The 57,671-nt window shown below is 61.4% G+C and carries 48 protein-coding genes, 2 pseudogenes and 1 riboswitch (1 of these 51 cut by a window edge); of the genes and pseudogenes, 27 read left to right on the top strand and 23 right to left on the bottom strand.

Going from position 1 to position 57,671, the window contains the following annotated elements:
• From PBDP_RS27610 to yccS, 6 genes and pseudogenes are all read left to right on the top strand, one after another.
• On the top strand, positions 1–1,443 hold the full coding sequence (locus PBDP_RS27610) for a TldD/PmbA family protein (protein WP_212801561.1): 1,443 nt from the start codon (positions 1–3) through the stop codon (positions 1,441–1,443).
• A gap of 14 nt (positions 1,444–1,457) precedes the next feature.
• Positions 1,458–2,795 carry a TldD/PmbA family protein gene (locus PBDP_RS27615; RefSeq protein WP_212802545.1) on the top strand — a complete coding sequence of 446 codons (1,338 nt, stop codon included), beginning with the start codon at positions 1,458–1,460 and terminating at the stop codon, positions 2,793–2,795.
• A 100-nt stretch (positions 2,796–2,895) separates the two neighbouring features.
• Positions 2,896–4,332: pseudogene (mdtD, locus tag PBDP_RS27620) on the top strand (multidrug transporter subunit MdtD); the annotation flags it as partial.
• A gap of 298 nt (positions 4,333–4,630) precedes the next feature.
• A complete protein-coding gene (gene dbpA, locus PBDP_RS27625) occupies positions 4,631–5,968 on the top strand; it encodes an ATP-dependent RNA helicase DbpA (RefSeq protein ID WP_232199893.1) in 1,338 nt (445 codons plus the stop codon).
• A gap of 187 nt (positions 5,969–6,155) precedes the next feature.
• Entirely contained in the window at positions 6,156–7,334 is a 1,179-nt protein-coding gene (locus PBDP_RS27630) for a BaiN/RdsA family NAD(P)/FAD-dependent oxidoreductase (RefSeq protein WP_176688987.1), read from the top strand.
• A gap of 276 nt (positions 7,335–7,610) precedes the next feature.
• The gene (yccS, locus tag PBDP_RS27635; RefSeq protein WP_109755066.1) at positions 7,611–9,794 is read left to right on the top strand and encodes a YccS family putative transporter; all 2,184 of its coding nucleotides are present in this window, start codon (positions 7,611–7,613) and stop codon (positions 9,792–9,794) included.
• A 132-nt stretch (positions 9,795–9,926) separates the two neighbouring features.
• Here yccS and PBDP_RS27640 read toward each other — a convergent pair whose 3' ends face one another.
• The gene (locus tag PBDP_RS27640; protein ID WP_109755067.1) at positions 9,927–10,664 is read right to left on the bottom strand and encodes a substrate-binding periplasmic protein; all 738 of its coding nucleotides are present in this window, start codon (positions 10,662–10,664) and stop codon (positions 9,927–9,929) included.
• 260 nt (positions 10,665–10,924) lie between these two features.
• Between PBDP_RS27640 and PBDP_RS27645 the strand changes: the two genes are divergently transcribed.
• Positions 10,925–11,377, top strand: a complete 453-nt coding sequence (locus tag PBDP_RS27645) for a GNAT family N-acetyltransferase (RefSeq protein ID WP_109755068.1) — start codon at positions 10,925–10,927, stop codon at positions 11,375–11,377.
• A gap of 128 nt (positions 11,378–11,505) precedes the next feature.
• Here the strand turns inward: PBDP_RS27645 and PBDP_RS27650 are convergent, their stop codons facing one another.
• Genes PBDP_RS27650 through PBDP_RS27660 form a run of 3 tightly spaced genes read right to left on the bottom strand, consistent with a single transcriptional unit; the run spans position 11,506 to position 14,476 of the window.
• Positions 11,506–11,802, bottom strand: coding sequence for a winged helix-turn-helix domain-containing protein (locus tag PBDP_RS27650; protein ID WP_109755069.1), 297 nt, complete (start codon positions 11,800–11,802; stop codon positions 11,506–11,508).
• 4 nt (positions 11,803–11,806) lie between these two features.
• Entirely contained in the window at positions 11,807–12,310 is a 504-nt protein-coding gene (locus tag PBDP_RS27655; protein WP_014340617.1) for a M48 metallopeptidase family protein, read from the bottom strand.
• A 42-nt stretch (positions 12,311–12,352) separates the two neighbouring features.
• Positions 12,353–14,476, bottom strand: coding sequence for a putative bifunctional diguanylate cyclase/phosphodiesterase (locus tag PBDP_RS27660; RefSeq protein WP_212801562.1), 2,124 nt, complete (start codon positions 14,474–14,476; stop codon positions 12,353–12,355).
• 321 nt (positions 14,477–14,797) lie between these two features.
• Here PBDP_RS27660 and PBDP_RS27665 point away from each other — a divergent pair, with 321 nt between their 5' ends.
• The 4 genes from PBDP_RS27665 to PBDP_RS27680 all read left to right on the top strand — a co-directional run bounded on the left by PBDP_RS27665 (position 14,798) and on the right by PBDP_RS27680 (position 18,151).
• Complete coding sequence (locus PBDP_RS27665) at positions 14,798–15,463, top strand: polysaccharide lyase family 7 protein (protein ID WP_109755072.1); 666 nt, start codon at positions 14,798–14,800, stop codon at positions 15,461–15,463.
• Between the two features lie 280 nt (positions 15,464–15,743).
• On the top strand, positions 15,744–16,412 hold the full coding sequence (locus tag PBDP_RS27670) for a polysaccharide lyase family 7 protein (protein WP_109755073.1): 669 nt from the start codon (positions 15,744–15,746) through the stop codon (positions 16,410–16,412).
• Positions 16,413–16,740: 328 nt separating this feature from the next.
• A complete protein-coding gene (locus PBDP_RS27675; RefSeq protein ID WP_109755074.1) occupies positions 16,741–17,409 on the top strand; it encodes a polysaccharide lyase family 7 protein in 669 nt (222 codons plus the stop codon).
• A 457-nt stretch (positions 17,410–17,866) separates the two neighbouring features.
• A complete protein-coding gene (locus PBDP_RS27680; RefSeq protein WP_176688985.1) occupies positions 17,867–18,151 on the top strand; it encodes a fructose-bisphosphate aldolase in 285 nt (94 codons plus the stop codon).
• A 699-nt stretch (positions 18,152–18,850) separates the two neighbouring features.
• Here PBDP_RS27680 and fba read toward each other — a convergent pair.
• The 6 genes from fba to tkt form a co-directional block, all read right to left on the bottom strand.
• The gene (fba, locus tag PBDP_RS27685; RefSeq protein ID WP_003177554.1) at positions 18,851–19,915 is read right to left on the bottom strand and encodes a class II fructose-bisphosphate aldolase; all 1,065 of its coding nucleotides are present in this window, start codon (positions 19,913–19,915) and stop codon (positions 18,851–18,853) included.
• Between the two features lie 243 nt (positions 19,916–20,158).
• Entirely contained in the window at positions 20,159–20,491 is a 333-nt protein-coding gene (locus PBDP_RS27690) for an MliC family protein (RefSeq protein WP_109755078.1), read from the bottom strand.
• A gap of 56 nt (positions 20,492–20,547) precedes the next feature.
• A complete protein-coding gene (locus PBDP_RS27695; RefSeq protein WP_109755079.1) occupies positions 20,548–20,772 on the bottom strand; it encodes a hypothetical protein in 225 nt (74 codons plus the stop codon).
• 31 nt (positions 20,773–20,803) lie between these two features.
• Positions 20,804–21,967, bottom strand: a complete 1,164-nt coding sequence (locus PBDP_RS27700; protein WP_109755080.1) for a phosphoglycerate kinase — start codon at positions 21,965–21,967, stop codon at positions 20,804–20,806.
• A 24-nt stretch (positions 21,968–21,991) separates the two neighbouring features.
• The gene (gene epd / locus PBDP_RS27705; protein ID WP_109755081.1) at positions 21,992–23,047 is read right to left on the bottom strand and encodes an erythrose-4-phosphate dehydrogenase; all 1,056 of its coding nucleotides are present in this window, start codon (positions 23,045–23,047) and stop codon (positions 21,992–21,994) included.
• Between the two features lie 170 nt (positions 23,048–23,217).
• Entirely contained in the window at positions 23,218–25,215 is a 1,998-nt protein-coding gene (gene tkt / locus PBDP_RS27710; RefSeq protein WP_109755082.1) for a transketolase, read from the bottom strand.
• A 291-nt stretch (positions 25,216–25,506) separates the two neighbouring features.
• Here tkt and PBDP_RS27715 point away from each other — a divergent pair.
• Both PBDP_RS27715 and metK read left to right on the top strand, forming a co-directional pair.
• Positions 25,507–26,501 (top strand): annotated as a pseudogene (locus tag PBDP_RS27715) (ArsR/SmtB family transcription factor).
• A 19-nt stretch (positions 26,502–26,520) separates the two neighbouring features.
• Positions 26,521–27,711: a methionine adenosyltransferase gene (gene metK, locus PBDP_RS27720; protein WP_116833643.1), complete on the top strand. Its 1,191-nt coding sequence runs from the start codon at positions 26,521–26,523 to the stop codon at positions 27,709–27,711.
• Between the two features lie 222 nt (positions 27,712–27,933).
• Here the strand turns inward: metK and PBDP_RS27725 are convergent, their stop codons facing one another.
• On the bottom strand, positions 27,934–28,554 hold the full coding sequence (locus PBDP_RS27725; protein ID WP_109755084.1) for a LysE family translocator: 621 nt from the start codon (positions 28,552–28,554) through the stop codon (positions 27,934–27,936).
• Positions 28,555–28,760: 206 nt separating this feature from the next.
• On the opposite strand from PBDP_RS27725, the gene ligB reads away from it, so the two are divergent.
• Together ligB and PBDP_RS27735 are read left to right on the top strand one after the other, a co-directional pair.
• Positions 28,761–30,434 (top strand): NAD-dependent DNA ligase LigB, encoded by a 1,674-nt coding sequence (ligB, locus tag PBDP_RS27730; protein WP_212801564.1) that lies wholly within the window; start codon positions 28,761–28,763, stop codon positions 30,432–30,434.
• 90 nt (positions 30,435–30,524) lie between these two features.
• Positions 30,525–30,920 carry a DUF1090 domain-containing protein gene (locus tag PBDP_RS27735; RefSeq protein ID WP_109755086.1) on the top strand — a complete coding sequence of 132 codons (396 nt, stop codon included), beginning with the start codon at positions 30,525–30,527 and terminating at the stop codon, positions 30,918–30,920.
• Positions 30,921–30,958: 38 nt separating this feature from the next.
• Here PBDP_RS27735 and PBDP_RS27740 read toward each other — a convergent pair whose 3' ends face one another.
• On the bottom strand, positions 30,959–31,408 hold the full coding sequence (locus PBDP_RS27740) for a c-type cytochrome (protein WP_109755087.1): 450 nt from the start codon (positions 31,406–31,408) through the stop codon (positions 30,959–30,961).
• Positions 31,409–31,533: 125 nt separating this feature from the next.
• On the opposite strand from PBDP_RS27740, the gene mltA reads away from it, so the two are divergent.
• Positions 31,534–32,721: a murein transglycosylase A gene (gene mltA / locus PBDP_RS27745; protein WP_109755088.1), complete on the top strand. Its 1,188-nt coding sequence runs from the start codon at positions 31,534–31,536 to the stop codon at positions 32,719–32,721.
• 152 nt (positions 32,722–32,873) lie between these two features.
• Here the strand turns inward: mltA and PBDP_RS27750 are convergent, their stop codons facing one another.
• Positions 32,874–33,257: an MAPEG family protein gene (locus PBDP_RS27750; RefSeq protein WP_109755089.1), complete on the bottom strand. Its 384-nt coding sequence runs from the start codon at positions 33,255–33,257 to the stop codon at positions 32,874–32,876.
• A gap of 42 nt (positions 33,258–33,299) precedes the next feature.
• Positions 33,300–34,133 (bottom strand): EamA family transporter, encoded by an 834-nt coding sequence (locus PBDP_RS27755; protein WP_109755090.1) that lies wholly within the window; start codon positions 34,131–34,133, stop codon positions 33,300–33,302.
• A gap of 196 nt (positions 34,134–34,329) precedes the next feature.
• Here PBDP_RS27755 and PBDP_RS27760 point away from each other — a divergent pair, with 196 nt between their 5' ends.
• Positions 34,330–35,490, top strand: a complete 1,161-nt coding sequence (locus PBDP_RS27760) for an MFS transporter (RefSeq protein WP_109755091.1) — start codon at positions 34,330–34,332, stop codon at positions 35,488–35,490.
• Positions 35,491–35,892: 402 nt separating this feature from the next.
• Positions 35,893–37,686 carry a patatin-like phospholipase family protein gene (locus PBDP_RS27765; protein WP_212801565.1) on the top strand — a complete coding sequence of 598 codons (1,794 nt, stop codon included), beginning with the start codon at positions 35,893–35,895 and terminating at the stop codon, positions 37,684–37,686.
• 37 nt (positions 37,687–37,723) lie between these two features.
• Here PBDP_RS27765 and PBDP_RS27770 read toward each other — a convergent pair whose 3' ends face one another.
• Positions 37,724–38,605 carry a formate/nitrite transporter family protein gene (locus tag PBDP_RS27770; protein ID WP_109755093.1) on the bottom strand — a complete coding sequence of 294 codons (882 nt, stop codon included), beginning with the start codon at positions 38,603–38,605 and terminating at the stop codon, positions 37,724–37,726.
• A 203-nt stretch (positions 38,606–38,808) separates the two neighbouring features.
• A complete protein-coding gene (locus tag PBDP_RS27775; protein WP_072346269.1) occupies positions 38,809–39,210 on the bottom strand; it encodes an acyl-CoA thioesterase in 402 nt (133 codons plus the stop codon).
• A gap of 189 nt (positions 39,211–39,399) precedes the next feature.
• Positions 39,400–39,506, top strand: a riboswitch (S-adenosyl-L-homocysteine riboswitch).
• A gap of 23 nt (positions 39,507–39,529) precedes the next feature.
• Here PBDP_RS27775 and ahcY point away from each other — a divergent pair.
• The 5 genes from ahcY to rhlE2 all read left to right on the top strand — a co-directional run bounded on the left by ahcY (position 39,530) and on the right by rhlE2 (position 46,178).
• Positions 39,530–40,939: an adenosylhomocysteinase gene (gene ahcY, locus PBDP_RS27780; RefSeq protein WP_109755094.1), complete on the top strand. Its 1,410-nt coding sequence runs from the start codon at positions 39,530–39,532 to the stop codon at positions 40,937–40,939.
• Positions 40,940–41,130: 191 nt separating this feature from the next.
• Positions 41,131–41,976 (top strand): methylenetetrahydrofolate reductase [NAD(P)H], encoded by an 846-nt coding sequence (gene metF, locus PBDP_RS27785; protein ID WP_212801566.1) that lies wholly within the window; start codon positions 41,131–41,133, stop codon positions 41,974–41,976.
• Positions 41,977–42,057: 81 nt separating this feature from the next.
• Positions 42,058–43,140 (top strand): hypothetical protein, encoded by a 1,083-nt coding sequence (locus tag PBDP_RS27790; protein WP_212801567.1) that lies wholly within the window; start codon positions 42,058–42,060, stop codon positions 43,138–43,140.
• A gap of 134 nt (positions 43,141–43,274) precedes the next feature.
• On the top strand, positions 43,275–44,054 hold the full coding sequence (locus tag PBDP_RS27795) for a substrate-binding periplasmic protein (RefSeq protein ID WP_109755097.1): 780 nt from the start codon (positions 43,275–43,277) through the stop codon (positions 44,052–44,054).
• A gap of 261 nt (positions 44,055–44,315) precedes the next feature.
• Positions 44,316–46,178, top strand: coding sequence for an RNA helicase RhlE2 (rhlE2, locus tag PBDP_RS27800; RefSeq protein WP_109755098.1), 1,863 nt, complete (start codon positions 44,316–44,318; stop codon positions 46,176–46,178).
• A gap of 245 nt (positions 46,179–46,423) precedes the next feature.
• On the opposite strand, the gene PBDP_RS27805 is transcribed toward rhlE2, so the two are convergent.
• The 4 genes from PBDP_RS27805 to PBDP_RS27820 all read right to left on the bottom strand — a co-directional run bounded on the left by PBDP_RS27805 (position 46,424) and on the right by PBDP_RS27820 (position 50,273).
• Positions 46,424–47,020: a YceI family protein gene (locus PBDP_RS27805; RefSeq protein ID WP_109755099.1), complete on the bottom strand. Its 597-nt coding sequence runs from the start codon at positions 47,018–47,020 to the stop codon at positions 46,424–46,426.
• 32 nt (positions 47,021–47,052) lie between these two features.
• A complete protein-coding gene (locus PBDP_RS27810; RefSeq protein ID WP_212801568.1) occupies positions 47,053–47,604 on the bottom strand; it encodes a cytochrome b in 552 nt (183 codons plus the stop codon).
• Positions 47,605–47,947: 343 nt separating this feature from the next.
• Positions 47,948–48,097, bottom strand: coding sequence for a hypothetical protein (locus PBDP_RS27815; protein ID WP_162893873.1), 150 nt, complete (start codon positions 48,095–48,097; stop codon positions 47,948–47,950).
• Positions 48,098–48,509: 412 nt separating this feature from the next.
• Positions 48,510–50,273 (bottom strand): flavin monoamine oxidase family protein, encoded by a 1,764-nt coding sequence (locus PBDP_RS27820; protein ID WP_212801569.1) that lies wholly within the window; start codon positions 50,271–50,273, stop codon positions 48,510–48,512.
• A gap of 223 nt (positions 50,274–50,496) precedes the next feature.
• On the opposite strand from PBDP_RS27820, the gene PBDP_RS27825 reads away from it, so the two are divergent.
• Positions 50,497–51,903, top strand: coding sequence for an adenosylmethionine--8-amino-7-oxononanoate transaminase (locus PBDP_RS27825; protein WP_116833649.1), 1,407 nt, complete (start codon positions 50,497–50,499; stop codon positions 51,901–51,903).
• A 199-nt stretch (positions 51,904–52,102) separates the two neighbouring features.
• Positions 52,103–52,822, top strand: coding sequence for a 16S rRNA (uracil(1498)-N(3))-methyltransferase (locus PBDP_RS27830; protein WP_116833650.1), 720 nt, complete (start codon positions 52,103–52,105; stop codon positions 52,820–52,822).
• A gap of 56 nt (positions 52,823–52,878) precedes the next feature.
• Here the strand turns inward: PBDP_RS27830 and PBDP_RS27835 are convergent, their stop codons facing one another.
• The gene (locus PBDP_RS27835) at positions 52,879–53,781 is read right to left on the bottom strand and encodes a transporter substrate-binding domain-containing protein (RefSeq protein WP_212801570.1); all 903 of its coding nucleotides are present in this window, start codon (positions 53,779–53,781) and stop codon (positions 52,879–52,881) included.
• Between the two features lie 21 nt (positions 53,782–53,802).
• On the bottom strand, positions 53,803–55,044 hold the full coding sequence (locus tag PBDP_RS27840) for a D-amino acid dehydrogenase (protein ID WP_163858930.1): 1,242 nt from the start codon (positions 55,042–55,044) through the stop codon (positions 53,803–53,805).
• Between the two features lie 105 nt (positions 55,045–55,149).
• On the opposite strand from PBDP_RS27840, the gene PBDP_RS27845 reads away from it, so the two are divergent.
• Positions 55,150–56,067: a LysR family transcriptional regulator gene (locus PBDP_RS27845; RefSeq protein ID WP_212801571.1), complete on the top strand. Its 918-nt coding sequence runs from the start codon at positions 55,150–55,152 to the stop codon at positions 56,065–56,067.
• A gap of 6 nt (positions 56,068–56,073) precedes the next feature.
• Here PBDP_RS27845 and trhA read toward each other — a convergent pair whose 3' ends face one another.
• Positions 56,074–56,691, bottom strand: coding sequence for a PAQR family membrane homeostasis protein TrhA (trhA, locus tag PBDP_RS27850; RefSeq protein WP_109755106.1), 618 nt, complete (start codon positions 56,689–56,691; stop codon positions 56,074–56,076).
• A 197-nt stretch (positions 56,692–56,888) separates the two neighbouring features.
• Here trhA and PBDP_RS27855 point away from each other — a divergent pair, with 197 nt between their 5' ends.
• On the top strand, positions 56,889–57,671 hold the 5' portion of the coding sequence (locus PBDP_RS27855) for a LysR family transcriptional regulator (protein WP_109755107.1). Its footprint extends 132 nt past the window's final position; 783 of the gene's 915 nt are visible here — the first part of the coding sequence; its start codon is at positions 56,889–56,891; its stop codon lies beyond the right edge, outside the window.

Consider the following 57,671-nt stretch of genomic DNA (forward strand, 5'->3'; position numbering starts at 1 on the left):
ATGTTCGACGTCCACCCCCAGCTCAAGCAGCGTTTTGCTGCCTTGCGCACGGGCGCTGAATTCTTTTCCCTGCGTTACGTGCGCGAGTCCGGCCAGCACTTGTCGGTGCGCAAGAATGTCGCCGAACCGCCCAGCCTCAGCCGTGATGAAGGTGCGATGCTCACCGCACGGGTCAACGGGGTCGAGGCGTATGCCGCTACCAACGACCTGTCCCAGGCCGGCCTGCAAGCGGCGCTGGAACAGGCCGAACGACACGCTCGCGGGCTCAAGCCCCACGCCCTGCTCGACCTGCGCGAGCAAGCGGTGTCCAGCGACCGCGCAGATTACTTCTCGCCGAATTTCGACCAGGCCTTTCCTGCCCTGAGCGACTGCTACCAATTGCTCGGCGACGAATCGGCCGCAGTCCCCCAGGACGAACGCCTGGTGAACTGGCAGGCCAGCATCGGCCTGACCCAGGTCGAGCAGATCTACCTCAACAGTGCCGGCGCTGAACTGCGCCAGGCCCAACGCTTCATCTACCCGGCCCTGGAAGTCACCGCCTTCGACGGCCACGACAGCCAGACCCGCACCCTGGGGCGGGAAAATTTCGGCCAGCAAGGCGGCTTCGATGTGATCAGCCGCTGCGGCCTGATCGGTGCCGGGCTGAAAATCGCCGACCAGGCCCTGCAATTGCTGATGGCGCCGAACACGCCGCAAGGCCCCCGCGACCTGCTGCTGATGCCCGACCAGATGATGCTGCAGATCCACGAGTCCATCGGTCATCCGCTGGAACTGGACCGCATCCTGGGAGACGAGCGCAATTACGCTGGCACCAGTTTCATCAAGGCCAGCGACTTCGGGCACCTGCAATATGGCTCCAGCCTGCTGAACGTCACCTTCGACCCGGATATCCCCGAGGAATTGGCCAGCTACAGCCATGACGACGAGGGCACTGCCGCCAGCAAACAGTTCCTGATCCGTGATGGCCTGCTGCTGCGGCCATTGGGCGGTGCGCTGTCGCAATTCCGCGCGGGCCTTGCCGGTGTCGCCAACAGCCGCGCCTGCGGCTGGAATCGTCCGCCCATCGACCGCATGGCGAACCTGAACATCGAACCTGGCGACCAGACCCTGGAGCAACTGATCCAGGGCACCGAGCACGGCGTGCTGATGCGTACCAACCGCTCCTGGTCCATCGATGATGCCCGCAACAAGTTCCAGTTCGGCTGCGAGTGGGGCCAGTTGATCGAGAACGGCGAGCTCAAGGGCGTGGTGAAGAACCCCAACTACCGCGGCATTTCCGCGCAGTTCTGGAAGAGCCTGCGCGCCGTGGGCGATGCCAGCACCTTCCAGGTCCTCGGCACGCCGAACTGTGGCAAGGGCGAACCGAACCAGGTCATCCGCGTCGGCCATGCCTCGCCGGCCTGTGTGTTCAGCAACGTTGATGTGTTTGGGGGAGATGCCTGATGAGCTCCGAAAATATGAGCACCGTCAAGAATCAGGCCGAGGCATTCAAGGTTTTGGTCGACTGGCTGCGCGCTGCGCTGCATGAGCCTGAACAGTTCACCCTCGGCTACGCCGCCGAGTCCTCGGCCTTCGTGCGCTTCAACCACGGCAAGGTGCGCCAGGCCGGGCAGGTGCAACAGGCCAATGTCAGTTTCAAACTGATCGACGACGGCCGCCACGCCGACCTGCAGATCACCTTGTCCGGCAACACCGAGACCGATCTGCAACGCCTGGCCGAAGGCCTGCAACAGCTGCGCGAAACCTTGCCGCTGCTGCCCCGCGATCCGTATCTGCTGCTCAACCCCAACCACTGGCAGAGCCATAACGTGCAGGACCATCCGTTGCCGGATACCGAGCAGGCCGTGGCTGAAATCACTCGCGCCGCCGCAGGCCTGGACCTGGTGGGTTTCTACGCCGCCGGGCCCATCAGCCGAGGCTTCGCCAGTTCCTCGGGCGCGTTCGGCTGGCATCAGGCCAACAGCTTCAACTTCGATTTCAGCCTGTTCCATGAAAACGGCCAGGCAGTGAAAGCCAGCTACGCCGGGCATGCCTGGAGCAGCGAAGGATTTGCCCGGCGCTTCGAGCAGGCCCGCGAGCAATTGGCGTTTCTCGGCCGCCCGCTGCGCACGCTGGCGCCCGGCGAATACCGCGCCTACCTGGCACCGGCCGCCCTGGAAGAAATCATGGGCATGCTCAGTTGGGGAGGATTCTCGGCCCGGGCGATTGCCAGCAAGCAGAGCCCGTTGCAGAAGTTCTACGCCAACGAAGCCAGCCTGAGCCCCGACGTATGGCTGAGCGAGCAGGTCAGCGGCTCCTTGAGCCCGGCGTTTTCCGACGAAGGTTATCCCCGCGATGACCTGGCGCTGATCGCCACGGGCACGGCCAACGCACGGCTGGTCAACTCCCGCAGCGCCGCCGAATACGGCCTCGCCGCCAATGGCGCCAGCAGCTACGAGTACCCCACCGCGCTGGACATGCAGGGCGGGCAACTGGCGCAAAAAGACATCCTCGAACAACTTGGCACCGGGCTGTACATCAGCAACCTCTGGTACCTGAACTACTCGGACCAACCGGCCGCCCGCCTGACCGGCATGACTCGCTTCGCCACGTTCTGGGTCGAGAACGGCCAGATCGTGGCGCCGGTCAGTACCATGCGCTTCGACGACAGCGTCTACAGCCTGCTCGGCTCACAACTCGAAGGCCTGACCCGGGAGCGGGAACTGCTGCTCTCGGCCAGCACCTACAGCCAGCGGGCCACGGCTTCGATGCTGTTGCCGGGGGCGCTGGTCAAGCGGTTGACCCTGACCCTGTAAAAAGCATCGCGGGCAAGCCTTGCTCCCACAGGATGTGCGCCATGCATGTGGGAGCAAGGCTTGCCCGCGATGAAGCCACCATCAACACCGGACACAAACAAGAGGTCCCATGCCCAACCGCGCACCGCTCGACGCCGTCACCGCCCGCTGGCTTCCATGGGTCGTGGCAATCGCCTTCTTCATGCAGTCCCTGGACGGGACCATCCTCAACACCGCCCTGCCCGCCATGGCCAGTGACCTGGCGGAAAACCCGTTGCGCATGCAGGGCGTGATCATTGCCTACATGCTCACCGTGGCGCTGCTGATCCCGGCGTCGGGCTGGGTCGCCGACCGCTTCGGCACCAAGAAGATTTTCTTCGGGGCGATCCTGTTGTTCAGCTTCGGCTCGCTGCTGTGCGCCCTGTCCAATTCGTTGAGCATGCTGATCGGTGCGCGAGTCATCCAGGGCCTGGGCGGTGCATTGATGCTGCCGGTGGGCAGGCTGGTGGTGCTGCGGGCGTACCCGCGCTCGGAGTTGGTGCGAATCATGGGCTTCATCACCATTCCCGGCCTGCTCGGCCCGCTGATCGGGCCGACCATGGGCGGCTGGATGGTGGAATACCTGACCTGGCACTGGATCTTCATCATCAACCTGCCGGTGGGTGTGATCGGCTGTTATGCGGTATGGAAGTTCATCCCCGACCTGCGCGGCAGCGAGCGAACGCGGTTCGATGGGTTGGGGTTCCTGCTGTTCGGCGCGGCGATGGTGCTGATCACCATTGCCATGGAGGGCCTCGGCGAACTGCACCTGCCGCACCTGCGGGTGATGTTGCTGCTGTTCGGCGGCATGGCCTGCCTGGCGGCCTACTGGCTGAGGGCCGGGCACGTCGAGAACGCGCTGTTCCCACCGTCGCTGTTCAAGACCCGGACCTTCGCCGTGGGCATTCTCGGCAACCTGTTCGCCCGCCTGGGCAGCGGCGCCCTGCCGTTTCTGGTGCCCTTGCTGCTGCAAGTGGCCCTGGGTTATTCACCGTCCCAGGCCGGCATGAGCATGCTGCCCCTGGCGGCGGCGGCAATGGTCGCCAAGTCCGTGGCCCGGCCGCTGATCGAACGCCTGGGCTATCGCATCGTCCTGACCGGCAACACCCTGGCCCTGGGCCTGATGCTGGCGAGCATGGGCCTGGTCAGCGAACAGACGCCGTATTGGCTGCTGCTGGCGCAACTGGCGGTGCTGGGGGCAATCAACTCGTTGCAATTCACCGCGATGAACACCGTGACCCTGATCGACCTGGACGACGCCAGTGCCAGCAGCGGCAACAGCCTGCTGTCGGTGGTGGCGCAACTGTCCCTGAGCCTGGGCGTGGCCTGCGCCGGCGCCTTGCTCGGCGGCTTCACCGCCCAGGTTGGCAACGACGGGGTGGAGACGGTGCTGGGGGCGTTCCAGCTGACGTTCGTGACGGTGGGGATCATGGCGATGCTGGCGGCGACGATTTTTTCCCAGTTGTCGAAACAGGATGGACGGCGGGTCAAGCGGCCGGATGAGCATATCGAGCACTAAGCGGCTTCGTGGCTTGGCGCTTTTTGTGGGAGCAAGGCTTGCCCGCGATGCAGGCGACTCGGTTTTCCTGGGGGAAATGCGTCGCCTGCATCGCGAGCAAGCTTTGCTCCCACAGCTCCAGAGCTCCCAAAGTTTCTGGAATTGCCCGCCCCCAAGGGCAGGCCCTGCCCTCACAGCTCGTCCAGAACTTTCGAAGAAAGTGGCACGAGGCTGCTACACTGCGCGACATTTTGTTTTGCAGGCCAGTCCCGTGACCACCATTGCCACCGCTTTTAATACTTTGCCGCTGTCCGCCGCCATGCTGGCTAACCTCGAATCACTCGGTTATGCCCAGATGACGCCGATCCAGGCGCAGAGCTTGCCGGTGATTCTCAAGGGCATGGACCTGATCGCCCAGGCCAAGACCGGCAGCGGCAAGACCGCGGCCTTCGGCATCGGCCTGCTGAACCCGATCAACCCGCGTTTCTTCGGCTGCCAGGCACTGGTGATGTGCCCGACCCGCGAGCTGGCCGACCAGGTCGCCAAGGAAATCCGCCGCCTGGCCCGCGCCGAAGACAACATCAAGGTCCTGACCCTGTGCGGTGGCGTGTCCTTCGGTCCGCAGATCGCCTCCCTGGAACACGGCGCCCACATCATCGTCGGCACGCCGGGACGCATCCAGCAACACCTGCGCAAGGGTTCACTGGTGCTCGACGGCCTCAACACGCTGATCCTCGACGAAGCCGACCGCATGCTCGACATGGGTTTCTACGACGCCATCGAAGACATCATCCAGCAGACCCCGGAACGCCGCCAGACACTGCTGTTCTCCGCCACCTACCCGGTGGGCATCAAGCAACTGTCGTCCAAGTTCATGCGCAACCCGCAGCAAGTGAAGGCCGAGGCGTTCCACTCCGACGCGCAGATCGAGCAGCGTTTCTACGAGATCTCTCCCGAAGAGCGCATGGACGCGGTGGTCAAGGTGCTGGCGCATTTCCGCCCGGCCTCCTGCGTGGCGTTCTGCTTCACCAAGCAGCAGGTCCAGGAAACCGTCGACCATCTGACGTCCAAGGGCATCTCCGCCGTCGGCCTGCACGGCGACCTGGAACAGCGTGACCGCGACCAGGTGCTGGCGATGTTCGCCAACCGCAGCACCTCGGTGCTGGTGGCCACCGACGTGGCGGCCCGCGGCCTGGACATTGATGCCCTGGACATGGTGATCAACGTCGAACTGGCCCGGGACTCGGAAATCCACATCCACCGCGTCGGACGCACCGGTCGCGCCGGCGAGAAAGGCATCGCCATCAGCCTGGTGGCGCCATCCGAAGCCCACCGCGCCCAGGCCATCGAGCAACTGCAGAAGTCGCCCCTGAGCTGGGACCAACTGGACAACCTCAAGTCCCAGGGCGGCGGCCCGCTGCTGCCAGCCATGAGCACCCTGTGCATCGGCGCCGGGCGCAAGGACAAGGTCCGCCCCGGCGACATCCTCGGTGCCCTGACCGGCGAGGCCGGCATCCCCGGCGCCCAGGTCGGCAAGATCGCGATCTTTGATTTCCAGGCCTACGTGGCCGTGGAGCGCGGCATCGCCAAACAGGCCCTGCAACGCCTGAACGATGGCAAGATCAAGGGCCGGTCGTTGCGGGTGCGGATCCTGTAATCCAATCGCCTGACAAACAGAGATCAAACTGTGGGAGCGAGCTGTGTGGGAGCAAGGCTTGCCCGCGATGAAAACGCCGCGGTCTCTTGAGGACTCCAGCGCCTGGATCGCGAGCAAGCTTTGCTCCCACACAGCCCGCTCCCACAGTGGTTTTCGGTGAAATTAGAATTTGTGAGGGGACACCGTTTTGCGCTCTACCGAAGTCGTGATCATTGGCGCTGGCGCCGCGGGGTTGATGTGCGCGCTGACCGCCGCCGCGCGCGGGCGGCAGGTGATGTTGCTGGACCACGCCAACAAGGCTGGCAAGAAAATCCTCATGTCGGGCGGTGGACGCTGCAATTTCACCAACATGTACACCGAGCCGGGCAATTTCCTCTCGCAGAACCCGCACTTCTGCAAGTCGGCCCTGGCCCGCTACACCCAATGGGACTTCATTGCCCTGGTGGCCAAGCACGGCGTGCCCTATCACGAGAAAAAACTCGGCCAGTTGTTCTGCGATAACAAGTCCAGCGACATCCTCGGCCTGCTGCTCGATGAATGCGACCAGGCGGGCGTCAACCTGCACCTGGACACCTCGATCACGCAGATCGAAAAAACCGACGGCGGCTACCTGCTGCAAACCACCCTCGACACCATCGCCTGCCAATCCCTGGTGATCGCCACGGGCGGGCTGTCGATCCCGACCCTGGGGGCGACCGGTTTCGGTTACCAGGTGGCCAAGCAGTTCGGTCACCAACTGCTGCCGACCCGCGCCGGGCTGGTGCCGTTCACCATCACCGACCAGCTCAAGGCGCTGTGCACCGAGCTGTCAGGGACGTCGGTGGATTGCCTGGTGAGCTGCAACGACCAGAGCTTTCGCGAGAACATCCTGTTCACCCATCGCGGCCTGAGCGGTCCGGCGATCCTGCAGATTTCCTCGTTCTGGGAGCCGGGGGACACGGTGCAGATCAACCTGCTGCCTGACCACGACGTTCCGCAATGGCTGCAACAGCAGCAGGCCGAACGCCCCAACAGCGAACTGAAAACCCTGCTGGGCGAGCTGTTCACCAAGAAAATGGCCAACCTGTTGGCCGACACCTGGTTCGTCTCCAAACCCATGAAGCAATACACCCACGCGGAACTGGCGGACATCGCCGAGAAACTGGCATGTTGGAACCTCGTCCCGGCCGGCACCGAAGGCTACCGCACCGCCGAAGTCACCCTGGGCGGCGTCGACACTCGGGAAGTCTCGTCCAAGACCATGGAATCACTGAAAAGCCCCGGGCTGTATTTCATTGGCGAAGTGCTGGACGTCACCGGGCACCTGGGCGGGTTCAACTTCCAGTGGGCGTGGGCTTCGGGATACGCTGCCGCGCAATACGTCTGAGCCCAATCGATGCTGAGCCTGCTTTTGTGGCGAGGGAGCTTGCTCCCACTCGACTGCGCAGCAGTCGCAAAACAGGCACCGTGCTCTATCTGAAAGAGCGCGCGTAGACCAAAGGGGCTGCTTCGCAGCCCAGCGGGAGCAAGCTCCCTCGCCACAGATAAAGTGGCCTCAGGTGTCCCCCGGAACACTTTTTGCTGCCAGATGTGATCGCCGCCATTGCGTCGGCGTCATTACTGCCTCAATTTAGCGTCATTGCCCGTCAGGCCCGTGCACTTCATGTCATCGAACTCGTTTAGCCAGTCTTTGCGTCGCCTTTGGGCGTTGGATAAGTTCAGTTATAGCGTGCGGGTGTTCATCGCCCTGACCGGCAGCATGGGGCTGTGCTGGTATCTCGATGAGATGGCATTGCTGATCCCCCTGTTCCTGGGCATCATCGCCAGCGCCCTGGCCGAGACCGACGACGGTTGGCAGGGCCGCCTCAACGCGCTGGCCGTGACCCTGGTGTGTTTCACCGTCGCGGCGCTGTCGGTGGAGTTGCTGTTCCCCTACCCCGTCCTGTTCATCATCGCCCTGGCCCTGGCGGCCTTCGGCCTGACCATGCTCGGCGCCCTGGGTGAGCGCTATGGCGCCATCGCTTCGGCCACGTTGATTCTTTCGGTCTACACCATGATCGGCGTGGACCAGCGCGGTGGCGCGGTCACCGACTTCTGGCATGAACCCCTGCTGCTGGTCGCCGGTGCCGCGTGGTACGGCTTGCTGTCGGTATTGTGGCAGGCATTGTTTTCCAACCAACCGGTGCAACAAAGCCTGGCGCGGCTGTTTCGTGAGCTGGGGCGCTATTTGAAACTCAAATCGTCGCTCCTGGAGCCGATCCGCCAACTGGACATCGAAGCCCGACGCCTGGAGCTGGCCCAGCAAAACGGCCGGGTGGTCGCGGCACTCAACAGCGCCAAGGAAATCATCCTGCACCGCGTGGGCAACGGCCGGCCCGGGTCCAAAGTCAGCCGCTACCTGAAGCTGTACTTCCTGGCCCAGGACATCCACGAACGCGCCAGCTCTTCGCACTACCCCTACAACGCCCTGGCCGAGGCCTTCTTTCACAGTGACGTGCTGTTCCGCTGCCAGCGCCTGCTGCGCCAGCAAGGCAAGGCCTGCCAGGCATTGGCCGAGTCGATCCAGCTACGCCAGCCGTTCGTCTACGACGACACCTTCGCCGAGGCGCTCAACGACCTGCACGCTTCCCTCGAACACCTGCGCATCCAGAGCAACCCGGCCTGGCGCGGCTTGTTGCGTTCGTTGCGGGCACTGTCGGTGAACCTTGCCACCATGGACCGCCTGCTCAGCGACGCGAGCAACCCCGACGCCCTGGCCGACGCCACCGACAGCAGCCTGCTCGACCGCTCGCCGCGCAGCCTCAAGGATGTCTGGCTGCGCTTGCGCACTCAGCTCACGCCCACCTCGCTGCTGTTCCGCCATGCCCTGCGCTTGCCCCTGGCTCTAAGCGTGGGTTACGCCGTGGTGCACATGATCCACCCGTCCCAGGGCTATTGGATCATCCTCACCACGCTGTTCGTGTGCCAACCCAACTACGGTGCCACCCGGCGCAAGCTCGGCCAACGGATCATCGGCACGGCCATCGGCCTGACGGTGGCCTGGGCGTTGTTCGATCTGTTTCCCAACCCACTGGTGCAATCGAGCTTCGCCATTGCCGCCGGGGTGGTGTTCTTTACCAACCGCACGACCCGCTACACCCTGGCAACTGCCGGGATCACCATCATGGTGCTGTTCTGCTTCAACCAGGTGGGCGACGGCTACGGGCTGCTGCTGCCGCGGTTGTTCGATACCCTGCTCGGCAGCCTGATCGCCGGGCTTGCGGTGTTCCTGTTCCTGCCCGACTGGCAAGGTCGGCGGCTGAACAAGGTGTTGGCCAACACGCTGACCTGCAACAGCATTTACCTGCGCCAGATCATGCAGCAATACGCCGCCGGCAAAAGCGACGACCTGGCCTACCGCCTGGCCCGGCGCAACGCCCACAACGCCGACGCCGCGCTGTCCACCACGTTGGCGAACATGCTCATGGAGCCGGGGCATTTCCGTAAGGAAGCCGATGTGGGGTTCCGCTTCCTGGTGCTGTCCCACACGCTGCTCAGTTACCTGTCCGGCCTGGGTGCCCACCGAGGCACCGAACTGCCGGCGCAGGTACGCGAGCAACTGATCGACGGTGCGGGGGTGAAATTGGCGGCAAGCATCGACGAAATTGCCCAGGGCCTGGCGAGTAAAACGCCGATTGTGGTCCAAAGCGACGAGGAGGAGGCCCTGGCCAATGAGCTTGAGCAGATGCCCGATGAAATCGACGAAGGCCAGCGCTTGGTGCAGACGCAATTGGGGTTGATCTGTCGGCAACTCGGTCCATTGCGGACCTTGGCGGCGCATTTGGTCAAGGACACCAGCGAGGCTTGAGGCTTGTGGCGGTTAGGCGGGCCTCATCGCGAGCAGGCTCGCTCCCACAGTGGATTGTTGGCGTACATAGACCTTGTGTTACAGCAGGTCCATGTGGGGGCGCGCCTGCTCGCGATAGGGGCGGCTCAGGCCCTACATCCCATGTGCCTTCAACAACCGCGCATAACTCCCATCCGCCTTCATCGCCGCGATCTCCCGGTCAAACCCGGCCACGATCTGCTCATGCTCCGGGCTCTTCAGGCTGACCAGGATGTGCAGGCTGTTTTCACTCAATGGCTTGGGCAGGAATTCCACGGCACTACGCACCTTGGCCGATTCGCGGGCCAGGTAATAGCGCGCGACGTATTCGTCCTCCAGGGTCAACTTCACGCGGTCGGCCGCCAGCATGCGCACCGCCATCGCGAAGTTGTGCACAGGAACTTTCTGCATTTGCGGGTCTTCGTCGAAGTCCTTGGAATAGGCATAACCGCGGACCACGGCGATGGGATAGGCGTGCAGCTGTTGCAGGCTGTCGAACTGGATCGATTCGTCCTTGCGCTTGATGAAGCGCACGCGGTTGAGCAGGTATTCGGCCGAGAACTGGCCGATTTGAGTGCGCTCCTCGCTGTACCAGGCGTTGACCAGCACGTCATAGCGGCCCTCGCTGATACCCAGCATCGCCCGGGCCCAGGGCACCTGTTCGAAGTCCGTGGCATAGCCGGCCCGCGCCAGGGCCGTGGCGACGATATCAGTCGCCAGGCCGCCATTGACCAGCGTGGAATCGGTAAAGGGTGGCCAGGCATCGGCGACCAGACGCAGCTTTTGCGCGCAAGCCTCGTAGCTCAGCAACAGCAACCCGATCAATGCAAGAGCTCGATGCAATCGCGGCATGCCAAACATCCTTGACGGGTTCAAAGCCCGGTTTGTTTTTAGCCGAAACCCAACGGACATCCTCAGACATCCGGTCCTAACATTAGCTCATTGCAACCGCTACGCAGCGCTGTCACGAAGATTACACAAAGAAGACAACGCCGCGACAGGGGAATGATGGCATTTTGGTCTTTGTCACAGATTTTCCAGCCACCCGAGTAAAGAGACTTCCGGGCAAAGCACGCTTAATATCGGCATCAGGTTCTTCAGGAAATTCAAAAATGGATATCGAATGGGTCTGCAAACATCACAGTGACCTGAGCAAGGAACAGCTGTATGCCATCCTCAAACTGCGTGCCGAGGTGTTTGTCGTCGAACAGAACTGCGCCTACCCGGACGTCGACGGCCTGGACCTGGAAGGCGACACCTGCCATCTGATGGCCTGGCAGGACAACCACCTGGTGGCCTACCTGCGTTTGCTCGATCCGCACTCGCAGAACAGTGACGTGGTGATCGGACGGGTAATCATCGCACCGCAAGCGCGCGGCCAGGGACTAGGCCACACACTGATGGAAGAGGCGCTGAAGCAGGCCGAGAAACATTGGCCCGGCACGTCGATCTCATTGTCCGCCCAGGCGCATTTGCAGGGGTACTACGGGCGGTATGGGTTTGAGGTGGTGGGTGTGGAATATCTGGAGGATGGGATTCCACACATCGGTATGCATCGGCCCTGAGGCCCTCTTCGCGAGCAAGCCCCGCTCCCACAGTGGATCTTCAGCGAATGCAAAAATTTGTGTACGAAGACGATCAAATGTGGGAGCGGGCTTGCTCGCGAAGAGGCCAGCCCAGACACAGCCAATGTTCAGGGGTATTCAAGCACCGCCTTGATCCGCTGCAAATTCCCCTCGATCCACCCCCGATCGATCGCCCCCCAATCGCGAATCCGATAACGCCCGGCATGATTGCGTGCGCCCTGCTCCTGCTCGAACTCACAAATGATATCCAGGTCAGCCAGCGCGGCGACGGTGTCCTGGGCGGTGCGCCGTGGCATGCCGGTGGCTTCGGTGAGAGCCGGGATGTTGCTGGCCACGCCGCTGTCGATCAGGTACGCCACATACAAACGACGGTAGAAGCTGGTCTTGGTCTTGCTGACGTCCATCGGGTCATTCCTTGTGGGGTTGCAGGTCCCGCCAGGTCAGGTACACCCGCAGGTCGAATTCCAACTGGTGATAGCCCGGCAGCATGTGCTCGCAGAGTTGGTAGAACGCCTTGTTGTGGTCCGACTCCTTGAAGTGCGCCAGTTCGTGCACCACGATCATGTTCAGGAACTCGGGCGCCGCGTCCTTGAACAGCGCAGCGATGCGGATTTCCTTCTTGGCCTTGAGCTTGCCGCCCTGCACCCGCGACACCGCCGTGTGCAGGCCGAGGGCGCGGTGGGTCAGGTCCAGGCGATTGTCGAACAGCACCTTGTCGATGGCTGGCGCGTTACGCAGGTATTGCTGCTTGAGATCCAGCGCGTAACCGTACAGAGCCTTGTCGCTCTGGATCGGATGCCGCCCGGGATAGCGCTGTTGCAAGTAATCGCCCAGACGGTCCTGGGCGATCAATTGCTGCACTTGGGCTTGCAGGGCGGCGGGATAGGCCTGGAGGTATTTGAGCGCGGTCATCAAGAGGCAACACTGTCACAAGAGGCCGCCAGTGTAGCGAATTCAGGCCTGCACCGCGCTCCAGTCGAATGGTGTGGCGAAGGCATTGGTGTCTTCGGCCATCAAGGGCCGCGCCACGAGGAACCCCTGCACGTACTCACAGCCATGGGCCTGCAACCACCGATATTGCTCGTGGGTTTCCACCCCTTCGGCAATCACCCGCAAGCCCAGTTGCGTACACAGGTCGATCACCGAGGCGGCCAGCGCGGCATCCCGGGGCGACCCTGGCAGGCGGGCAATCAAGTGTCGGTCGAGCTTGAGCGTATCGAGCTCAAGGTCGCGCAGATGGGTCAGTGAGCAAGGCCCCGAACCGAAGTCATCCAAGGCCACGCGCACCCCGAGGTGGCGCAGCAGGCGCAATTGCTTTTGGGTTTCATCGGGATTGCGCATCAGCGCGTCCTCGGTCACCTCGACCTCCAACTGTCGAGGCTTCAAGGCATGGCGTTCCAGGACCTGGCGCAACTCGGTCACCAGGTTTGGCATGCCGAACTGAGTACTGCTCAGGCTCACTCCCAACACCAGGTCATCAGCGAACAAGCGCTCCCAGACTTTGCGCTGGGCAGCGCTGCGATGATAAATCCAGCTGCCCAGCCGACTGATCAACCGCGCCTCTTCCAGCAAGGGCAGGAACAGGCCCGGCGGAACATCGCCGACGCTGGGGTGCTGCCAGCGCAACAACGCCTCGAACCCGCGAATCCGCCCGTCGACGATACTCACCTGCGGCTGGTAGACCATATTGAAATCGCGATTCTCGATGGCCGAGCGCACGCTCTCTTCGAGCATCAGCCGTGAACGGGCTCGACCGTTCATTTCGTGGTCGTAAAAACGGTATTGCTGGCGACCGGCACGCTTGGCTTCGTACATGGCGATATCGGACGCCCGCAGCAACCCATCGAGATTGGCGCCACAATCCGGGTACGTCGCGATACCGATGCTGGCCCCCAGGGCCACGTCCATGCCTTCGATCTGCTGGCAGATCGCGACTCGCTCGATAAGCTTCTCTGCGATCTTGGCCGCCTGCTCGGGAAATTCCAGGTCCAGCAGCGCCGTGAACTCGTCCCCGCCCAGCCGCGCCAGGATATCGAATGGCCGCAGGCACGCCTTCAACTGCTCCGATACCCAGCGCAATACCCGGTCGCCGGCATCGTGCCCCAGCGAGTCATTGACCCGCTTGAAGCCATCGAGGTCCAGGTACAGCAGCACCCAGTTGCTTTCCAGTCGCTCGCTGCGCATCAACAGATTTTCCGCGGTCTGGTAGAACCCGCGGCGGTTGAGCAATCCGGTCAGCGGGTCTGTGACAGCCTGGTATTCGAGTTGCTGATGCAAGTGGCGCACCACGGACATGTCCTGGAGTGTCACCACCATCGCTTTCTGCTCCGAGGGCAACGGCGCACAAGACAAGGCCACCGACACCTGTTGGCCGGGTGCAGTGCGCAGGACTGCATCATGCAAACGCCAGGTTTCACCACGACGGTAGGCGTTGTGGATATCGGAATCGATCCATTCGGGGATGTGCGGTTTCTGCAGGAAATCCAGGAACGGCATGTCCTGCAAATGCTCGGCGGTGGCATTGAGCAAGCGGCAGGTGGACGGGTTGGCGAAACGAATAAACCCATTCTCATCCACCACCAGGATGCCTTCGGCGGCGTTGTCCAGCACCGAGGCGTTGAAAGCCCTGGCCGCTTCGAGATCCTGGCTCAGGCGCTGCAAGGCCCGGCGATTGCGCTGGTGCTCGAGCAACGCCTGGACCTTGGGTTTGAGGATCTGCGGATCGAAGGGTTTGAACAGGTAATCCACGGCACCACTGGCGTAGCCCTTGATCACCGCATCCTGGGATTGTTCGTTGGCGGTCAGGAAAATGATCGGCGTGAGCCGCGTGCGCTGGCTGCCGCGCATCAGGCGCGCCACTTCGAAACCGTCCATGTCGGGCATCTGTACATCCAGCAGAACCAGGTCGATGTCATGTTCGAGCAGCAGGTTAAGCGCCTCGACCCCCGAGGACGCGGTCATGACTTGCCAATCCTGACGCTGCAACAAGGCTCGCATGCTGAGCAGGTTTTCAGGGTAATCATCAACAATCAAAAGGACAGAGCTGTCTTCGCCGAGCGGTGGTTGCGCGCATTCCATGCTGCTTCTCTTATCGGGCGCCACGTCCGTTTTTACGTAGCAAAGCGGACAAATACTGTCCCCTCACTCTAGACCGGGATTTTGAAAAGCAGTAGGTGTCAACGCGCCATCATCCAGGCAAAGCCCGAAATAGCCGACTAACGGTCACCCTCCTCGGGCACAGAAACTGCAAAGACATCTTCGACAGACAATTGACGTCAGTCATCCGCCGGACGGTTATCAAAAAATTTCCCTTCTGCGTGATTAATCCGCCCACAAGCGCGGGCTAGAGCCTCTCGTTGGGCGTTCAGCATTTTCACTCCCGTTACGTAGGATCCGATCATGATTGATCTCGCCACCTGGAACCTGAGCATCCCCGAAGGTAGCCCACCGACGACCATCGAAACCTCTCAACTGGTGCAAGGGTTCCAGAACCAGTATTTCCATGCCGACTCCGGCACGGTGTTTTTCTGGGCACCGGTAACCGGCGCCACGACCGCCAATGCTATTTATCCGCGCAGTGAACTTCGTGAAACCTACAGCAACGGTACCTTGCGCAATTGGCTGTACTCGGCGGCGGACAACAAGCTGGCTGCCACCCTGGCCGTCAGCCAGGTGCCCAGCTCCGGCAAGGTCGTCATTGGTCAGATCCATACCAAGGACAGCACCAGCCCCCTGGTGAAGCTGGAATACCAATACAAGACCTACAGCTCCACCGGCAACATTGTCGCCAAGGTGCGCATGCGCCCCGACGACGAATCGGGTCAGGTCATCACCATCGCCACGGGCATAAAGCTCAACCAGTCCTTCTCTTACCTGATCCATCTCAGCCCCGCCGGCGTCCTGACCATCAATGGTGCGGGTTACCAGTGGAGCTCCCCCATCAGTTCCACTTGGAGCGACAAGCCGCTGTACTTCAAGGCGGGCGTGTACGTGCAGGACAACACCGGTTATCCCACCGAAGGCGGGACCGTGACGTTCAGCCTGCTGGATATCGATCACCTCTAGACGCTTTGCGGGGCGCAAGGGCAGCAACGCAATGCTGCCCGCCCACGCGACCCTATCAATTCGAAATCGTTCAGTGCGAGCTTGAAACTGCCGACTAACGGTTGCCTATCCAGGCACAGATGCTGCAAATGACCTATTCGACGAACAATTGACGTCAAACATCCGCCGGATGGTCATTCAAAAATCTCCTTCCTGCGTGATCAACACACCCCAAATGCTTGGAGTAGAGCCTCCCGCTTTGGTCCTCAGCACTTTTACGCCCGTTACGCAGGATCCGACCATGATTGATCTCAACACCTGGAACTTGAGCATCCCCGAAGGCAGCCCGGCAATGACCATCGAAACGCCGCGGCTGGCGCAAGGCTTCAAGGACGAATATTTCCATTCCGACACCGGCACGCTGTTCTTCTGGGCGCCGGTGACCGGCACCAAGACTGCAAACGCGATTTATCCGCGCAGCGAACTGCGGGAAACCTACAGCGACGGCACCCTGCGCAACTGGCTGTATCCGGCGGCGGACAACATCCTGCGTGCCGCCGTCACCGTCAACCAGGTGCCCAGTAGCGGCAAGATCGTGATCGGTCAGATCCACACCAAAGACAGCACCAGCCCGATGGTGAAACTGGAGTACCAATACAAGGCCTACAGCTCCACCGGAAATATCGTCGCCAAGGTACGCATGCGTCCTGATGACGAAACGGGCCAGGTCATCACCATCGCCACCGGCGTGAAGCTCGACCGCAGCTTTACCTACATGATCCACCTCAGCCCGAAGGGCGCGCTGGGCATCAGTGCGGCGGGTTACAACTGGAGAACCACTATCGACCCGTCCTGGAAGGTCAAACCGCTGTATTTCAAGGCGGGCGTGTACGTGCAGGACAACACCGGCTACACCACCGAAGGCGGAAAGGTGACGTTCAGCCAGCTGGATATCGACCACAACATCTGATCGCTTTTCCTGGCGCCATGGCAGCACGGATGCTGCCTGTGCCCTCCCTCACCCTTGGATATTCGCGCCTCAAGCGCCATCGAACACAGGCCGTGTGTGCGGTGCCATATCGCCATCGTTCAAAAAAATTCCGCTTTAACCGACTAACGGTCACTTGTCTCGGGCACCAAACCGGCAAACGCCACTCTGACGGTCTGCTGACGTCAACCCTCCGCCGGACCCACGTGGAAAACGTTCGATCCCGCTTCCTCCTGGCGCCAGCGAAAGCGCGTCCTAGAGCCTTCGGCTGTGGCGTAAATCATTTCTTATGTACAGAAAGGATCCGAGCATGGTCGATCTTGCAACCTGGAACTTGAGCATCCCCGAGGGCAGCCCGCCGAAAACCATTGAAACGCCTCGGCTGGTGGATGGGTTCAAGGATAAATATTTCAACTCAGAAGGCAGCACGGTGTATTTCTGGTCACCGGTCACCGGCACCAAGACTGAAAACGCGATTTATCCGCGCAGCGAATTACGAGAGACTTATAAAGACGGCACCTTGCGCAATTGGTTGTATCCCGATGCCGACAATAAATTGAGCGCGACCCTGGTGGTCAACCAAGTCCCCAGCAGCGGCAAGATCGTTATCGGTCAGATTCATGCCAAGGACAGCAGCAAGCCCATGGTGAAGCTGGAGTACCAATACAAGGATGCCAGCAACACCGGGGACATCGTCGCCAAAGTGCGCATGCGCCCCGATGATGACGAAGGTCGGGTCATTACCGTCGCCAACGGTGTGAAACTTAATCAGGCCTTCAATTATCGGCTCCACCTCGACCGTACCGGCGACCTGGGCATCACTGCGGCGGGTCGTAGCTGGTACACCACCGTCAGCGCCAAATGGAAGGTCAAGCCGTTGTACTTCAAGGCTGGGGTGTATGTGCAGGACAACAGCGGCTATACCAGCGAAGGTGGGAAAGTGACGTTCAGCAAGCTGGATATCGATCACAACACTTAAAAAGTGCTTCCGAAAATCTCGTAGGAAACATCCCCTTGTGGCGAGGGGATTTATCCCCGCTGGGCTGCGCAGCAGCCCTCTCCTTTCGTCAGACCTACCGCATGCGCCGGTTTTGCGGCGGCTGCGCTCCAGAGCGGGGACTAGCTTCCTCGCCACAAGAGCCCGGTGCGTCCTACAGGTCGATTTTGGCTTCGAGAATCTCCTCTATAGTTCGGTGGGTCTGCTGGCTTTGGTCGGTGGGCAAGGGTTTCGCAGCCCCAGTGAGTTAGAATCACGACCGTCAAAAATCGGCGTAGGGGCATCCTGCCTACGTTCGGCTTTTTATGGCGGCTGTGTGTGGGAGATCTTCGGGTCTGCCGGGTGCTAACTCCTCGGTCTGCGAACCCGCACATGGCTGCCACCCATTTGTTTCGCAGCAAACAGTGGCAAATACTTTTTCTTGAGTTAGAGGTTTGTCATGAAAGCCGAACAATCGCTTAGTCGCTTCACCCCTCTCACCCCGATCGCCACCACCCAACCTGTCCTGTTCATCGACAAAACCGTCCCGCTAACAGAGCTTCACGCCTGTGCCAGCGAGCGCCTGCATGCCACCCTCGATTACTTGACGCTCATGGCCTGCGCCAGCCTGCGAGACTCGGCCGCCAGCGACTTCAACACCCTTACCAATGTGGCTCGGATCCTGGTCCAGGATGTCACCGATGTGTTTGGCGTCATTGAACAGCGCGGGCTTGAAGGGGAATAGCAATACCGTGTGTATATCCATTGCTGCGGTAACGGCCACTTATGATTCCGCTCTTACAGCGGGTCACTTTCGAAAAGCCCGGAAGCCGGCCCAGTCGAAAGTAATCAAAGCGCTCCTGCCCCACCACTCGGTGCCTCGCCTAGGCTCGGCATGCCCTCACTCCGGCATTGCTCCGTGGGCCGCCGCGAGGCGGCCTGATAGCCGGCCTGGCTCTTGCGGGGGGGGGGTACACCCATCAGACTTGTTTGAGCTGGACCTGTGGGAGCAAAGCTTGCTCGCGAAGGCTGCGGTACATTCAGCATTGATGCAAGCAGGCCCACCGCTTTCGCGAGCAAGCCCGCTCCCACAGGAGAAACGCAGTCCCACCAAGAAACAGGTCGGCTATAAGGCCGCCTCGCGGTGGACGTAGATTTTGGCGCCCCGTTAACCACGATGGCTGAACGCAGGCATTGGGCCATGGATGGCCCTTCGCGGCGGGCCCACGGACCAATGCCGGAGTGAGGGCATGCCGAGCCTAGGCGAGGCACCGAGTGGTGGGGCATAAAGCGTTTTGCTTACTTTTGCGCTTCTCAAAAGTGAGCCGCTGTAAGAGCGGAACCATAAGTAGCCGTTACCAAAGAAACGGATATACACACAAAACCCTGAAGCCCAAAAAATAAAAAACCCGCATCACTGCGGGTTCTTTAATAACGCGAAAGCTTAGTTAACCTTAGCGTTCAACTCACCTTTCAGATACCGCTGATACATCGCTTCCAACGAGATCGGCTTGATCTTGGAGGCGTTGCCGGCAGTGCCGAACGCTTCGTAACGCGCGATGCACACGTCGCGCATGGCCGTCACGGTCGCGCCGAAGAACTTACGCGGATCGAATTCGCTCGGGTTGGTCGCCATCAAACGACGCATGGCACCGGTGGACGCCAGGCGCAAATCGGTATCGATGTTGACCTTGCGCACGCCGTACTTGATGCCTTCGACGATTTCTTCAACCGGCACGCCGTAGGTTTCTTTGATGTCGCCGCCGTACTGGTTGATGATCGCCAGCCACTCCTGCGGAACCGAGGAAGAACCGTGCATCACCAGGTGGGTGTTGGGGATGCGCTTGTGGATTTCCTTGATGCGGTCGATGGCCAGCACGTCGCCGGTAGGTGGCTTGGTGAACTTGTAGGCGCCATGACTGGTGCCGATGGCGATGGCCAGGGCGTCGACCTGGGTCTTCTTGACGAAGTCCGCGGCTTCTTCCGGGTCGGTCAGCATCTGACTGTGATCCAGCACGCCTTCGGCGCCGATGCCATCTTCTTCACCGGCCATGCCGGTTTCCAGCGAGCCCAGGCAACCCAGCTCACCCTCTACCGAAACGCCGCAGGCGTGGGCCATGGCGACGGTCTGCTGGGTGACGCGTACGTTGTACTCGTAGTCGGTCGGGGTCTTGCCGTCTTCGCCAAGGGAACCGTCCATCATCACCGAGCTGAAGCCCAGTTGAATGGAGCGCTGGCAGACGTCAGGGCTGGTGCCGTGGTCCTGGTGCATGCACACCGGGATGTGCGGGAATTCTTCGATCGCCGCCAGGATCAGGTGACGCAGGAACGGCGCACCGGCGTATTTGCGGGCACCGGCCGAAGCCTGGACGATCACCGGAGAGTCAGTCTTGTCAGCGGCTTCCATGATGGCGCGCATCTGCTCAAGGTTGTTGACGTTAAAGGCTGGAACGCCGTAGCCGAACTCGGCTGCGTGGTCCAGCATCTGACGCATGCTGATAAGTGCCATTGTGTCTCTCTCCCGGTCGAGGGTCGTTAATCGTGCCAGCCTGCCGGAGCGGCGGCGGCTATTCAAGTCATTGCGGATCGGGGGTGACCCCGGTCTGCGTGTTCGGTGAAACAAAATCTCGAAACTATAGAGGCCCCTGTGGGAGCGAGCCTGCTCGCGATGAGGGCCTAACAGTCAACATCTCTGGCGCCTGATACATCGCTATCGCGAGCAGGCTCGCTCCCACATTGGCTATCTATTGAATCAGTCAGCCTTACAGCCACGCCCAATCAAGTCATTGGTGGCAACCCAGTACACCAGGCCTTCCTCACCCTTGACGTGAAACGCCAGCATGTCATCGCTGTACAGCGAACCTTCGGCTCCCGGCTCAAGCTTGAGGCGATAAACCTTATCGGCACCGCCCAGGCGTACGTCGACTTCCTTGCGGGCCGCATCGGCGTAGCGCCAAAGCACCTTGGCCTCGCTGTCACAGGTCCAGGTCGTCCAACCTTCAACAGGTTCGGCGGTGTGCAAGAAGTCCAACTGCGCACAACCACCCAGCAATGCCAACGCCACGACGGCGATCAAGCCTTTCATCCGTGTTCCTCGACTGACGGCACACGCCGCCAGCCCTGAGTTAAGAGTCAGACCCGTCAAGGACAACCATGTTCCTTGACCGGGGTTTGCGTCTCGTATTTGTCCAGGCCATCCGGTCCGGAACGCTTGTTCAGCACCGGGTTGGTCTCGGCCTGCCAGTCGGCCTGGTAGCAGCCCTCTTCAGGCGCCGGCGTCCCGGTTTCCGGGGCCGTTGCCTTTGGGCTGCTCGAACAGGCCACCAACATCGTCGCGGCCAACAGCAACGTGAACGTCTTGACCATCAGAACACTCCTTTGCCTGGTCAACGCAGCGTCAGGCCTTGGCCCGGCTTTCCAGGACTTCCACGGCAGGCAGCACTTTGCCCTCGACGAATTCGAGAAAAGCACCGCCACCGGTAGAAATGTAGGAGATCTGTTCGGCCACGCCATATTTGTCGATGGCCGCCAGGGTGTCGCCGCCACCGGCGATGGAGAACGCAGCGCTTTCGGCGATGGCCTGGGCCAGCACCTTGGTGCCGTTGCCGAATTGGTCGAACTCGAACACACCGACCGGACCGTTCCACAGGATCGTCTGGGAGGATTTCAGCAGTTCGGCGAAGTTGGCCGCGGTTTGCGGGCCGATGTCGAGGATCATGTCGTCCTCGGCCACGTCAGCGATCAGCTTGACGGTGGCGGTGGCGCTTTCGGCGAATTCCTTGGCCACGACCACGTCCACTGGCAATGGCACGCTGACCTTGGCGGCAATTTCCCGGGCGGTGTCCAGCAGGTCCGGCTCGTACAGGGATTTGCCGACCGGGTGACCGGCAGCGGCGAGGAACGTGTTGGCGATGCCGCCACCGACGATCAACTGGTTGCAGACCTGGCTCAGGCTGTTGAGCACGTCCAGTTTGGTGGAGACCTTGGAGCCGGCAACAATGGCGGCCATCGGCTGGGCCGGCGAGCCCAAGGCCTTGCCCAGTGCTTCCAGTTCGGCGGCCAGCAGCGGGCCGGCAGCGGCGACTTTGGCGAACTTCGCCACGCCATGGGTCGAGCCCTCGGCGCGGTGGGCGGTGCCGAACGCGTCCATCACGAACACGTCGCACAGGGCAGCGTATTGCTGGGCCAGTTCGTCGGCGTTCTTTTTCTCGCCCTTGTTGAAGCGCACGTTTTCGAACAGCACGACATCGCCGGGCTTCACGTCCACACCACCCAGGTAGTCAGCGACCAGTGGCACGTCACGGCCCAAGGCACGGCTGAGGTAATCGGCTACCGGCTTGAGGCTGTTTTCCGCCGAGAACTCGCCTTCGGTCGGACGGCCCAGGTGGGAGCAGACCATCACGGCCGCGCCTTTTTCCAGGGCCAGCTTGATGGTCGGCAGCGAAGCCAGGATACGCGCGTCGCTGGTGACGACACCGTCCTTGACGGGGACGTTGAGGTCTTCGCGGATCAGTACGCGCTTACCTTGCAGATCGAGGTCGGACATCTTCAACACGGTCATGGGTCGCAATTCCTGGGTAACTGTTTAGAGAGCAGGTTTTTTAGAAGCGGTTTGCAGGTAATGCTCGGCAACGTCCAGCATTCGGTTGGCAAACCCCCATTCGTTGTCGAACCAGGCCAGGATGTTCACAAGCCTTGGCCCGGAAACACGGGTCTGGCTGGCATCGACGATGGCCGAATGCGGGTCATGGTTAAAATCACAACTGGCGTGAGGCAACTCGGTGTAGGCCAGAAGGCCTTTGAGCGGGCCGCTGGTGGCGGCTTCGCGCAGGATCCGGTTGACCTCGGTGGCGTCGGTATCGCTCACGGTCTGCATCGTGATATCGAGGCAGGACACGTTGACCGTCGGCACCCGCACGGCTTTGGCCTGAATTCGCCCGGCAAGTTCCGGCAACAGCCGTTCAATGCCGCGCGCCAGACCAGTGGACACCGGAATCACCGACTGGAACGCAGAACGAGTGCGACGCAGGTCCTCGTGGTGATAGGCGTCGATCACCGGCTGGTCGTTCATCGCCGAGTGGATGGTGGTGATCGACACGTATTCCAGGCCGATTGCCTGGTCCAGCAGGCGCAACAGCGGCACGCCGCAGTTGGTGGTGCAGGACGCGTTGGACACCAACAGCTCGTCGCCGCTCAGGCAATCCTGGTTCACACCGTAGACGATGGTCGCGTCCACATCTGCTTCACTGGCCATCGGCTGGGAGAACAACACCCGTGGCGCACCGGCCGCGAGGAAACGCTGGCCGTCTTCGCGGGTGTGGTAGGCACCGGAGCATTCGAGCACCAGGTCGACGTCCAGGGACGCCCAGTCGATGCCTTCGGGGGTGGCACTGCGCAGGACTTTCACGCAGTCGCCATTAATATGCAGACAATCGCCCTCGACCCGCACTTCACCGGGAAACCGGCCGTGGGTGGAGTCAAAGCGTGTCAGGTATTCGATGCTGGCCATGTCGGCCAGATCGTTGATGGCCACGATCTCGAACCCGGCCTTGGCCCCTCGCTCGAACAACGCACGCAAGACGCAACGACCAATCCGGCCGTAGCCGTTGAGTGCAACTTTGTAGGGACGCGGTTGGGGCATGGGGGTTCTCTGACCAGGGTTAATCCATGGAGTACAGCGCTGGATGTTCCGCACTCATCGCGGGCAAGCCTTGCTCCCACAGGATGGCATTTTCCCAGTGGGAGCGTGCACATCCTGTGGGAGCAAGGCTTGCCCGCGATGGCGTCAGAACAGGCGATGCATTCCTGGACTTAGTCTTCCAGCAGCTCTTCAGCCTGACCCAGGATGTTCTCCAGGGTGAAGCCGAACTCCTCGAACAACGCCGGCGCAGGCGCCGATTCGCCGTAGGTGGTCATGCCGATCACGCGGCCTTCCAGGCCCACGTACTTGTACCAGTAATCAGCGTGAGCAGCCTCGATGGCGATCCGCGCACTGACCTGCAGCGGCAACACCGCTTGCTTGTAGCCGGCATCCTGGGCATCGAACACGCTGGTGCAAGGCATGGAGACCACACGCACGTTGCGGCCCTGGGCGGTCAGTTTGTCGTAGGCCTGGACGGCCAGGCCAACTTCGGAACCGGTGGCGATCAGGATCAGTTCTGGCTCGCCGATGCAGTCCTTGAGCACGTAGCCACCGCGGGTGATGTCGCCGATCTGGTCGGCATCGCGGTTCTGGTGCTGCAGGTTCTGACGGGAGAAGATCAGCGCCGACGGGCCGTCGTTACGCTCGATGGCGTACTTCCAGGCCACTGCCGATTCCACCGCATCGCATGGGCGCCAGGTGTCCAGGTTCGGCGTGCAGCGCAGGCTGGCCAGTTGCTCGATCGGCTGGTGAGTCGGGCCGTCTTCGCCCAGGCCGATGGAGTCGTGGGTGAACACGTAGAGCACGCGTTTTTTCATCAGCGCCGACATGCGCACGGCGTTGCGGGCATATTCCATGAACATCAGGAAAGTCGCGCCGTACGGCACCAGGCCGCCGTGGAGAGCCACGCCGTTCATGATCGCGCTCATGCCGAACTCGCGCACGCCGTAGTACATGTAGTTGCCGCTGGCGTCTTCGGCGCTGACGCCTTTGCAGCCTTTCCACAGGGTCAGGTTGGAGCCGGCCAGGTCGGCCGAACCGCCCAGCAGTTCCGGCAGCAATGGGCCGAAGGCGTTCAGGGTGTTCTGGCTCGCTTTACGGCTGGCAATGGTTTCGCCCTTGGCGGCGACTTCAGCGATGTAGGCCGAGGCTTTTTCGGCGAAGTCGGCTGGCAGCTCGCCGCTGAGACGACGGACCAGTTCGTTTGCCAACTCAGGGAATTCGGCGGAGTAAGCCGCAAAACGCTGGTCCCACTCGGCTTCGAGCGCACGACCTTTTTCCTTGGCATCCCATTCGGCATAGATGTCGGCCGGAATTTCGAACGGACCGTGGTTCCACTTCAACGCGGCGCGAGTCAGGGCGATCTCCTCGGCGCCCAGTGGCGCGCCGTGGCAGTCTTCCTTGCCTTGCTTGTTCGGCGAACCGAAGCCGATGGTGGTCTTGCAGCAGATCAGGGTCGGCTGGGCGCTCTTGCGGGCCGTCTCGATGGCGGTCTTGATCTCTTCCGGATCGTGACCGTCGACGTTGCGAATCACCAACCAGTTGTAGGCTTCGAAGCGCTTGGGGGTGTCGTCGGTGAACCAGCCTTCGACTTCGCCATCGATGGAGATGCCGTTGTCGTCATAGAAGGCGATCAGCTTGTCCAGGCCCAGGGTGCCGGCCAGGGAGGCGACTTCATGGGAAATGCCTTCCATCATGCAGCCATCACCCAGGAATACGTAGGTGTGGTGGTCGACGACGTTATGGCCTGGGCGGTTGAACTGCGCCGCCAGGACTTTTTCGGCCAGGGCAAAGCCCACGGCGTTGGCCAGGCCCTGGCCCAGCGGGCCGGTGGTGGTTTCCACGCCTGGGGTGTAGCCGTATTCCGGGTGGCCCGGGGTGCGGCTGTGCAGTTGGCGGAAGTTCTTCAGGTCATCGATCGACAGGTCGTAGCCGGTCAGGTGCAGCAGCGAGTAGATCAACATCGAACCGTGGCCGTTGGACAGCACGAAGCGGTCACGGTCGGCGAACGATGGGTTGCTCGGACTGTGCTTGAGGTAGTCGCGCCAAAGCACCTCGGCGATATCCGCCATACCCATGGGGGCACCGGGATGGCCGCTGTTGGCTTTCTGCACGGCATCCATGCTGAGGGCACGAATGGCATTGGCACGCTCACGACGGCTGGGCATCGCTGTTCTCCTGCGGGTATTGAATCGAGAATGAATAAAACGAAACTGAAAAAGGCGAGCATTTTCCCTCACCCACCCGCCCCGGGGCAATGACAGATAGTCATCCTTGGGCGTTTTTCCGGTGGATAAAGTCGCATTCGTCAGGTGAAACCTTTCCGCTGGTGGTTTGTAGAGTCAAGCACGGGTGGAGAAGTGCCATTTATCGAGCAATATCAAAACTTTTTGATATTGAACTTGCGATGATCCAAACCCCTCACTAGACTGCTTCACCATGAAACAGACTGCCTCATCATGAACTTACCCGCGCCCTCCATTCGCCATGACGACTGCGATGAGCTAGCGGCCCTTTGCAAGGCCGGCGGCGATCCGTTGCGGCTCAATGTATTGCGCGCCCTGGCCAACGACTCGTTCGGCGTGCTGGAACTGGCGCAGATCTTCGGCATCGGCCAGTCCGGCATGAGTCACCACCTCAAGGTCCTGGCCCAGGCCGACCTGGTGGCGACCCGTCGGGAAGGCAACGCCATTTTCTATCGCCGCGCCCTGCCCCACAGCGATCTGCTGGGTGGCAAGCTGCACGCGGCGCTGCTGGACGAAGTGGACGCGCTGACCCTGCCGACCGACGTGCAGGCTCGCATCGCCCAGGTACACGGGCAACGGGCCGCCGCCAGCCAGGACTTCTTCGCACGGGTCGCCGAGAAATTTCGCGCCCAGCAGGACCTGATCGCCGGCTTGCCGCAGTACCGCGAAAGCGTTGTGGCGCTGCTCGACAAACTGAGCTTCGAACCCGCGGCCACGGCGATCGAAGTCGGCCCCGGCGATGGTGCCTTTCTGCCGGAGCTGGCGCGACGCTTCAGCCAGGTGACGGCGCTGGACAACAGCCCGGCCATGCTCGAACTGGCGCGCCAGGTGTGCGAACGCGAGGCCCTGGCTAATGTCAGCCTGCAACTGGCCGATGCACTGGATGGCATGAGCCTGCAGGCCGACTGCGTGGTATTGAACATGGTGCTGCATCATTTCGCCGCGCCGGCCGACGCACTCTGGCACATGGCCGGCCTGCTGCAACCGGGCGGCAGCTTGTTGGTGACGGAGTTATGCAGCCACAACCAGAGCTGGGCCAGGGAGGCCTGCGGCGATCTCTGGCTCGGGTTTGAACAGGACGACCTGGCCCGCTGGGCCACCGCTGCGGGCCTCGTGCCCGGGGAAAGCCTCTATATAGGCTTACGTAATGGTTTCCAGATCCAGGTTCGCCACTTTCAGCGGCCACTGGCGACACTCACCAACGGTAACTTGTAGGAAAACATCGAGATGAGCGAATACTCCCTTTTCACCTCCGAGTCCGTGTCTGAAGGGCATCCGGACAAAATCGCCGACCAGATTTCTGATGCGGTGCTGGACGCCATTATTGCTGAAGACAAGTTCGCCCGCGTGGCGTGCGAGACTCTGGTGAAAACGGGCGTGGCGATCATCGCCGGCGAAGTCACCACTTCGGCCTGGGTCGACCTGGAACAGATCGTCCGGGACGTCATCCTGGGCATTGGCTACAACAGTTCCGACGTCGGCTTCGACGGCGCGACCTGCGGCGTGATGAACATCATCGGCAAGCAGTCCCCCGACATCAACCAAGGCGTCGATCGGGCCAAGCCTGAAGACCAGGGCGCGGGCGACCAAGGCCTGATGTTCGGCTATGCCAGCAACGAGACCGACGTACTGATGCCGGCCCCGATCACCTTCTCGCACCAGTTGGTTCAACGTCAGGCCGAGGCTCGTAAATCCGGCCTGCTGCCTTGGCTGCGCCCGGACGCCAAGTCCCAGGTGACCTGCCGCTACGAAGGCGGCAAGGTAGTCGGTATCGATGCCGTCGTCCTGTCGACCCAGCACAACCCTGATGTGTCCTACAAAGACCTGCGCGAAGGCGTGATGGAACTGATCGTCAAGCACGTGCTGCCTGCCGAGTTGCTGTCCAAGGACACCCAGTTCCACATCAACCCGACCGGCCAGTTCATCATCGGCGGCCCGGTGGGCGACTGCGGCCTGACCGGGCGCAAGATCATCGTCGACAGCTACGGCGGCATGGCCCGTCACGGCGGCGGTGCGTTCTCCGGCAAGGACCCATCGAAGGTCGACCGTTCGGCGGCCTATGCCGGGCGTTATGTGGCCAAGAACATCGTGGCCGCCGGCCTGGCCGAGCGCTGCGAGATCCAGGTTTCCTACGCCATTGGCGTGGCGCAGCCTACGTCGATCTCGCTGAACACCTTCGGCACCGGCAAGATCGGCGATGACAAGATCATCAACCTGGTCCGCGAAGTGTTCGACCTGCGTCCATATGCCATCACCACCATGCTCGACCTGCTGCACCCGATGTACCAGGACACCGCCGCCTATGGTCACTTCGGTCGTACGCCACAAACCAAGACGGTCGATGGCGATACCTTCACCACCTTCACCTGGGAAAAAACCGACCGCGCCGACGCCCTGCGCGCCGCTGCCGGCCTGTAACACCCACGTGTAAAGAAAAGCCCCTGGCGACTTGATCGCCAGGGGCTTTTTCATGCCTGGTGCTTGACCACTCAAAGGGTAAGTTCATACCGGGGCCTTGTGACGATGGAATTTATCTGTGGGAGCAAGGCTTGCCCGCGATGAGGACAACTCGGTCCCTGTGGTAATGAGGCGCCTGTATCGCGGGCAAGCCTTGCTCCCACAAAATTCCCTCGCCGAAGCTCAAGATCGCCGCGCCACCAGCAAAAACGAAGCCGCACTGGCCAACAAGCCCGCACACAGCCGATTGAACAGCCGCTTGCCACTGGGCCGGGCGAACAGCCGTCGCGCGTAAATCCCCATGTAGCAATACAACCCGATGGCAATACACTCCAGCGCCAGGAACAAGCCACCCAGCACGGCGAATTGTTGGGTGACGGTGCCTGTACGGTCGACGAACTGCGGCAGGAACGCAGTGAACAACAGGATCGCCTTCGGATTACCGATCGCCACCAGGAACTCCTGGCGCGCCAGGCCGGCCCTGCTCATCGACGCGACCGCCGCTTCGCTGCCAGCCTCGGGTTGGGCCCGCCACAATTGCACGGCCAGGTAGAACAGATAACCGGCACCGACAAGCTTGATCCCCAGGAACAACAGCTCCGAGGTATGCAGCACGGCGGTGAGCCCCACCGCGGCCAGGGCAATCATGATCGCAAAGGCCACCAGCCGACCGAGGCCACCGCTACACGCGCGAACGAAGCCATAGCGCGAAGCATTACTGATGGACAACAGGTTGTTCGGCCCCGGCGCCATGTTCAGCGCGAAGCAGGCCGGAATGAAAACGGCGAGGGTCGTCAGGTCCATCGGAACACTCCTGGCAGAGGCGAAACGAAGGTCCATTCTGCACCGGCCCTTGAGGGGTTCAAGGGACAGTTGCGCGGCTAAATCGTGCCGCACTGTACCGCCGCGACTTTGCCATCAAGCCTCGCAAAATCCGGTAACGCACTCGGACTCGCACCTCGAGCTACTGCAACTAGTCTTCAAGCACACCACCAAGCAAGGATGCTTCGATGCTGCCGTTATCACGCACAATCGCCTGTTTCATATTCATCACCGGCCCCGCCATTGCGGCGCCCTGCCCCGACTGGCCCACCGACCGCGCCCAGACGGAGATCGCCGCACTGCAACAGCGAATCGACGAGTGGGACGACACTTATCACCGCTACGGCCGCTCGCTGGTGGCCGACGAGCTTTACGATCAGTCCCGCTTGAAACTGGACCAATGGCGCAATTGCTTTGGCCTTGAAGCACCCGCCACCCCCTTGCGCCCGGGAGCGGGAAAAGTACCGCACCCGGTTGTTCATACCGGCCTGGACAAACTCAAGGACGCCGACGGTGCGAGAGCCTGGTTGCATGACCGGGAGGACGTCTGGGTCCAACCGAAAGTCGATGGCGTGGCGGTGACATTGGTCTATCGTGGAGGCCGCCTGCATCAGGCGATCAGCCGCGGCGACGGGATTCAAGGACAGGACTGGACCTGGGCTGTGCACAAGATCAGCAGCATCCCTCAACGGCTGCGCCAGCCTTTGGACGTGCTTGTCCAGGGCGAGCTGTACTGGCGGCTCAACAGCCATGTCCAGGCCGACAACGGCAGTCTCAATGCCCGGTCGACCATAGCGGGCCTGATGGCGCGCACAAATCTGACGGTGCAAGAGGGGACGTACATCGGCCTGTTTGTCTGGGACTGGCCCGACGGACCGCATACCCTGCCCGAGCGGATGGCCGCGTTGAGTGAGCTGGGCTTCGCCAACACCCTCGATTACAACCAACCTGTCCGGACCCTCGCTGACGCCGAGCGCTGGCGCGACCATTGGTATCGTACGCCGCTGCCTTTCGCCAGTGACGGGATCGTCCTGCGCCAGAGCCGCCGGCCACCCGCCAAACGCTGGCAGGCTCGGGCACCGTTCTGGGCCGTTGCCTGGAAATACCCATACGCACAAGCCCTGGCCGAGGTGCGCAAGGTGCACTTCAAGGTCGGTCGCACCGGGCGCATCACGCCCGTACTGGAGCTTGAACGCATCCGGCTCGACGACCGGTGGATTCGCCGGGTAAGTGTCAGTTCCCTCAAGCGCTGGGAGGAGATGGACATCCGTCCCGGCGACCAGGTGGCCATCAGCCTGGCCGGGCTGACCATCCCGCGACTCGACAGCGTTGTACTGCGCAGTGTCGAGCGCCAGGAGGTCAACGCTCCGTTGGCCGACGACTACCACGTCCTGAGTTGCTGGCAAGCGACGCCCGGCTGTGAAAGCCAGTTCCTCGCACGCCTGAACTGGCTCAGCGGCAAGCACGGGCTCGCCCTGCCCCATGTCGGTCCCGGCACCTGGGAAAAACTCCTGGCTGCAGGTCGACTCCACGGTTTGCTGGATTGGTTGACCCTTGATGCCGCCGAGCTTGCTAACATTGGTGGCTTCGGCGAACGCAGTAGCGCGCGCCTGCTCGCCAGCCTGGACAGCGCCCGGCAACGCCCTTTCGGGCAATGGCTCAAGGCCCTGGGCCTGCCGTCGGTCGGTGAGGCCCGGCTGGAAGGGCCGTGGCAGGTGCTGGCCGAGCGAAATACCGAACAATGGCAAGCCGAAGCCGGCATCGGACCGGGACGCGCCGCGCAATTGAGCGCATTTTTTCGCGACCCGCAGGTGCTGGCCTTGAGTGAGGAATTACGCACCGCCGGGGTCGACGGTTTTTAATCCAGGCCCCGCGTGGTTGAACCCAAGGGGCAAGCATGCGTTCCAACAGCGCATCTGTACCGACCGCTCGCGATTTTTTACGGAGTTGCTATGAATTTCCTGTCCCCCGTTGCCCTGCTGGTTTTATGCAGCGCCATGGCCGCCCCCTTGATGGCGGACGAGCAAGCCCCGGAGCTCACCGGCTGCGCGGCCAAGCGCCAGGGCATCATCAACCAGATCGAACTGGCCAAGTCCCGCGGCAACCAAGACCAGCAGGCAGGCCTGGAAACCGCGCTGAGTGAAGTCACCACCCACTGCACCGATGCGTCCTTGCGCAAGGAGCGTGAAAACAAGGTGCTCGATGCCAAGCATGAGGTCAGCCGACGTCAGGCCGACCTGGAAAAGGCCATGAAGAAAGGCGACGCCGAGCGGATCAACAAACGCAAGGACAAGCTGGCAGCCTCCCGCAAGGAACTGCAGGAAGCGGTGGATGAGTTGGATAAGTAAGCGGCAAGCTCACAGCTCTGCGCTTGCAGCTGTTTTATTCAATGATCCCGAAATTCCTTATGACAGGCACTGCACGCATCCTCGACCTTCTGGACCGCCGGCCCCAGGTAACTGGCCTTGTAGGGCTGGATTTTGCTGGCGGTCACCAATTCACCGGTGGCGGCTTCAAGATTGCGCGCCAGTTCCTGGAAGCGCGCCTGTTTTTGCCAGACTTCATCCCGGGCGCTGGTGTGGTCTTGCTCGCGTACCTGCGGGAAGTGTTTCCACGGCTCATGGGACAGCTGATCCAGCTGCACCGCGCCGTCGGCAAATCGTGCGCCATCGAACGGGACGCGGCCGCGCAACATGCCGCCCAGCTCTTCGCTGGTCTTGAGCATCTGCTTGAAGATCGCCTTGCGCTGGCCCAGGGGAGAATTGGGATCGACGCCGCCACAGGCGGACAACATCAGGCAGGCCAGCGCTGCCATGGAAAATCGTTTTACAAACATCTTGGCCTCGGGGCAGGAAACGGCGGTTAGTATCCTCGGGTCATCGGTAAAGACCAATGGCCCTATCAACAATACGGGTTGTTCGAGCGCCTGACAGCGTCCGAATGACTGCAAAGGAAATCTTCATGAACAGCCGCATCAAGACCTGGCACAAAGGCCTGGCATTGACCCTACCGCTGATCGCACTGTTGGCCGGTTGTAATCGCGGCGAAAAGGTCGAAGAGCCTCAGACCCATGCCCTCGCCACCTATGTCAGCGCACCGTGGGAAGCGTTGCCGTCGGTGTCCGATGCGGACTTGCTGGCCGGTTTCAGCTCCTGGCGCAGCGCTTGCACCCGTCTCAAGACCGATGCGACCTGGGGCCCGACCTGCGCAGCAGCGGCCAAGGTGCCGCAAACCGCACCGGATGTACGCAATTTCCTGAAACAGAACCTGGACGTCTACGGCCTGCGCTCGGGGGACAACAGCCCCAATGGCCTGATTACCGGCTACTACGAACCGGTATACCCCGGCAGCCTCACCCAGACCGCTACGGCGAACATCCCGGTCTACGGTGTGCCCGACGACATGATCATTGTGTCGCTGGACAGCATCTACCCTGAGCTCAAGGGCAAACGCCTGCGCGGCCGCCTCGAAGGCCGGGTGCTCAAGCCGTACGACGACGCAGCCACCATCGAAACCAACGGGGTCAAGGCACCGGTCATCGCCTGGCTGACCGACCCCATGAACCTGCAATTCCTGCAAATCCAGGGCTCGGGACGTATTCGCCTCGATGATGGTCGCCAACTGCGCATCGGTTATGCCGACCAGAACGGCCACCCTTACCGCCCCATCGGGCGCTGGCTGGTCGAACAGGGTGAGCTTAAGAAAGAAGACGTGACCATGGGCACCATCAGTGCCTGGGCCAAGGCCAACCCGAACCGTATTCCTGAATTGCTCGGCAGCAATCCCAGCTACGTGTTCTTCAACCGCAACCCCGACAGTAACGAAGGCCCGCGAGGCTCGCTGAATGTACCGCTGACCGCCGGCTACAGCGTGGCGGTGGACCGCAAGGTGATTCCGCTGGGCAGCCTGTTGTGGCTATCCACCACTCGCCCCGACGGCAGTCCCTTGAACCGGCCGGTCGCCGCCCAGGACACTGGCGGCGCGATTGCTGGCGAAGTGCGGGCGGACCTGTTCTGGGGCACAGGCGAGGCGGCAGGGCAATTGGCCGGGGACATGAAGCAACAAGGGCAGATCTGGATGCTGTGGCCCAAGGGCATGGCGTTGCCATCGGTGCCGCAGGTGGCGAACGCGGTTAGCGCCAATCCCTAAGAGATGTGTTGATTGTCCCGGCCCCATCGCGAGCAGGCTCGCTCCCACAGCTGATCTCCAGTGGACACATATTTTATGTACGGCTAGATCCATTGTGGGAGCGAGCCTGCTCGCGATAGGACCTCACAGAGGCTATGTCTCAACCGCCAGGCTCAGACCGAAACGAAAAAGAAACTCAAGACCAACCCCACCCCCACGAACCACACCAGCGACCGCAAGATGGCCCAGTCCGCCAGGTAGCAAATGATGTAGAGCAGGCGACTGGTGATGAACAACACCGCCAACACGTTGATAGTCACCAGCTCGGCATTGCCGGCCAGGTGTGCGACGATCACGGCGGCGGCGAAAAACGGGCTGATTTCGAAGCTGTTCAGTTGCGCGGCGTATGCCCGCCGGGGAGCGCCTTCGAGCGAGTCCAAAAAGTCCCGGGGGTCGTGGTTATCCTGCAACCGGTATCTCCCACCGGCCTTGGCGATCCCGACACACAGGTAAGGCAGGAGAAAAGCAATCAACACACACCACAGGGCAACCGTCATACGCACTTCCTTTTCGAGTTTTTAGAGAGAATCGAGCGCCAGTCAGGCTTTCATCACCAGCATGCCAATCAACACCAAAGCGCAAGCTAAGAGCCGCGGCCGGCCAAAAGGTTCTTTCAGGTAGCGCATGCCGAACAGCACCACCAGGATCACACTGATCTCCCGCAGCGCCGCTGCTTCGGCAATCGACCCCAGTTGCATGGCCCACAGCACCAGAGCGTAGCTGAACAAAACGCAGAGTCCGACCGCCAACCCCAACCGCCATTGCTCGCGCCAAAACAGCAAGAACGCCGGTCGCTTGCCGACCAACGCCAGCAACGGGTACGGCCAGGCACTGAGCAGCGTGAGCCAGACCAGGTAATCCAGCGGATGGGACCAACGCCGCAAGGCGTGACCGTCGATAAAGGTGTAGCAACCGATGCACAGGCCGATCAGCGCCACCACCGGCAACATCGACCAGGGCAATCGCTCGCCACCACCGCCCTGCCACAACAGGCAAAGCATGCCGAACGGGATCAGTAAAATGCCGATGATCTGCTGGATCGTCAGTGCTTCACCGGCGAAAATAAATGTCAGGGCCAACACCACCAGCGGCGACAGGCCGCGCATCAACGGATAGACCAGCCCCAGGTCACCGACCCGATAAGCCTGGATCAGCAGATAGCGATACAACAGCTCGAACAGCGCCGAGGCCAGGATCCACGGCCAGATCTCCAACGGCGGCACGGCCACGAAACCCAAGGCCAACGCGACGAACAGCAAGGCGACACTGTCCATGCACGCCACCACCAGCAAACGCTCGCCACTGAACTTGATCAGCGTATTCCACGCCGCATGCAACAGCGCCGCCACCAACACCAAGGCCGTTGCAATCACGGCACGCTCCTTATTCCATTCAGAGAATTGATTCGCCATCCATCCGCGGCCGTTTATACTGCAAGCGACCACGCCGCACTCAGTTGCGCATACACCTATTCCAATAATTTCGCTGTTGCCCCGTTCACTCGAACCGGTGGTGTCGGCATGCGTATGCCTGATCAGAGCGTCAAGACTACAGACAGAGACCTTGCGCATGCCACTCGCCTTGCTTGCTTTGGCCGTCGCCGCTTTCGGCATCGGCACGACTGAATTCGTCATCATGGGGCTGTTGCCCGATGTCGCCCGTGACCTGGCGGTGAGCATTCCCCAGGCCGGGTTGCTGATCACCGGCTATGCCCTGGGCGTGGTGTTCGGCGCTCCGATCCTGGCCATCGGCACCGCCAATATGCCGCGCAAGGCGACGCTGCTGGGCATGACCCTGATGTTCATCCTCGGTAACGTCCTCTGCGCCCTGGCGCCGAACTACACCACGCTGATGGCCGCGCGAGTCATCACCGCGCTGTGCCATGGGGCGTTCTTTGGCATCGGCTCGGTAGTGGCGGCCGGGTTGGTGGCGCCGAACAAACGGGCCCAGGCCATTGCGATGATGTTCACCGGCCTGACCCTGGCAAACGTGTTGGGCGTGCCGTTGGGCACGGCCTTGGGCCAATACGCCGGCTGGCGCTCGACCTTCTGGGCGGTATCGGTGATCGGGGTGATCGCAGCCATCGCCCAATGGGTCTGGCTGCCCAAGGAAATCCCCATGGACAAGGCCAACCTGGCCAGCGAGTTCAAAGTCCTGGGCAAAGTCAACGTATTGCTCGCTCTCGGCATGAGCGTGCTGGCCTCCACCAGCCTGTTCAGCGTGTTCACCTACATCGCGCCGATCCTTCAAGACATCACCGGTGTCAGTCCCCATGGCATCACCATCATGCTGCTGTTGTTCGGCGTTGGCCTGACGGCGGGCAGTTTCCTCGGTGGGCGCCTGGCCGACCGACGCCTGCTGCCCTCGCTGGTGGGCATGGCCCTGGCCGTGGTGCTGGTGTTGGCCGCGTTCAGCCAGACCAGCCAGTCGGTGATTCCGGCGGCGATCACCCTGGTGCTGTGGGGTGTCTTCGCCTTCGCCCTGTGCCCGATCCTGCAATTGCTGATCATCGACCAAGCCCACGAAGCACCGAACCTCGGCTCTACGCTGAATCAGAGCGCGTTCAATCTCGGCAACGCGGCTGGGGCGTGGATTGGCGGGTTGGTGGTGGCCAGTGGTGCGGATCTGGCGGATCTGCCATGGACCGGGGCGTTGGTCGGAGGCCTCACGGTGTTGACTGCCTTATTCTTTATCTACCGACAACGTCGTTCGGTGGCAGTCGCTGTTTGAGGGGCTGAGAAATCTGCCCTGCCCGTGAGCGAATAGGCGACGCTTTCAGTAAGACTTTGTCCCCATCCGTGCGAGCTGTTTTACCTACTTTCCAAAAGCCTTGTTCCAGAGCGCTTTTCATTGAAATCCGCCGAGTGCTGTTTGCAGCCGGCGGATGTTTGTCCAATTGAGTCGCCACGCAATAATCCCTCGGATTTTGCTTAGAGTTCGGTCCCCCACGGGTACAAGGAACGAACCAGAATGCTAGCAATCTCGCAACAGCCCCCTCCCCGTAGCTCTTTTGAGAGCACAGACCAGATCACAAGACCAGCGAATCCTGGAGATGACTGCCTATTGGTAGACCGCGCGACAGGCCGGTCGATATCCATCATTCGACATGGCGACGGTAGTGTCGAAGTCACCATGAATCGCCCCCCCATTACGGACTTGGTCCTGAGTGGCGGTGGCGCCAAGGGGGCGGCTTACTCCGGACTTGTCGAAGCCCTCGAAGCCAACGGTCTCATGGACAATATCAGAACGATTTCAGGTTCCTCGGCGGGGGCCATCTCGGCCGCCGTACTCGCCAGCGGCATGGGTCATGCGCGTTTCGACAAGATCCTTGACGATATTCCCCTCACGTCCTTGCTCGACAGCACCCACCCTATCGTTAAAGCAATCCAGACCGGATGGTCGAAGCTGGGCGAGAGTCTAAAAAGCCTTCCACTGGCGCAGTTGTTGTGTGATCTGTTGCCACGTCTGGGCTCCAAGGGAGTGCCGTTGGAGAATCTGATCCGGAAGGAATCCTGCGCGGCGCTTTTGCAACGCTGCGACGATCACTCGGAACCTCTCTCCGAGAAAGCGCAACAAGCCATTGCCAATGTGAGACAGAACCAATACGTCACCTTCGCTGACCTGGCAGTCCTGAGCAAAGAGATCCCACAGATCAAGACCGTGGAAATCACCGGCACCGCCATGTTCGAGGAAGGCACGCAATTGGTGGTGTTCAGCGAGAAGACCACGCCGAATATGGACATTGCCGTGGCCGCGCTTATCTCCGCGTCGCTGCCGGTCGTCTTCAGCAAGCCGACCCAGCAAGGGCTGCCATTCCAACAGAACGATGAGAAACGTATTGAAACCACGGCATTTGCCGATGGCGGCATTCTGAACAACACACCGGTACCTGACATCTATAATCCGGCGACCTCCATGAGCCCGATCCCGGACAGCGAGTCTTTGATCCTGGTGTTCGAGTCTGAAGAATCGGACCAGGAAAACCAGCGGGGTACGGGCATCTCGGCCCTGATCGACAGCGTTCTCAAGGCCCCCCATACGGCTAGCGCCGCGTGGAATGCCAAGCAACTGAAGCGCTTTGCCGACCAGATCGTCGTCGTACCGCTGAAAACCGAAAAAGGCGATTACCGTGGCCTGTTGAGTGGAACGGTCAATTTCGGCATGTCCGAGGAGATCAAGAATCATCTCCAGGAAGAGCTGCGCAAGGTTGTCCAAAGCTATCTGGACGAGCGCTACGCCACGCAGCAAACCTTTGCATTTGTCTCGATCGAGGACGCCCTGCTGGCGTTGAGCGACAAGGATTTCGAACCGCTGAGCGCAGAACTGGAAGACGACAAAGCCTGCACCGAGGTGATTGCCTTCAGGCGCCACGCACAACAGGCGTTGACGCAATTGAAGGAAGCGATCCAAGCGGCCAACGAAACACCTTCTAAGCTTGAACCCACCTCGCAAATGCACATGGCCATCAGGGCCCTCGACCAACTTGCGGATCAACCCGGCAAGCTGCAATGGCTAGCTAAACGCCTCAATCACGGCAATGACCCGGACTTCATGCAATTCCTGCAGGCCGCCGCCGAGTGGGACAAAGGCGCGACCAGCGCCATTTCCGAGGTGACCCGTCACGCCGTCGAGCAAATGCACCAGCAGGACATTGCCACGCGCATCCATAACGTCGTGCAAAACGTGCTGCATCCCACACTCTTCCGCAGCGGCCAGCCCAATGCAAACATCAAGCTGATAGAAGGGGCAATCCGGGACCTTCAGGAAGTGCAAGATCCAAAGAGGTTCAACAATTCACTGGCGCAGAGGATCGCGTTCAACAAAGCACTCGAACGGGTCATCGCCAACTACAGGTCGCGCTACACGGGAATGCTTGATCCGGAGTCAACAACCCGCAAGACCCTGCGCAACATGCAATTCAATTAACGCCAACCACGCCGGGAGCCTGCGATCAGGCTCCCATTCATTCCGAGTCGCCACGCGGCCTTGCCGCTCCTGACGGCTTATCTTTGGGCGGGCCGACTTCGCTACGAATCTGCGCATGACTGATCAAAGCGAAGATAAAACTCCCACCGACGATATTGCCCGCCAACGTCGGCCCGGCAAACACCATCCAGAAGTCCTCCCACGACAACTGACCGGCAAACACCAGGTAGGACACTTCCGCCGAGCCGACGACGATGTGAGTGAAATCCCCCAGCGCCATGAGGTAAGTGATCAGAATGATGATCCACATCTTGGCGCTTTCCATGGAGGGGATCATCCAGACCATGGTGGCGATCATCCAGCCGGAAATGATGCCCTTGGCAAACATCTGGCCGGTGTCGTTTTCCATAACCTTGCGGCCGATCTCCAGGAAAGCCTGGTCAGTGCGCTGGTCAAAAATCGGCAGGTGCAACATCACGTAGGCCACCAGCAAGGTGCCACACAGATTGCCCACCAGCACCACGCCCCAGAGCCGGATCAACCGCCCGAAATTGCCCAGGGTGGGCTTGCTCATGATCGGTAGCACCGCGGTCAGGGTGTTTTCGGTGAACAATTGCTGGCGGGCCAGGATCACCGCGAGAAAACCGGCGCAATAACCGAAGCTGGCGATGACCTTGAAGCCTTCGTGGTCCGGCAGCCGGGAGTTGAGCAACCCCATCGCCATCAGTGACAGGCCCATGGTCAACCCCGCCGCCAGGGCCGACCACCAGAGCGCAGCGATACTGCGCTCAAGTTCCTGGTTGCCCTGGGTGCGGATGATTTCATGCAACACGGCAGCCCGCGGCGGCTGGTTGCGGTCGACTTCGTGCTGTTCCTGAGCCGAGAGATCAGGGGTCTTGCCGTCTTTATGGGTGTCCATACAGCTCCTGAACCGGTGGCGTGATGTAGCTACGACACGTGGCGTTCGGAGCTGTTCAGTGGTGGACTGATGTTCATGGACCTTGAAGCCGCCATCGCGAGCAGGCTCGCTCCCACAAGGGGATTGATGGTGAACACAAATCCCATGATCAATACCGAATCAATGTGGGAACGGACCTGCTCGCGATAGCGACGCCGCCGATCTCACTCGACAACATCATCCTTGAACTGATCCTTGACGTATTTGATCTCGGTCCGCCCATGAGGCGCGGGCAAACCGTCCTCACCAAGGTTGACGAAAACCATCTTCTCCACGGTCAGGATGCTCTTGCGGGTGATTTTGTTGCGCACCTCGCAGGTCAGGGTGATGGAGGTGCGGCCAAATTCGGTGGCGGTGATGCCCAGCTCGATGATGTCGCCCTGGCGCGAGGCACTGACGAAGTTGATTTCCGAAATGTACTTGGTGACCACGCGCTGGTTGCCGAGCTGGACGATGGCGTAGATCGCCGCTTCTTCGTCGATCCAGCGCAACAGGCTGCCACCGAACAGTGTGCCGTTGGGGTTGAGGTCTTCGGGCTTGACCCATTTGCGGGTGTGGAAATTCATGTTCACTCCTGAGCGCCTGGCCGATGAATGGCTGCATCATGGCAGACCCGGCAGGCAGGCTCTACATCGCGGCCCCTATAACGATCATCGGCAATTTTGATTTGCCGACAGAAACCCTTTTGGAAGATCCGGTTAGCCCGTTATAATCGCCCCGCTTTACCGGTCCACGCTTTGGACCGTTCCCGCCACCTGTCCGAGGGGCGCTGCAGCAGGCTCGACCTGTCAGGCTCGGATGGGGCGTTGTTCGTACGGGGCTCCCCATACGGACACTAAACGCACAACGGCGCCCATTCGCATACATTACGAATGGAGGCTCTTCATGAGCGCTGTTATTACGCCTGCCGCTTTTACCGATTACAAAGTCGCCGACATGTCCCTGGCTGCCTGGGGCCGTCGCGAAATCATCATCGCCGAATCCGAAATGCCAGCCCTGATGGGCCTGCGCCGCAAGTACGCCGGCGAGCAACCGCTCAAGGGCGCGAAGATCCTCGGCTGCATCCACATGACCATCCAGACCGCCGTGCTGATCGAAACCCTGGTTGCCCTGGGTGCCGAAGTGCGCTGGTCGTCCTGCAACATCTTCTCGACCCAGGACCAGGCCGCTGCCGCCATTGCCGCTGCCGGTATCCCGGTATTCGCCTGGAAAGGCGAAACCGAGCAAGAGTACGAGTGGTGCCTGGAGCAAACCATCCTCAAGGATGGCCAGCCATGGGACACCAACATGATCCTCGACGACGGCGGTGACCTGACCGAGCTGCTGCACAAGAAATACGCGGCCGTGCTGGAAAACGTCCACGGTGTGACCGAAGAAACCACCACCGGCGTACACCGCCTGCTGGACATGCTGGCCAAGGGCGAACTGAAGATCCCGGCCATCAACGTCAACGACTCGGTCACCAAGAGCAAGAACGACAACAAGTACGGCTGCCGTCACAGCCTCAACGACGCCATCAAGCGCGGTACCGACCACCTGTTGTCGGGCAAGCAGGCCCTGGTGATCGGCTACGGTGACGTGGGCAAGGGTTCGTCCCAGTCCCTGCGCCAGGAAGGCATGATCGTCAAGGTGTCCGAAGTCGACCCGATCTGCGCCATGCAGGCCTGCATGGACGGTTTCGAACTGGTTTCGCCGTTCATCGACGGGATCAACGATGGCACCGAAGCGAGCATCGACAAAGCGCTGCTGGGCAAGATCGACCTGATCGTGACCACCACCGGCAACGTCAATGTCTGCGACGCCAACATGCTCAAGGCCCTGAAAAAGCGCGCCGTGGTCTGCAACATCGGTCACTTCGACAATGAAATCGACACCGCTTTCATGCGCAAGAACTGGGCATGGGAAGAAGTGAAGCCACAGGTGCACAAGGTTCACCGCACCGGCACTGGCAGCTTCGACCCACAGAACGACGACTACCTGATCCTGCTGGCCGAAGGCCGCCTGGTGAACCTGGGCAACGCCACTGGCCACCCAAGCCGCATCATGGACGGTTCGTTCGCCAACCAGGTCCTGGCCCAGATCTTCCTGTTCGGCCAGAAATACGCCGACCTGTCGCCAGCCCAGAAAGCCGAGCGCCTGACCGTGGAAGTACTGCCCAAGAAGCTCGACGAAGAAGTGGCCCTGGAAATGGTCCGCGGTTTCGGCGGTGTGGTCACCAAGCTGACCAAGCAACAGGCTGACTACATCGGCGTTACCGTCGAAGGCCCGTTCAAGCCGCACGCTTACCGCTACTGATCGGTTCTATTGCCTGCTCTCCCTGTGGGAGCGGGCTCTTTGTGGGAGCGAGCTTGCTCGCGATGCAGACACCTCGATTAAGCTGTCAGGCCGAGGCGATGCCAATCGCGAGCAGGCTCGCTCCCACATGAGTCCGCTCCTACAAGGAATGTGCAGGCCTCCCAGGCTTACGCGTTTCCAAGGATATGACCATGTCCCAAGACCGTCGCTACAGCTTCGAGTTCTTCCCGACGAAGACCGATGCTGGGCATGAAAAACTGATCGCCACTGCCCGTCAGTTGGCCAGCTACAACCCCGACTTCTTCTCCTGCACCTATGGCGCTGGCGGTTCGACCCGTGACCGCACCATGAACACCGTGTTGCAGCTCGAAAGCGAAGTCAAAATCCCCGCCGCCCCTCACCTGTCCTGCGTGGGCGACAGCAAGGACGACCTGCGCAGCCTGTTGACCCAATACAAGGCCGCTGGCATCAAGCGCATCGTCGCCCTGCGTGGCGACCTGCCGTCGGGCATGGGCATGGCTAGCGGCGAGCTGCGCCACGCCAACGAACTGGTGAGTTTCATTCGTGAAGAAACCGGCGAGCACTTCCACATCGAAGTGGCTGCGTATCCGGAAATGCACCCGCAAGCGCGCAACTTCGAAGACGATCTGCGCAACTTCGTGCGCAAGGCCAATGCTGGCGCCAACAGCGCGATTACCCAGTACTTCTTCAACGCCGACAGTTACTTCTACTTCGTCGAGCGTGTACGCAAGTTGGGGGTCGACATCCCTGTCGTGCCGGGGATCATGCCGATCACCAACTACAGCAAGCTGGCGCGTTTCTCCGACGCGTGCGGTGCAGAAATCCCACGCTGGATCCGCAAGCAGCTGGAAGCCTATGGCGACGACGCCTCGAGCATCCAAAGCTTCGGCGAGGAAGTCATCACGCAAATGTGTGAGCGTTTGTTGCAAGGCGGCGCACCGGGGCTGCATTTCTATACCCTTAACCAGGCCGAGCCCAGCCTCGCGGTATGGAACAACCTCAAGCTGCCACGCTGATGACTTGATGCGCTGGTACAAGAGGCCTTGGCGAAAACCAAGGCCTTTTTTTTTAAGCACATATCTGGAGGATTGCAGTAGATGCCCAATGGTCACAGGCTAACGACCCCACAGCTCATTTATCTGGTCTACGGGGCCGAAACCTATCACCAGGAAGCGTTGTTCAGCATCGCCAGCGCGTTGGCCGGCCTGCGCAAGACGCCGGACGAAGCATTGGATATCCAGGTGTTCACCGACAATCCCGCACCGTACGAAGGGTTGCCGGTGCGTTTGCGCCCGTTGGACAACGAGACCCGCCAGGCCTGGATCGAACCCCACGACTATCACTTCCGCGCCAAGCACGTGGTGATGCAGAAAGTGCTCGAAGAAGCCGAAGTGGCGCTGCTGATCGACACCGACACTTTTTTCCACTGCTCCCCCCTCGAACTGTTCCGCCGCGTCCGGCCTGGCACGCTGCTGTGCAACGCTTTCGGCCTGACGTATGGCGCCAACAAGGATTCCGGGCTGTACCTGACACTGGCCGACACCCTGCGCCAGCGGCAATTGGCAGACGACGACATGCCGTTGTTGAACTCGGGGGTCATTGGCCTCAACTGCGCGGATACCGCGGTCCTGGATCGCTCCCTCGCCCTGATGGATGAACTGTATCCATTGGCGCAGGGTGCCTACACACTGGAAGAATTCTGTCTTTCGGTAGCGGCCTATCGCTCGGTGCAGGTGCGCGAATGCCCGGACCTGATCCATCATTACTGGAGCCGCAAGCAACTGTTCCGCGCCAAGACCAAAGCCTGGCTCGACAAACACCGCGCCGCGCCGGTTTGCCAACGGGCCCTGGATGAAACCGGGCAAGTCACTGCCACCCTGCCCCGGCCGCCGGCCTTCCAACGCCTGGCCTACAAGGTCGTTACCCTGGCGCTGCCCAATCATAAACGCCAATTCATGCGCGAAATCCTCTATGGCTGCTACCGCCACACCAACCAGTTCGACCAGGCCTGCGCGCCGGTCTGGTGGGAAAAAGCCCTGGAGAACGTCGAACACCGCCTGGAAAAACCGTTGCAGGACCATGAGCTCAAACGCTGGCTCAATCATCCGCTGATTCGCCTGGTACTGGGTGAGCGCCGCGTAGCCATCTATGAGCACTTGATGCAGGCAAAGGACAATTAGCAGCCTGCGTGGCTAGTTCGTTAGTTCAAATTCGGATGCCAGAAGTTGAACTGACTGGAATAACCACACAGGCCACGAGGGCGCAGGCCAGAGCGCTCTAGCTATTTGATGAGCTCTCGTCGTAACCTCAGGCCATGCCCGTCATTGTCCAGCTGCTGACCGCCCTTCTCCTCCTGTGCCTGAGCATGACTGCCCGGGCCGAGAAGTTGCGCATTGTCACCGAACCCTGGGCCCCGTATGTCTACGAAGAGCAGGGCAAGATGCTAGGCCTGGACTACGAAACCACGGCCATCGTGTTCAAGCGCCTGGGCATCGACGTGGAATGGCAGTTCCTGCCATGGAAGCGTTGCCTGGTGATGCTGGAGCAGGGGCTGGCGGACGGTGCGCTGGACATTTTTCACAGCGATAAGCGCGATGCCATGCTGCTTTACCCCAGCGAACCGCTGTCGGACGTGGAGTTCGTGATGTTCTACGCCAATGCCCGGCCCCATCCGTTTCGTACCCTCGATGACTTGGGCGGCCTGACCATCGGCACCTCGCCCGGTTATCTGTACAGCCAGGCTTTCAGTGAGTCGACCCTGTTCACCCGTGAAACGGCGCCCACCCACGAAGCCAATTTCGGCAAGTTGCAACTGGGGCGGATCGATCTGCTCATCACCGACCGCAGGGTGGGCCGGCATGTACTTGAACAAATGCGGTTGGGCGACCAGATTACCGAAAACCCGACGGTTGTGAGCCGTCAAAGCCAATACCTGGCGGTGCGGCGCAACGCCGGGATGGATTTGCTGGTGCAACGCTTCGGTGCCGAACTCAAGCGTTTCAAGCGCGAACCGGCCTATGCCGAACTGAGCGCCCGTTACGGCGCCGGCCCGATTGCCAAGGTCGCCTCGCCCGGTCAGGCAACGCTGAAATAAACCGTTGAGCAGCGGGAAAGCGGCGCACGGCGTTTGCTCTGTTATACTCCGGCCTTCCCGCCAGGCTCACGCCCGGACGCCCGGCCTTGCAAAAGGCATCCCGACACCGCTACAGCGCAGCCTACAGCCCGCGCGAGCCTTGTCCGGACCCGCCTTTGAGGCCCGGCAGGACCGGACGGGATGACGTCTTTTTGTTGAACGTCGTTCGCGCCAGGCAAGACTATCCCATTGGGCCAGGCCCTCACTAAAACAGGATTACTCATGTCCTTTGCTTCCCTCGGTCTCTCCGAGGCTTTAGTCCGCGCCATCGAGGCCGCCGGCTACACCGAGCCTACCCCGGTGCAACAGCGGGCCATCCCCGCCGTGTTGCAAGGTCGCGACCTGATGGTCGCGGCGCAGACAGGTACTGGTAAAACCGGCGGTTTCGCCCTTCCGATCCTGGAGCGGTTGTTTCCCAACGGTCACCCAGACAAATCCCAGCGTCATGGCCCGCGCCAACCGCGCGTACTGGTCCTGACCCCAACCCGCGAACTGGCGGCCCAGGTCCACGAGAGCTTCAAGATCTATGCTCGCGACCTGAAGTTCGTCAGCGCCTGCATTTTTGGCGGCGTCGGCATGAACCCCCAGGTCCAGGCCATGTCCCGTGGCGTCGATGTACTGGTGGCCTGCCCCGGTCGCCTGCTGGACCTGGCCGGCCAGGGCAGCGTCGATTTGTCCCACGTCGAAATCCTCGTGCTGGACGAAGCCGACCGCATGCTCGACATGGGCTTTGTCCATGACGTGAAGAAAGTGCTCGCCCGCCTGCCCGCCAAGCGGCAGAACCTGCTGTTCTCGGCAACGTTCTCCAAGGACATCACCGACCTGGCTGGCAAGTTGCTGCACAACCCGGAGCGCATCGAAGTCACGCCGCCGAACACCACGGTCGAGCGCATCGAGCAACGCGTATTCCGCCTGCCGGCCAGCCACAAGCGCGCCCTGCTGGCGCACCTGATTACCGCCGGTGCCTGGGAACAGGTCCTGGTGTTCACCCGTACCAAGCACGGCGCCAACCGCCTGGCCGAGTACCTGGACAAGCACGGCCTGCCGGCAGTGGCGATCCACGGTAACAAGAGCCAGAACGCCCGCACCAAGGCCCTCGCCGACTTCAAGGCCGGCGAAGTACGCATCCTGGTAGCCACCGATATCGCGGCCCGTGGCCTGGACATCGACCAGTTGCCCCACGTGGTCAACTTCGAGCTGCCAAACGTCGATGAAGATTACGTTCACCGTATCGGCCGTACGGGCCGGGCCGGTCGTTCGGGCGAAGCGATCTCGCTGGTCGCGCCGGACGAAGAAAAGCTGCTCAAAAGCATCGAGCGCATGACCAAGCAGAAAATTGCCGACGGCGACCTGATGGGCTTCGATGCCAGCACCATCGAGGCCGAGAAGCCTGAAGTGCGCGAACGTCCGGATGTGCGCAATCCGCGCAATGCCCGTGGCCCACGTGGCGACGGCCCGAATGGCGGCGGTGGCGGCGGTGGCCGCAAGGACAAAGGCAAGGACAAGGGCAAGGAAAAACCGGCCAGCAACAGCCGTGGCGAACGCCCAGCCCGCGAACAGAAGCCCCGCGAAGGCACTCCAGCCCGTGAGCAGCAGCGCCCAGTCCCACGCGCCGCAGCCGATCGTGCCCCGGACGAGTTCCTGGACGACGACATCGACAACTTCGGTAACCGCGTCGACTACGTGCCGCAGCAGAAACCGGCCCAGGGCCGTGGTCGCCGCCCAGGCGCACCGGCACAGGGCGCGGGTGCAGGCGCTCCGCGCAGTGGCCAGCCACAGGGTCGCCAGAACGGCCCGCGCAACAGCAACGGCTCGTCCACCGGCACTCCGCCGGCCAAGCGCAACGGCCCACGCAACGGTGCCCCGCGTGACGGCCAGGCTCGTCGCGATGACACCCGCCCGCGCCGCCCGGCCCGCGACGACCAGCCGCGTCAGGAACCCGCCGTACAGAACCCGCGCAGCAACCAGCCGAAGATCATGCACAAGGAATCGAAAGCCGATCGCTTCCCGACGCCTGAGCAGCTGGATCAACTGCCTAGCCGTCCACGGGGCGAGAAACCGGCATTGCTGACGCGTAATCGCTGAGTTTTTCCAAGCCTTGAAAAATGCCCCGGGTCTCGCGACCCGGGGCATTTCATTTGATGGACTCTGATCCAACCCTGTGGGAGCGAGCCTGCTCGCGATAGCGGTGGGTCAGTCACCGCTCTTTTCATGTACCGGCCTCATCGCGAGCAGGCTCGCTCCCACAGGGACACTGTGTTGTCGAAATCCGCGTAATAAAAAACGCCCCTGATCGCAAGACCAGGGGCGTTTTTTGTCAGGCGCGAAGATTATTTCGCTTTGACACCTTCAAACGAGACATACAGTTCGACCGCATCGGAAGTTGGACCCAGGTCTTTCTGCTTGCCGAAGTCCGAACGCTTGATGCTGGTGGTGCCTTCGAAACCGGCACGGTAACCGCCCCATGGGTCCTTGCCTTCACCCAGGAAAGTGGCCTTGACCACGACCGGCTTGGTCACGCCCAGCAGGGTCAGGTTGCCGGTCACGTCGGCCGTTTCCTTGCCATCGGCGTTCTTGCCGGTGGACTTGACGCTGGTGGAAACGAAGGTGGCCTTGTCGAATTTGCCCACGTTCAGGAAGTCAGCGCTGGCAATGTGCTTATCGCGTTCGGCGTGGTTGGTGAATACGCTGGCGGTGTGCACATTGAACTCGATCTTGCTGTCTTCAGGCTTGGCAGCGTCGAAGCTGAACTTGCCGTCGATGTCCTTGAAGGTACCGGTGATGTAGCTATAGCCCAGGTGGCTGATCTTGAAGTCAACGAAGGCGTGCTGGCCTTCCTTGTCGACCACGTAGTCGGCAGCCATGGCCTGACCGGCCGACAGCAGGGCAGAACCGATTGCCAGGGCGGCGAGCGTCTTTTTCAACATGCTTTCTATTCCTTTGGAGTCGAGGTTGAACATCAGGCTTGGCGTCCCAGCATGCGCTTGAGGGTCGCGTCACGGTCGATAAAGTGGTGTTTCAATGCAGCCAACGCATGAAGGCCGGAAAAAATTACCAGCGCCCATGCCAGGTACAGGTGAATCTGGCCGGCGACGTCTGCCTGATCGGGCAGTCCGGACACCAGCGCGGGTACTTCAAACAGGCCAAACACCGGAATCCCGACACCGTCTGCGGTGGAAATCAGGTAACCGGCAATCATCACGGCGAACAACCCGAGATACAGGGCGCTATGGCCAAGCTTGGCGCCGATACGGGTGAGACGCCCGTAGGTTTGCAGGGTCGGCGGCGGCGGGCTGACAAAACGCCAGATCACCCGCAGCAACATGACCGCCAGCAACACCAGGCCAATGCTCTTGTGCAGGTCCGGTGCGTCTTTGCGCCAGGCGCTGTAGTAATCCAGGCCAACCATCCACAGGCCCAGGGCAAACAGCCCATAGACCGCCAGCGCAACGCCCCAGTGCAGAGCGATACTGACCCAGCCATAGCGAGAAGAGGAGTTGCGTAGCTGCATTGCTCATATCCTGTAAAAACTGCGATCAAGACTAGCGAGTTATCTATCGATTTAAAGCGGAAAATTTCGCTTTGAAATATCGAGAAATACGATCATCAGTCTGGAGGGGGTGGGTTAAGGAAAGATTAAAGGGGAAACGGTAGTGATGACGAGGGGTGCAGGTAGCCGCTGGGTGCCTGCATGGACCTCATCACCAGCAGATCTTTGACATGCGAACAGGGAATCTTTGCTGGGCCCGCTATGGCTTCGTCCCGGGACGTATGTCCAAGCCAAAGCAGGTCAAAATTTTATTTGAGAACTTTGAAATTAAAACCTGGTCGTTTTCGCTGCCGCCTCTCTAGAGTCACTTATTGACGCACTCAGGCCTGTAAGGATCCATGTCGCATTTATAAACTAATTGAGGATCGTGCTTTTTCAGCACCATACGGCCATCAGCAGTGCAACCACTGACACCGAATACTGCCAATAGCATTAAGGCCGCTATCAATTTCATGTTAACTCCAGCTTTCACGAGGTGAAAATTTTGAATTATTAGTTTACCGAGCACTCAGGCCTATATGGATCGACGGAGCATTTGTGTGCTAGCTGCGGATCTCTTTCTGGAATCATCGGAATCGTCAAAGGATCTCGGCATTCGCCATACACACATCCATATATCGAAGCCAATACGACCACTGCCATTAGTATTTTCATACGCGCTCCTGTTTTTGGAGGAGCCTAGATTTGTGGCTTGGTGCGCGCTATCGCCTGCTTCCGGTTAAAGGGTGGGAAGTTTCCGATGTATCGCCAAGGCGCGTAGGACGTAGCGCTTATTAAGCGATGCCGGGCTTTGAGTGGCGCCGCCGGTACGCTTGATGCTGGATAAAAAAACGCGGCCCTTGAGCCGCGTTCTTTCCACCTGATCGTTACTGAGCCTTCGTCTCAGTAGCCGTCGTCGGTTTGACTGCTGGCTTCTTCACCGGCTCGGCCTTTTTCACCGGGGCCTTGGCCGGCGCTTTTTTAGCCGGAGCTTTGGCGGCTGGTTTTTTCGCCGCCGGTTTGGTCGCTGCTTTCTTGGCTGGCTCAACCTTCGCCGGAGCAGGCGCTGGCGGTTCCACGGGTGCTGGGGCTGGGACGGGTGTCGGCGCAGGCGCTGGTGCAGGCGCTACCGGCTCTGGTGCCTTGACCGGCTCTGGTTTCTTGTCGTCATCCGAGCCACCAAACAGGTTGCTGAAGAAGTTGCCCTTCTTCGCCGCTACCGCACCCGCCGCTGCTGCCGCTGCAACTGGCGCGACCTTGGCCGGTTCGAACGACTTGCCCGCCGCCAGGTCCTCAACCTGGCTGGCCGCCCGCTGGCCGCTACGCAGCGCGCCTTCCAGGGTGCCCGGGTACAGGGTGTCGGTGTGCTCGCCGGCAAAGGCTACGCGTTGCAATGGCTTTTCCCACAGGCGCCAGTACTTGCTGATCTGGCCCGGGCCGAAGGCCAGGTAGGCGCCACCCGTGGACGGGTCGGTGCTGTAGCGACGGATTTCATAACCGGTGAACGCGCCACGGGCCTGTGGATAAAACGCGTGCAGGCGGATCAGCACCTGATCGACCATCTGCTTGTCACCAAAGGCCTGCATCACCCGGGCGTTGTCGCCGGACAGGTTGATGACCACGTTGGCACCGCCCTTCATGGCCGGTTCGATCCACATCATGCCCAGGCCGGCGTTGCTGTAGATTTCGCCCGACATGCGTGCCTTGCTGTCCCAGACCGGGTTCTTGAACTTGAGCATGATCTGGTCGCGCCAGCCGTAGTTGGTGCCCTTGATCGCGCCTTGATGCTGGGCGTCCAGGGCCGGGGTCAGCTGGATCTTGTTCAGCGCTCGCAGCGGCACCGCCAGCACCACGTAGTCAGCCTGGTAGCCAACGCTGCCGACCTTGACGGTCACACCGTCCTTGTCTTGAGAGATGGCCGACACCGGCGAATTGGTCTTGATGGTCTTCAGTTGCTTGACGAACGCCTGGGCCAGGGTCGGACTGCCGCCAAGCAGGCGCGAGGCCCGCAGGTCGCGGTCGGACACGCCACGATAGACGCGGTTCTGCTGGGCGAAATACAGCAGCGACAGGCGCGACGGCTCGTCATAGCGGGTGCGGATTTCCTGGTTCACCAACTGCCGCGCCGTGGCCGGCAGTTGCAGACGATCGAGCCAGTTGGACACGGTGATCTGGTCCAACGCGTGCAGCGTATTGGTAGCCGCCGGGTTCTGCGGGTCTTCGATGGAACGCGCCAGGTCGTCCAGGGTGGTTTCGTAGCGCTTGAGGGCTTCGGCGGTGGCCGGCTGTTTGGTCGCCAGGTCCGCGGCGGTGAAGTAGGTGCCGTCGATCAGGTAGCTGGGGGTGCGCACGAATTCCGGGGCCGGCGTGGTGCTCAGCTTGAATGTGGAGACGTACTTGTTCAGCACCGGCTGCGTCTTCTCGTTGCCGATCCACTCGCTGGTGGCCATGCCCGAACGCCCGCCCAGGTCCGGCTTGGCCTCCAGCAGCGTCACCGCCCAGCCCTTGTTCTGCAACTCATAGGCGGCCGTGAGCCCCGCCAGGCCGCCGCCGATGACGATGGCCGTCGGTTGTTTGTCCTTGGCCAGCGCCGCAACGCTGAACAGCCCTATCATCACCAGCGCACAGGCGCGCAGCCAACCAGCAGACATTCAACGAACTCCGGATTAAAACGTAGGAAATTTCAGTTTTCGAGCCTGTCGGCTCAGAGAACGGCGAAGAATACGTCAGCCATCAAAACGCCGCCAGCGACGTCTATCGCCTCATTCAAAGTAGCCGCGATGACACAATGGGTTGTCCCCGGGGCCGCCATTGCATAGGCTTGCGCGATTGTTTTGCCCGCGCCCGCCGCGAGCCGCCTCGAGGAGACTGTACATGGGCCTGAATAACCAGTGGATGCAACGCGATCTCGCGGTGCTGTGGCATCCCTGCACCCAGATGAAAGACCACGAACAGCTGCCGCTGATCCCCATCAAGCGCGGTGAAGGCGTGTGGCTGGAAGACTTCGAAGGCAAGCGCTACCTCGATGCCGTCAGTTCCTGGTGGGTCAACGTGTTCGGCCACGCCAACCCGCGCATCAACCAGCGGATCAAGGACCAGGTCGATCAGTTGGAGCACGTGATCCTCGCCGGCTTCAGCCATCAACCGGTGATCGAGCTGTCCGAGCGCCTGGTGAAAATGACGCCCGAGGGCCTGACTCGGTGCTTCTACGCCGATAACGGCTCGTCCTGCATCGAAGTGGCGATGAAGATGAGCTTTCACTACTGGATCAATCGCGGCCGGCCGGACAAGAAGCGCTTCGTCACCCTGAGCAACAGCTACCACGGCGAAACCATCGCGGCGATGTCGGTGGGCGATGTGCCGTTGTTCACCGAAACCTACAAGGCACTGCTGCTGGACACGATCAAGGTGCCAAGCCCCGACTGCTACCACCGCCCCGAAGGCATGGGTTGGGAAGAGCATTCACGCAACCTGTTCGCGGCCATGGAGCAGACCCTGGCCGAGCACCACGACACCGTCGCGGCGGTGATCGTCGAGCCGCTGATCCAGGGCGCTGGCGGCATGCGCATGTACCACCCGGTGTACCTGAAGTTGCTGCGCGAAGCCTGCGACCGCTATGGCGTGCACCTGATCCACGATGAAATCGCCGTCGGCTTCGGCCGCACCGGGACGATGTTCGCCTGCGAACAGGCCGGTATCACCCCGGATTTCCTCTGCCTGTCCAAGGCCCTGACCGGCGGTTACCTGCCGTTGGCGGCGTGCCTGACCACCGACGAGGTCTACAACGCGTTCTACGACGACTACCCGACCCTGCGCGCCTTCCTGCATTCCCACAGCTACACGGGCAACCCATTGGCCTGCGCCGCGGCCCTGGCGACCCTGGACATCTTCGAGGAAGACAACGTCATCGAAAACAACCAGGCCCTGGTCCAGCGCATGGCGAGCGCCACCGCGCACCTGGCCGACCACCCGAACGTCGCCGAGGTGCGCCAGACCGGCATGGTGCTGGCGATCGAGATGGTCAAGGACAAGGCCAGCAAGACCGCCTACCCGTGGCAGGAACGGCGCGGCCTGAGTGTGTTCCAGCATGCCCTGGAGCGCGGTGCGCTGTTGCGACCGCTGGGCAGCGTGGTGTATTTCCTGCCGCCGTATGTCATCACCCCGGAGCAGATCGACTTCCTGGCAGAAGTGGCCAGCGAAGGCATCGACATCGCCACCCGGGACAAGGTCAGCGTGGCGGTGCCGAAGGATTTTCATCCGGGCTATCGCGATCCGGGCTGACCCCCCGGTGTTCTTGTCGGAATACTGTTGTGGCGAGGGGATTTATCCCCGCTGGGCTGCGCAGCAGCCCCAAATGCAGGCAACACGATTTGCCTGAAGCATCGGAGCGTCCGGTTTTAGGGCTGCTGCGCAGCCCAACGGGGATAAATCCCCTCGCCACAGACCCTCATTGCACTTTTAACCTTTTCAGAGATCCAGCATGAGACTGTCCCGCTTCTTCATCGACGCCCCCCTGGGCCTCGGCGACCACGAACTGCCCGAAGCTCAGGCCCACTACATCGGCCGGGTGCTGCGCATGGCCGAGGGCGATGCGGTGCAGGTGTTCGACGGCTCGGGCCAGGAGTTTCGCGGCACGCTGGCCGAAGTCGGCAAGAAACGCGTGCGGGTGCAATTGGACGAGCAGTTCGCCGGCCAACCTGAATCGCCGCTGCGCATCCACCTCGGCCAGGGCTTGTCCCGGGGCGAGCGCATGGATTGGGCGATCCAGAAAGCCACGGAGCTGGGGGTCAGCGAGATCACGCCGATTTTCAGCGAGCGCTGCGAAGTACGCCTCAAGGACGAACGCGCCGACAAACGCCTGCTGCACTGGCGCCAAGTGGCGATCAGCGCCTGCGAGCAGTGTGGACGCTCGACCGTACCGGTGATCCACCCACCGCTGCTACTGGCTGACTGGCTGAAACAGACCGAGGCCGAGCTGAAGCTGGTACTGCATCCGGTGGCCGAGCCGCTGGTCAGCCATGCCAAGCCGTCGAGCCTGGCATTCCTGATCGGGCCCGAAGGCGGGTTGTCGGAAGCCGAAGTCGAACAAGCCAAGACCGCCGGCTACCACGCCGCCCGCCTCGGCCCCCGCGTGCTGCGCACCGAAACCGCGCCCGTGGTGGCGCTGGCAGTGGCGCAGCAGTTGTGGGGGGATTTCTAAGGCTCCGCGACCACTGAAGATCAATTGTGGGAGTGGGTCGTGGATGTCCGTGCGGCCTACTGCACCGGCTCGCTGGTCGGCTTGGCAATGATCGCCTTCAATTCGCTGGTCATCGGGAACTCCAGGTTCAGGCCCTTGGGTGGGATCGGCTTCTGGAACCAGCGGGCGTAGATCTCGTTGATCGCCCCCGATTTGTACAAATCGGCCAGGGTCGCGTTGACCAGCGCCAGGAATTGCGGGTCGTCCTTACGCAGCATGCAGCTGTAGATTTCCCGCGATTGCTCCTGCCCCACCACCACCCATTTGTGCGGGTCGCGGGCCTTGGCCCGTTCGCCGTAGAGCAGCGCATCGTCCATGTAGAACGCCGCCGCCCGACCGGTCTCGAGCATCTGGAAGGACTCGCCGTGATCCTTGGCGCTGATGATGAACATCTCGGCGTTGTTGTCCTGGTTGTAGCTTTTCAGGAAGCGTTCGTTGGTGGTACCGGCGGTGGTCACCACATTTTTGCCGCGCAGGTCGGCAAAGCTGTGGATGCCGCTGTCCTTGGCCGTCAGCAACTGGCCCTTCACATAGATGAAGCCATAGGAAAACGCCACTTGCTTCTGCCGCTCGGCCGTCACCCCGGTCGAGCCGCACTCCAGGTCGACGGTACCGTTCTGCACCAGTGGGATACGGGTCTGGGACGTGACCAGGTTGTACTTCACGTTCAGTTGCGGCAACGCCAGTTGGGTCTTGATGCGCTCGACAATCTTGCCCGCCAGCTCCACCGAGTAACCCATCGGCTGGCCGCTGCTGTCACCGACGTAGGAAAAGGGCACCGAGGCGTCACGATAGCCCAGGGTAATGCTCCGGCTGCTGGCGATCTTGTCCAATGTGCCGGTCGGCGGCGCTTCATTGGCATGGGCCTGGACGCTTAGCAACAGGCTCAGGGTGCAGCCGATCAACGTGATTTTTTGCATTGTTATTCTCCGTTGGATGGGTCAGGCGGCGCGGGGCGTCAAGCCCTGCAAGTCGATGGAGGGTGTGTGCTGGCGGATCAGCTCGCTGAGCAAGCGAGCGCTACCACACGCCAGGGTAAAGCCCAAGGCCCCATGACCGAGGTTGAGCCACAGGTTACGGTAGCCAGTGGCGCCGATCAGCGGTACGCCGCTGGGGGTCGCCGGGCGCATGCCGGCCCATTCGACGGCGCGCTGGTAATCCCCAGCCTGGGGGAAGGCTTCCTGGGCCTGACGCTTGATCAGGGCCAGGCGCTTGGGGTCCGGCGTCGGGTCGAAGCCGACGATGTCCACCATCGCCGCGACTCGCAGTTGTTCGCCGATGCGAGCGTAGACGACCTTGCGGTCGTAGTCAGTGATGCTCAACTCCGGTGCCCGATGCTGTGGGCCAATAGGCACGGTCAGGCTGTAGCCCTTGAGCGGATACAGCGGCATCCGCACGCCAGGCACTGCGAGCGCGGCACTGCGATGGCCGGCGGCGATCACCAATTGCTCCACCGGGAGCCGCTGCCCGTCCAGCGCGATGGCGCGCACCGCGCCGTCGGCGTGTTCGATGCCGCTCACCGGCTGCCCCAACAGGAACTCGCAACGCCCCGAAGCCCGCAGACGTACCGCCAATTGCTGGCAGAAGGCATGGCAATCGGCGACTTCCTCATCCGGCGTGTAGATCCCACCCACATATGGCACGCCGGCCAGGGCCGGCTCCAGGTTCGCGCACTCGTTGGGGCCAAGCACCTGCTGATGGGTGCTGTCCGCCAAGCCCTGCCGCGCACGCTGGAAATGCCTCGCGTCGCGAAACGTCACCAGCTTGCCATTGCGCCGCCAGTTGAAACCGTCGAGGCGGTCGTCCTCGCGCCAGCCCTGCAAGGTTGCCTGGCTCAACAACGCCAGGCGCAACAGGTGGGCGCCGTTGCGCCGGTTGACCGAGGTCCGGCAGGCGCCGATGAACGCGGCCATCCAGCGCCACTGTGCCGGGTCCAGACGCGGTCGCAACTTGAGTGGCGAATCACCGCGCAGCATCCAGCCCAGTGCCTGCCAGGGCACCCCGGCGTCCGCCAGCGGGGTGACGTAGCGATACGACAACTGGCCGCCGTTGGCAAAACTGGTTTCGCTGCCCAAGGTTTCCCGGGCCTCCACCAGCGTCACGTCGACGCCATCGCGCACCAATGCATAAGCCGTCGCCAGCCCGACCACGCCACCACCGATGATGCAAACCCGCTGAGCCATGTCCATCTCACATCCGTTTTCAATGGCTTGAGGTTAGGGCGAGGTGACAGGCCGCGAACAATGAATAAAGATGGGCTCCCTATAAACAAAGGTTATGGGTTCGCCATGCGTCTTCGCCATATCGAGATCTTCCAGGCCATACGCCAGACCGGCTCCATCAGCGGTGCCGCCCAACTGCTGCATGTTTCGCAACCGGCGGTGACCAAAGTGTTGCAGCATGCCGAGCAGCAATTGGGGTTTGCGTTGTTTCTGCGGGTGCGCGGCAAGTTGCAGGCCACGCCTGAAGCGCTGGAACTGGAGCGCGAGGTCGATAAAGTCAGCGAGAGCCTGCAAGGTGTCCGACGTCTCGCCCAAAGCCTGCGGCGCGAGCCGGGCCACAGCCTGCGGATCGGTGCGACACCGGCCCTGGCCCTGTCGCTGCTGCCAGCGGCGATTCATCAATGGACGCACCGCTACCCGGACATCGTCTGCGAGTTGTCCAGCGCCCACAGCCGCGAACTGGTGCAAAACCTGTTGATGCGCGAAATCGACGTCGCCCTGACCCTGCAACCGCCCGATCATCCGGGCCTCAAGGCCCAGGCCCTGGCCAGCGGCGTACTGGTGGCCCTGGCGCCAAGCGGGCATTGGACCCAAGCACAGGTGGGGCAGCCGATGCCGTTGCAGGCGCTGGCCGGCGCACCGTTGATCGGCCTGTCCAGCGCCGACCCGCTCTCGGCCAAACTGGACGGCTATCTCAAGGCCGTGGAACCACCGCCGCGCATCAGCATCGCCGTGCAGACGTATTCACTGGCCCGGGCCATGGTCGAATCCGGTGCCGGGCTGGCGGTGATCGACCCGTTCACGGCGCTCGGCGCCTCGAGCACCCGTACGGCAATCCGACCGTTGTCGCCACCGCTGCCCATTTCCCTGTATGCCGTGACCCGGGCCAATGAGGCCCCGGCGCACACCCTCGGCGCATTGCTGGAAATTTTTGCCGGCCAGGCCCAGGCGCAACTGGACCGCCTGTTCGCGGTGGCCGGTTGAACCTGACTAGAGGACGTAGAACAGAATCGCCACGAAGTGCAGCAGGCTGCCGGCGATCACGAACAGGTGCCAAATCCCGTGGGCGTGGCGCAGCCGGTGGTCGAGGGCAAAGAAGATAATGCCCACGGTATACAACACGCCACCCGAGGCCAGCCAGGCGAACCCGGCGCTGCCCAGGGCCGCCATCAAGGGCTTGACCGCCACCAGCACGATCCAGCCCATCACCGCGTAGATCACGATCGACAGGATCCGCGCTTCGGAACGCGGCTTGATCTCCTGCAAGATCCCAATCAGCGCCAACCCCCAGACAATCCCGAACAAACTCCAGCCCCAGGGCCCGCGCAGGGTCACCAGGCAGAACGGGGTGTAGCTGCCGGCGATCAACAGATAAATCGAAAAGTGATCGACCTTCTGCATGATTTCTTTTTTGCGCCCGCGCACGCTGTGGTAAACCGTCGAAGCGCTGTACAGCACCAGCAGGGTGAACCCGTAGATCGCCACGCTGACGATCTTCCATGGATCGCCCGCCATCCCGGCAATCACCAGCAACCACACCGCCCCGATAAAAGCCGCCACCGCCCCGACCAGGTGCGTCCAGGCATTGAGTCGTTCGCCGTGATACATCCAATCCCACCTCACATTCCAGAACAGACGCCAAGGCTCAGGCTTGGCGCGGCAAAGTGCAATGTTTTGCTTGCTGTGGGAGCAAGGCTTGCCCGCGATGAAGGTAACTCGGTTTCTGCAAAACCGAGTCGCCTGTTTCGCGAGCAAGCTTTGCTCCCACAGGGCACAATCGGGCAATACGAATAAGAGTCCGCCCCATGCTGATCGACGAAGAATTGACCCTGAAGAAACTCGAGGTGTTCCTGGCCTTCATGCGCACCGGCAACCTGGCGCGAGCGGCGGCTGAATTGCAGACCAGCAACGTCAGTGTGCACCGGGCCATTCACTCGCTGGAAAGCGCCCTGCGCTGCCCGTTGTTCAAGCACGAAGGCCGCAACCTCACGCCGCTGGAGAGCGCCTATGTGCTGGAAGAACGGGCGCAGAAACTGATCCAGGACGTGGTCGAAAGTGTACGCCTGACCCGCGAAGCCGCCGGATTCTCCGCCGAGCGCTTCAAGTTGGGCTCGCTGTATTCGCTGACGGTCAAGACCGTGCCGCAACTGATCATGGGCCTGAAAATCCGCCGCAGCGAACTCAATATCGATCTGATCCTGGGTTCGAACATCGACCTGCTGTACAAACTCAAGAACATGGAAGTGGACGCGATCCTGATTTCCCTGGATGACAGCGTGAACGACCCGGACTGTGAGCATATCGCGCTGTTTTCCGATGACATCTTTCTTGCCACACCGGCGGATTCGCCCTTTGCCCAGCGCAGCGAAGTCGACCTGGCCGAGGTCCGCGACGAGACGTTCATCACCCTGACCCAGGGCTTCGCCACGCACCAGGACGGTATCCGGGTGTTCAAGCAGGCGGGGTTCGAGCCGAAGGTGGCGATGCAGGTCAACGACATCTTCACCCTGCTGAGCATGGTCAGCTCCGGGGTGGGCTATGCGTTGCTGCCGGGCAGGATCGCGGCGGTGTATGAAAACCGGGTGAAG

Origin of the sequence: Pseudomonas sp. St290 (assembly GCF_018325805.1) — a bacterium.
GTDB lineage: Bacteria > Pseudomonadota > Gammaproteobacteria > Pseudomonadales > Pseudomonadaceae > Aquipseudomonas > Aquipseudomonas bijieensis.

Coding starts and splice junctions, on each gene's coding strand:
- PBDP_RS27610 (WP_212801561.1), top strand. CDS start 1: ATGTTCGACGTCCACCCCCAGCTCAAGCAGCGTTTTGCTGCCTTGCGC.
- PBDP_RS27615 (WP_212802545.1), top strand. CDS start 1,458: ATGAGCACCGTCAAGAATCAGGCCGAGGCATTCAAGGTTTTGGTCGAC.
- dbpA (WP_232199893.1), top strand. CDS start 4,631: ATGCTGGCTAACCTCGAATCACTCGGTTATGCCCAGATGACGCCGATC.
- yccS (WP_109755066.1), top strand. CDS start 7,611: ATGTCATCGAACTCGTTTAGCCAGTCTTTGCGTCGCCTTTGGGCGTTG.
- PBDP_RS27640 (WP_109755067.1), bottom strand. CDS start 10,664: ATGCCGCGATTGCATCGAGCTCTTGCATTGATCGGGTTGCTGTTGCTG.
- PBDP_RS27645 (WP_109755068.1), top strand. CDS start 10,925: ATGGATATCGAATGGGTCTGCAAACATCACAGTGACCTGAGCAAGGAA.
- PBDP_RS27650 (WP_109755069.1), bottom strand. CDS start 11,802: ATGGACGTCAGCAAGACCAAGACCAGCTTCTACCGTCGTTTGTATGTG.
- PBDP_RS27655 (WP_014340617.1), bottom strand. CDS start 12,310: ATGACCGCGCTCAAATACCTCCAGGCCTATCCCGCCGCCCTGCAAGCC.
- PBDP_RS27660 (WP_212801562.1), bottom strand. CDS start 14,476: ATGGAATGCGCGCAACCACCGCTCGGCGAAGACAGCTCTGTCCTTTTG.
- PBDP_RS27665 (WP_109755072.1), top strand. CDS start 14,798: ATGATTGATCTCGCCACCTGGAACCTGAGCATCCCCGAAGGTAGCCCA.
- PBDP_RS27670 (WP_109755073.1), top strand. CDS start 15,744: ATGATTGATCTCAACACCTGGAACTTGAGCATCCCCGAAGGCAGCCCG.
- PBDP_RS27675 (WP_109755074.1), top strand. CDS start 16,741: ATGGTCGATCTTGCAACCTGGAACTTGAGCATCCCCGAGGGCAGCCCG.
- PBDP_RS27680 (WP_176688985.1), top strand. CDS start 17,867: ATGAAAGCCGAACAATCGCTTAGTCGCTTCACCCCTCTCACCCCGATC.
- fba (WP_003177554.1), bottom strand. CDS start 19,915: ATGGCACTTATCAGCATGCGTCAGATGCTGGACCACGCAGCCGAGTTC.
- PBDP_RS27690 (WP_109755078.1), bottom strand. CDS start 20,491: ATGAAAGGCTTGATCGCCGTCGTGGCGTTGGCATTGCTGGGTGGTTGT.
- PBDP_RS27695 (WP_109755079.1), bottom strand. CDS start 20,772: ATGGTCAAGACGTTCACGTTGCTGTTGGCCGCGACGATGTTGGTGGCC.
- PBDP_RS27700 (WP_109755080.1), bottom strand. CDS start 21,967: ATGACCGTGTTGAAGATGTCCGACCTCGATCTGCAAGGTAAGCGCGTA.
- epd (WP_109755081.1), bottom strand. CDS start 23,047: ATGCCCCAACCGCGTCCCTACAAAGTTGCACTCAACGGCTACGGCCGG.
- tkt (WP_109755082.1), bottom strand. CDS start 25,215: ATGCCCAGCCGTCGTGAGCGTGCCAATGCCATTCGTGCCCTCAGCATG.
- metK (WP_116833643.1), top strand. CDS start 26,521: ATGAGCGAATACTCCCTTTTCACCTCCGAGTCCGTGTCTGAAGGGCAT.
- PBDP_RS27725 (WP_109755084.1), bottom strand. CDS start 28,554: ATGGACCTGACGACCCTCGCCGTTTTCATTCCGGCCTGCTTCGCGCTG.
- ligB (WP_212801564.1), top strand. CDS start 28,761: ATGCTGCCGTTATCACGCACAATCGCCTGTTTCATATTCATCACCGGC.
- PBDP_RS27735 (WP_109755086.1), top strand. CDS start 30,525: ATGAATTTCCTGTCCCCCGTTGCCCTGCTGGTTTTATGCAGCGCCATG.
- PBDP_RS27740 (WP_109755087.1), bottom strand. CDS start 31,408: ATGTTTGTAAAACGATTTTCCATGGCAGCGCTGGCCTGCCTGATGTTG.
- mltA (WP_109755088.1), top strand. CDS start 31,534: ATGAACAGCCGCATCAAGACCTGGCACAAAGGCCTGGCATTGACCCTA.
- PBDP_RS27750 (WP_109755089.1), bottom strand. CDS start 33,257: ATGACGGTTGCCCTGTGGTGTGTGTTGATTGCTTTTCTCCTGCCTTAC.
- PBDP_RS27760 (WP_109755091.1), top strand. CDS start 34,330: ATGCCACTCGCCTTGCTTGCTTTGGCCGTCGCCGCTTTCGGCATCGGC.
- PBDP_RS27765 (WP_212801565.1), top strand. CDS start 35,893: ATGAATCGCCCCCCCATTACGGACTTGGTCCTGAGTGGCGGTGGCGCC.
- PBDP_RS27770 (WP_109755093.1), bottom strand. CDS start 38,605: ATGGACACCCATAAAGACGGCAAGACCCCTGATCTCTCGGCTCAGGAA.
- PBDP_RS27775 (WP_072346269.1), bottom strand. CDS start 39,210: ATGAATTTCCACACCCGCAAATGGGTCAAGCCCGAAGACCTCAACCCC.
- ahcY (WP_109755094.1), top strand. CDS start 39,530: ATGAGCGCTGTTATTACGCCTGCCGCTTTTACCGATTACAAAGTCGCC.
- metF (WP_212801566.1), top strand. CDS start 41,131: ATGTCCCAAGACCGTCGCTACAGCTTCGAGTTCTTCCCGACGAAGACC.
- PBDP_RS27790 (WP_212801567.1), top strand. CDS start 42,058: ATGCCCAATGGTCACAGGCTAACGACCCCACAGCTCATTTATCTGGTC.
- PBDP_RS27795 (WP_109755097.1), top strand. CDS start 43,275: ATGCCCGTCATTGTCCAGCTGCTGACCGCCCTTCTCCTCCTGTGCCTG.
- rhlE2 (WP_109755098.1), top strand. CDS start 44,316: ATGTCCTTTGCTTCCCTCGGTCTCTCCGAGGCTTTAGTCCGCGCCATC.
- PBDP_RS27805 (WP_109755099.1), bottom strand. CDS start 47,020: ATGTTGAAAAAGACGCTCGCCGCCCTGGCAATCGGTTCTGCCCTGCTG.
- PBDP_RS27810 (WP_212801568.1), bottom strand. CDS start 47,604: ATGCAGCTACGCAACTCCTCTTCTCGCTATGGCTGGGTCAGTATCGCT.
- PBDP_RS27815 (WP_162893873.1), bottom strand. CDS start 48,097: ATGAAATTGATAGCGGCCTTAATGCTATTGGCAGTATTCGGTGTCAGT.
- PBDP_RS27820 (WP_212801569.1), bottom strand. CDS start 50,273: ATGTCTGCTGGTTGGCTGCGCGCCTGTGCGCTGGTGATGATAGGGCTG.
- PBDP_RS27825 (WP_116833649.1), top strand. CDS start 50,497: ATGGGCCTGAATAACCAGTGGATGCAACGCGATCTCGCGGTGCTGTGG.
- PBDP_RS27830 (WP_116833650.1), top strand. CDS start 52,103: ATGAGACTGTCCCGCTTCTTCATCGACGCCCCCCTGGGCCTCGGCGAC.
- PBDP_RS27835 (WP_212801570.1), bottom strand. CDS start 53,781: ATGCAAAAAATCACGTTGATCGGCTGCACCCTGAGCCTGTTGCTAAGC.
- PBDP_RS27840 (WP_163858930.1), bottom strand. CDS start 55,044: ATGGCTCAGCGGGTTTGCATCATCGGTGGTGGCGTGGTCGGGCTGGCG.
- PBDP_RS27845 (WP_212801571.1), top strand. CDS start 55,150: ATGCGTCTTCGCCATATCGAGATCTTCCAGGCCATACGCCAGACCGGC.
- trhA (WP_109755106.1), bottom strand. CDS start 56,691: ATGTATCACGGCGAACGACTCAATGCCTGGACGCACCTGGTCGGGGCG.